Annotated in this window: 53 protein-coding genes and 2 pseudogenes (1 of these 55 running past the window's edge); 30 read left to right on the top strand and 25 right to left on the bottom strand. The window is 69.8% G+C overall.

What is annotated here, in order from left to right; all coding sequences use genetic code 11:
- Positions 1-199: PAS domain-containing protein (locus ACFZDI_RS10350; protein WP_391249205.1), on the bottom strand; the 199-nt coding region annotated here is incomplete at its 3' end.
- Positions 200-677: 478 nt separating this feature from the next.
- Positions 678-1817 carry a helix-turn-helix domain-containing protein gene (locus tag ACFZDI_RS10345; RefSeq protein WP_234750161.1) on the bottom strand — a complete coding sequence of 380 codons (1140 nt, stop codon included), beginning with the start codon at positions 1815-1817 and terminating at the stop codon, positions 678-680.
- An 87-nt stretch (positions 1818-1904) separates the two neighbouring features.
- Between ACFZDI_RS10345 and ACFZDI_RS10340 the strand changes: the two genes are divergently transcribed.
- The 7 genes from ACFZDI_RS10340 (at position 1905) to ACFZDI_RS10310 (ending at position 9515) form a co-directional block, all read left to right on the top strand.
- Positions 1905-2960 (top strand): FAD-binding oxidoreductase, encoded by a 1056-nt coding sequence (locus ACFZDI_RS10340; RefSeq protein ID WP_391249203.1) that lies wholly within the window; start codon positions 1905-1907, stop codon positions 2958-2960.
- Between the two features lie 7 nt (positions 2961-2967).
- The gene (locus ACFZDI_RS10335; RefSeq protein ID WP_391249201.1) at positions 2968-4089 is read left to right on the top strand and encodes a fatty acid desaturase; all 1122 of its coding nucleotides are present in this window, start codon (positions 2968-2970) and stop codon (positions 4087-4089) included.
- 418 nt (positions 4090-4507) lie between these two features.
- The gene (locus tag ACFZDI_RS10330) at positions 4508-4861 is read left to right on the top strand and encodes a hypothetical protein (RefSeq protein WP_391249199.1); all 354 of its coding nucleotides are present in this window, start codon (positions 4508-4510) and stop codon (positions 4859-4861) included.
- Between the two features lie 820 nt (positions 4862-5681).
- Positions 5682-6095 (top strand): PepSY domain-containing protein, encoded by a 414-nt coding sequence (locus ACFZDI_RS10325; RefSeq protein ID WP_391249197.1) that lies wholly within the window; start codon positions 5682-5684, stop codon positions 6093-6095.
- Positions 6096-6275: 180 nt separating this feature from the next.
- The gene (locus ACFZDI_RS10320; RefSeq protein WP_391249195.1) at positions 6276-7052 is read left to right on the top strand and encodes a response regulator; all 777 of its coding nucleotides are present in this window, start codon (positions 6276-6278) and stop codon (positions 7050-7052) included.
- Positions 7049-8518: an ATP-binding protein gene (locus ACFZDI_RS10315; RefSeq protein ID WP_391249193.1), complete on the top strand. Its 1470-nt coding sequence runs from the start codon at positions 7049-7051 to the stop codon at positions 8516-8518. Before ACFZDI_RS10320 ends, ACFZDI_RS10315 begins: the two co-directional genes overlap by 4 nt.
- 427 nt (positions 8519-8945) lie before the next feature.
- Positions 8946-9515 (top strand): hypothetical protein, encoded by a 570-nt coding sequence (locus tag ACFZDI_RS10310; RefSeq protein WP_391249191.1) that lies wholly within the window; start codon positions 8946-8948, stop codon positions 9513-9515.
- A 934-nt stretch (positions 9516-10449) separates the two neighbouring features.
- Here ACFZDI_RS10310 and ACFZDI_RS10305 read toward each other — a convergent pair.
- Positions 10450-11532, bottom strand: a complete 1083-nt coding sequence (locus ACFZDI_RS10305) for a protein kinase family protein (protein WP_391249189.1) — start codon at positions 11530-11532, stop codon at positions 10450-10452.
- A gap of 305 nt (positions 11533-11837) precedes the next feature.
- Between ACFZDI_RS10305 and ACFZDI_RS10300 the strand changes: the two genes are divergently transcribed.
- Together ACFZDI_RS10300 and ACFZDI_RS10295 are read left to right on the top strand one after the other, a co-directional pair.
- Positions 11838-12395 (top strand): DUF3291 domain-containing protein, encoded by a 558-nt coding sequence (locus ACFZDI_RS10300; protein WP_391249187.1) that lies wholly within the window; start codon positions 11838-11840, stop codon positions 12393-12395.
- Between the two features lie 124 nt (positions 12396-12519).
- Positions 12520-12873, top strand: coding sequence for a hypothetical protein (locus ACFZDI_RS10295; RefSeq protein ID WP_391249185.1), 354 nt, complete (start codon positions 12520-12522; stop codon positions 12871-12873).
- A gap of 158 nt (positions 12874-13031) precedes the next feature.
- Here the strand turns inward: ACFZDI_RS10295 and ACFZDI_RS10290 are convergent, their stop codons facing one another.
- Positions 13032-13823, bottom strand: coding sequence for a calcium-binding protein (locus tag ACFZDI_RS10290; RefSeq protein WP_391249183.1), 792 nt, complete (start codon positions 13821-13823; stop codon positions 13032-13034).
- Between the two features lie 93 nt (positions 13824-13916).
- Here ACFZDI_RS10290 and ACFZDI_RS10285 point away from each other — a divergent pair, with 93 nt between their 5' ends.
- Positions 13917-14147, top strand: coding sequence for a hypothetical protein (locus tag ACFZDI_RS10285; protein ID WP_391249182.1), 231 nt, complete (start codon positions 13917-13919; stop codon positions 14145-14147).
- A 282-nt stretch (positions 14148-14429) separates the two neighbouring features.
- Here the strand turns inward: ACFZDI_RS10285 and ACFZDI_RS10280 are convergent, their stop codons facing one another.
- From ACFZDI_RS10280 to ACFZDI_RS10270, 3 genes are all read right to left on the bottom strand, one after another.
- A complete protein-coding gene (locus ACFZDI_RS10280) occupies positions 14430-15536 on the bottom strand; it encodes an SPFH domain-containing protein (RefSeq protein ID WP_391249180.1) in 1107 nt (368 codons plus the stop codon).
- Positions 15537-15565: 29 nt separating this feature from the next.
- The gene (locus tag ACFZDI_RS10275) at positions 15566-16003 is read right to left on the bottom strand and encodes an NfeD family protein (protein WP_234750144.1); all 438 of its coding nucleotides are present in this window, start codon (positions 16001-16003) and stop codon (positions 15566-15568) included.
- A 123-nt stretch (positions 16004-16126) separates the two neighbouring features.
- Entirely contained in the window at positions 16127-16441 is a 315-nt protein-coding gene (locus ACFZDI_RS10270; RefSeq protein WP_391249177.1) for an SDR family oxidoreductase, read from the bottom strand.
- Here ACFZDI_RS10270 and ACFZDI_RS10265 point away from each other — a divergent pair.
- A pseudogene (locus tag ACFZDI_RS10265) lies at positions 16383-16649 on the top strand (hypothetical protein); the annotation flags it as partial. The gene ACFZDI_RS10270 and the pseudogene ACFZDI_RS10265 sit on opposite strands and share 59 nt — an antisense overlap.
- A gap of 124 nt (positions 16650-16773) precedes the next feature.
- Here ACFZDI_RS10265 and ACFZDI_RS10260 read toward each other — a convergent pair.
- Together ACFZDI_RS10260 and ACFZDI_RS10255 are read right to left on the bottom strand one after the other, a co-directional pair.
- The gene (locus ACFZDI_RS10260; protein ID WP_234750142.1) at positions 16774-17160 is read right to left on the bottom strand and encodes a gas vesicle structural protein GvpA; all 387 of its coding nucleotides are present in this window, start codon (positions 17158-17160) and stop codon (positions 16774-16776) included.
- 318 nt (positions 17161-17478) lie between these two features.
- Entirely contained in the window at positions 17479-18468 is a 990-nt protein-coding gene (locus ACFZDI_RS10255; RefSeq protein ID WP_391249175.1) for an aldo/keto reductase, read from the bottom strand.
- A 440-nt stretch (positions 18469-18908) separates the two neighbouring features.
- Between ACFZDI_RS10255 and ACFZDI_RS10250 the strand changes: the two genes are divergently transcribed.
- Positions 18909-19706, top strand: coding sequence for a DUF427 domain-containing protein (locus tag ACFZDI_RS10250; RefSeq protein ID WP_308287287.1), 798 nt, complete (start codon positions 18909-18911; stop codon positions 19704-19706).
- 118 nt (positions 19707-19824) lie between these two features.
- Here ACFZDI_RS10250 and ACFZDI_RS10245 read toward each other — a convergent pair whose 3' ends face one another.
- From ACFZDI_RS10245 to ACFZDI_RS10235, 3 genes are all read right to left on the bottom strand, one after another.
- Positions 19825-20433: an SUKH-4 family immunity protein gene (locus ACFZDI_RS10245; RefSeq protein ID WP_391249544.1), complete on the bottom strand. Its 609-nt coding sequence runs from the start codon at positions 20431-20433 to the stop codon at positions 19825-19827.
- A gap of 223 nt (positions 20434-20656) precedes the next feature.
- Positions 20657-21331: a hemerythrin domain-containing protein gene (locus ACFZDI_RS10240; RefSeq protein ID WP_391249172.1), complete on the bottom strand. Its 675-nt coding sequence runs from the start codon at positions 21329-21331 to the stop codon at positions 20657-20659.
- A 344-nt stretch (positions 21332-21675) separates the two neighbouring features.
- Positions 21676-22197 (bottom strand): hypothetical protein, encoded by a 522-nt coding sequence (locus ACFZDI_RS10235; protein WP_234750258.1) that lies wholly within the window; start codon positions 22195-22197, stop codon positions 21676-21678.
- 189 nt (positions 22198-22386) lie between these two features.
- Here ACFZDI_RS10235 and ACFZDI_RS10230 point away from each other — a divergent pair, with 189 nt between their 5' ends.
- Positions 22387-22878: an SPW repeat protein gene (locus tag ACFZDI_RS10230; RefSeq protein ID WP_391249170.1), complete on the top strand. Its 492-nt coding sequence runs from the start codon at positions 22387-22389 to the stop codon at positions 22876-22878.
- 38 nt (positions 22879-22916) lie between these two features.
- Here ACFZDI_RS10230 and ACFZDI_RS10225 read toward each other — a convergent pair whose 3' ends face one another.
- A complete protein-coding gene (locus tag ACFZDI_RS10225; protein WP_391249168.1) occupies positions 22917-24611 on the bottom strand; it encodes a RecQ family ATP-dependent DNA helicase in 1695 nt (564 codons plus the stop codon).
- Positions 24612-24905: 294 nt separating this feature from the next.
- Here ACFZDI_RS10225 and ACFZDI_RS10220 point away from each other — a divergent pair, with 294 nt between their 5' ends.
- Positions 24906-25484 (top strand): hemerythrin domain-containing protein, encoded by a 579-nt coding sequence (locus tag ACFZDI_RS10220; protein WP_234750256.1) that lies wholly within the window; start codon positions 24906-24908, stop codon positions 25482-25484.
- 85 nt (positions 25485-25569) lie between these two features.
- On the opposite strand, the gene ACFZDI_RS10215 is transcribed toward ACFZDI_RS10220, so the two are convergent.
- On the bottom strand, positions 25570-25842 hold the full coding sequence (locus ACFZDI_RS10215) for an alpha-amylase (protein WP_391249166.1): 273 nt from the start codon (positions 25840-25842) through the stop codon (positions 25570-25572).
- Positions 25843-26298: 456 nt separating this feature from the next.
- On the opposite strand from ACFZDI_RS10215, the gene ACFZDI_RS10210 reads away from it, so the two are divergent.
- The gene (locus ACFZDI_RS10210) at positions 26299-26484 is read left to right on the top strand and encodes a hypothetical protein (protein ID WP_391249164.1); all 186 of its coding nucleotides are present in this window, start codon (positions 26299-26301) and stop codon (positions 26482-26484) included.
- A gap of 138 nt (positions 26485-26622) precedes the next feature.
- On the opposite strand, the gene ACFZDI_RS10205 is transcribed toward ACFZDI_RS10210, so the two are convergent.
- Positions 26623-27414 carry a MerR family transcriptional regulator gene (locus ACFZDI_RS10205; protein ID WP_391249542.1) on the bottom strand — a complete coding sequence of 264 codons (792 nt, stop codon included), beginning with the start codon at positions 27412-27414 and terminating at the stop codon, positions 26623-26625.
- A gap of 32 nt (positions 27415-27446) precedes the next feature.
- On the opposite strand from ACFZDI_RS10205, the gene ACFZDI_RS10200 reads away from it, so the two are divergent.
- A complete protein-coding gene (locus ACFZDI_RS10200; protein ID WP_391249540.1) occupies positions 27447-27935 on the top strand; it encodes a DUF6194 family protein in 489 nt (162 codons plus the stop codon).
- Positions 27936-28039: 104 nt separating this feature from the next.
- Here the strand turns inward: ACFZDI_RS10200 and yidD are convergent, their stop codons facing one another.
- The 3 genes from yidD to ACFZDI_RS10185 all read right to left on the bottom strand — a co-directional run bounded on the left by yidD (position 28040) and on the right by ACFZDI_RS10185 (position 33253).
- Positions 28040-28477, bottom strand: coding sequence for a membrane protein insertion efficiency factor YidD (gene yidD / locus ACFZDI_RS10195; RefSeq protein ID WP_391249162.1), 438 nt, complete (start codon positions 28475-28477; stop codon positions 28040-28042).
- A 69-nt stretch (positions 28478-28546) separates the two neighbouring features.
- Positions 28547-30310: an FAD-dependent oxidoreductase gene (locus ACFZDI_RS10190; protein WP_391249160.1), complete on the bottom strand. Its 1764-nt coding sequence runs from the start codon at positions 30308-30310 to the stop codon at positions 28547-28549.
- A gap of 273 nt (positions 30311-30583) precedes the next feature.
- Positions 30584-33253 carry a SpoIIE family protein phosphatase/ATP-binding protein gene (locus ACFZDI_RS10185; RefSeq protein WP_234750134.1) on the bottom strand — a complete coding sequence of 890 codons (2670 nt, stop codon included), beginning with the start codon at positions 33251-33253 and terminating at the stop codon, positions 30584-30586.
- Between the two features lie 274 nt (positions 33254-33527).
- On the opposite strand from ACFZDI_RS10185, the gene ACFZDI_RS10180 reads away from it, so the two are divergent.
- The 3 genes and pseudogenes from ACFZDI_RS10180 to ACFZDI_RS10170 form a co-directional block, all read left to right on the top strand.
- Positions 33528-34574: a PP2C family protein-serine/threonine phosphatase gene (locus ACFZDI_RS10180; protein ID WP_234750248.1), complete on the top strand. Its 1047-nt coding sequence runs from the start codon at positions 33528-33530 to the stop codon at positions 34572-34574.
- A 190-nt stretch (positions 34575-34764) separates the two neighbouring features.
- On the top strand, positions 34765-34950 hold the full coding sequence (locus ACFZDI_RS10175; RefSeq protein ID WP_234750133.1) for a zinc ribbon domain-containing protein: 186 nt from the start codon (positions 34765-34767) through the stop codon (positions 34948-34950).
- A gap of 272 nt (positions 34951-35222) precedes the next feature.
- A pseudogene (locus ACFZDI_RS10170) lies at positions 35223-35540 on the top strand (response regulator transcription factor); the annotation flags it as partial.
- A gap of 42 nt (positions 35541-35582) precedes the next feature.
- Here ACFZDI_RS10170 and ACFZDI_RS10165 read toward each other — a convergent pair.
- Positions 35583-36557 carry a GNAT family N-acetyltransferase gene (locus tag ACFZDI_RS10165; RefSeq protein WP_391249157.1) on the bottom strand — a complete coding sequence of 325 codons (975 nt, stop codon included), beginning with the start codon at positions 36555-36557 and terminating at the stop codon, positions 35583-35585.
- 119 nt (positions 36558-36676) lie between these two features.
- On the opposite strand from ACFZDI_RS10165, the gene ACFZDI_RS10160 reads away from it, so the two are divergent.
- From ACFZDI_RS10160 to ACFZDI_RS10145, 4 genes are all read left to right on the top strand, one after another.
- Positions 36677-37174, top strand: a complete 498-nt coding sequence (locus ACFZDI_RS10160) for a peptidylprolyl isomerase (protein ID WP_391249155.1) — start codon at positions 36677-36679, stop codon at positions 37172-37174.
- A 230-nt stretch (positions 37175-37404) separates the two neighbouring features.
- Positions 37405-38727 (top strand): aldehyde dehydrogenase family protein, encoded by a 1323-nt coding sequence (locus tag ACFZDI_RS10155; RefSeq protein ID WP_391249153.1) that lies wholly within the window; start codon positions 37405-37407, stop codon positions 38725-38727.
- A 604-nt stretch (positions 38728-39331) separates the two neighbouring features.
- Complete coding sequence (locus ACFZDI_RS10150) at positions 39332-39940, top strand: SRPBCC family protein (protein WP_391249151.1); 609 nt, start codon at positions 39332-39334, stop codon at positions 39938-39940.
- A 49-nt stretch (positions 39941-39989) separates the two neighbouring features.
- Positions 39990-42302, top strand: coding sequence for an FdhF/YdeP family oxidoreductase (locus ACFZDI_RS10145; protein WP_391249149.1), 2313 nt, complete (start codon positions 39990-39992; stop codon positions 42300-42302).
- A gap of 260 nt (positions 42303-42562) precedes the next feature.
- Here ACFZDI_RS10145 and ACFZDI_RS10140 read toward each other — a convergent pair whose 3' ends face one another.
- A complete protein-coding gene (locus ACFZDI_RS10140; protein ID WP_234750121.1) occupies positions 42563-42766 on the bottom strand; it encodes a cold-shock protein in 204 nt (67 codons plus the stop codon).
- An 852-nt stretch (positions 42767-43618) separates the two neighbouring features.
- On the opposite strand from ACFZDI_RS10140, the gene ACFZDI_RS10135 reads away from it, so the two are divergent.
- Positions 43619-44038, top strand: coding sequence for a hypothetical protein (locus ACFZDI_RS10135; protein WP_361111422.1), 420 nt, complete (start codon positions 43619-43621; stop codon positions 44036-44038).
- Between the two features lie 348 nt (positions 44039-44386).
- Positions 44387-44896 (top strand): phospholipase A2, encoded by a 510-nt coding sequence (locus ACFZDI_RS10130; protein ID WP_391249146.1) that lies wholly within the window; start codon positions 44387-44389, stop codon positions 44894-44896.
- A 53-nt stretch (positions 44897-44949) separates the two neighbouring features.
- On the opposite strand, the gene ACFZDI_RS10125 is transcribed toward ACFZDI_RS10130, so the two are convergent.
- Together ACFZDI_RS10125 and ACFZDI_RS10120 are read right to left on the bottom strand one after the other, a co-directional pair.
- The gene (locus tag ACFZDI_RS10125; RefSeq protein ID WP_234750114.1) at positions 44950-46311 is read right to left on the bottom strand and encodes a PQQ-binding-like beta-propeller repeat protein; all 1362 of its coding nucleotides are present in this window, start codon (positions 46309-46311) and stop codon (positions 44950-44952) included.
- Positions 46308-46859 (bottom strand): SigE family RNA polymerase sigma factor, encoded by a 552-nt coding sequence (locus ACFZDI_RS10120; RefSeq protein WP_391249144.1) that lies wholly within the window; start codon positions 46857-46859, stop codon positions 46308-46310. Before ACFZDI_RS10120 ends, ACFZDI_RS10125 begins: the two co-directional genes overlap by 4 nt.
- A 208-nt stretch (positions 46860-47067) precedes the next feature.
- Between ACFZDI_RS10120 and ACFZDI_RS10115 the strand changes: the two genes are divergently transcribed.
- The gene (locus ACFZDI_RS10115; protein WP_391249142.1) at positions 47068-48576 is read left to right on the top strand and encodes a cryptochrome/photolyase family protein; all 1509 of its coding nucleotides are present in this window, start codon (positions 47068-47070) and stop codon (positions 48574-48576) included.
- 152 nt (positions 48577-48728) lie between these two features.
- Positions 48729-49187, top strand: a complete 459-nt coding sequence (locus tag ACFZDI_RS10110; RefSeq protein ID WP_391249140.1) for an SRPBCC family protein — start codon at positions 48729-48731, stop codon at positions 49185-49187.
- Positions 49188-49213: 26 nt separating this feature from the next.
- Here the strand turns inward: ACFZDI_RS10110 and ACFZDI_RS10105 are convergent, their stop codons facing one another.
- The gene (locus tag ACFZDI_RS10105; protein ID WP_391249138.1) at positions 49214-50698 is read right to left on the bottom strand and encodes an alpha/beta fold hydrolase; all 1485 of its coding nucleotides are present in this window, start codon (positions 50696-50698) and stop codon (positions 49214-49216) included.
- 290 nt (positions 50699-50988) lie between these two features.
- Here ACFZDI_RS10105 and ACFZDI_RS10100 point away from each other — a divergent pair, with 290 nt between their 5' ends.
- A complete protein-coding gene (locus tag ACFZDI_RS10100) occupies positions 50989-51684 on the top strand; it encodes a thioredoxin domain-containing protein (protein ID WP_391249136.1) in 696 nt (231 codons plus the stop codon).
- Positions 51685-52010: 326 nt separating this feature from the next.
- On the opposite strand, the gene ACFZDI_RS10095 is transcribed toward ACFZDI_RS10100, so the two are convergent.
- Positions 52011-52631, bottom strand: a complete 621-nt coding sequence (locus tag ACFZDI_RS10095; RefSeq protein ID WP_391249134.1) for a LysE family transporter — start codon at positions 52629-52631, stop codon at positions 52011-52013.
- 177 nt (positions 52632-52808) lie between these two features.
- Between ACFZDI_RS10095 and ACFZDI_RS10090 the strand changes: the two genes are divergently transcribed.
- Positions 52809-54566 (top strand): aminotransferase class I/II-fold pyridoxal phosphate-dependent enzyme, encoded by a 1758-nt coding sequence (locus ACFZDI_RS10090; RefSeq protein ID WP_391249131.1) that lies wholly within the window; start codon positions 52809-52811, stop codon positions 54564-54566.
- Positions 54563-55366 (top strand): phosphatidate cytidylyltransferase, encoded by an 804-nt coding sequence (locus ACFZDI_RS10085; protein WP_234750105.1) that lies wholly within the window; start codon positions 54563-54565, stop codon positions 55364-55366. The genes ACFZDI_RS10090 and ACFZDI_RS10085 overlap by 4 nt, the downstream gene beginning before the upstream one ends.
- 72 nt (positions 55367-55438) lie before the next feature.
- Here ACFZDI_RS10085 and ACFZDI_RS10080 read toward each other — a convergent pair whose 3' ends face one another.
- On the bottom strand, positions 55439-55676 hold the 3' portion of the coding sequence (locus ACFZDI_RS10080; RefSeq protein ID WP_391249537.1) for a MerR family transcriptional regulator. 707 nt of this gene lie beyond the right edge of the window; only the last 238 of its 945 coding nucleotides appear in the window; its start codon lies beyond the right edge, outside the window; the stop codon is at positions 55439-55441.

Below are 55676 nucleotides of genomic sequence, written 5' to 3'. Positions count from 1 at the left end.
CCGTCTGCGCGTTGACCAACCGGATCAGGCCCGCATCGTCCACGATCACCATCGCGTCCGGCGCCGCCTCCAACAGCCCCCGGAACCGCTCCTCGTCCGCCGCCAGCCCGTGCCCCGCGGATGCGGTACCGCAGCGGCAGGACGGCGGCGTCGTCACTCCGGCCCCGCGCGCCGGCACTGTGCTGTCATCGTCGTCCATGGCGGCCCCACCCGGCTGGCATTTCTACAGGAATGGGCCATCACAGCGCACCGGCGTCTACCGCACTCTTGTATGCCCATTACTGGCCCCTCAGTGGCCGAATCTGTCCGCCCGGCTTCAACAGGCCGCTGCTTTCTGAGAATCCCGCGGTCAAGACCGGGGAAGCCGCGAGGGCCTTCAAGGGCCCCTTCGAGAACCCGAGAGTTCAACAACCCCACGGACACCGTCGCTGAGAGCATCCACGGCAGGAACGCGGCCCCGAAGCCCCCCGCGCGATCTGCTCAGCCCCGTCCGTCAAGATCGACCCGCTCGAGGACGCGGCGGGGCCGCCGCCGCGTCCTCGCCGACAAGAAATCCGACAAGACCTGCGGGAGGGTCGCGTGGTCGCGGGCCAGGCCGCGGTGGTGCATGACGGGCCGGCCGAGGGCGCGTTCGATGACCCAGTCGCGTGGCGGGGTCGGATGCAAAAGCCGACGCGTCAGCTGACCGGAAGACCGACCGCCAGCGTCAGTTCAAGGACCCGGTGCGGCGACGCGAGATCCGGGAACAGCTCCCGCAGCTGCGACATCCGGTACCGGACGGTCTGGGGATGGACGAACAACGCCGCCGCCACCTCGTCCCGCCTGCCCTGGTGCAGCAGCCACTCCCGCAACGTCTCCTCCAGCCGCCGTGCGGTCGCGACAGGCAAGGTCTGCAACGGTGCGAGGGCTCGGGCGCGCAGGTCCGCGTACGCGTCCACGTCGGCGCTCAGCACCAGTTCGGGCAGGTGCTCCTCGGTGTCACGGATATCGGAGGAGAGGGAGCGCGCGCGTGCGGCTCGTGCGTACGAGGCGGACGCACGAGCCCACGGCCGGGCCGGGCCGACCACGGCGGTGCGGTCGGTCAGCTGCCGCAGGAGATGTGATCGGTCGGCGTCGGGGACGAGCAGCACACCGGTGGCGTCCGGCAGATCGTCGAGGACGAGGGTGCTCGGGTCGAGCGCGCGGTAGGCAGGCCGGGCCTGGGCGGAGGGCAGCAGGACCGCGGTCAGCGAAACCGGAGGCTGCCATGCGGCCCGTTGAGCAGAGACCAGCAGCACGTCCGGGCTCGCGCCGGCGAGGAGGTCGCGGGCCAGGTGCTCCAGGTGGCGCTCGTGTTCCCTGCCCCGGGCGGCCAGTTCGTCGGCGTGGCCAGCGGCGCTCGCGGCGGAGAGCTCGTCGATGTAGGCGAAGGTCAGCTCGGCGAACTTGGCGACCTCGGCGGCGGGCAGGCCCGCGGGTACGGCACCCGCTGCCAGGCATCGCCAGGCCACGCGGGCACCGACGCGGTAGGCGCTGAGCAGGGCGTCCATCGAACGGCCGTCCCGGACCTCGCCGCGGCCCAGCTCGTAGGCCGCGTCACCGCCGTCGCCGCCTGTGGCGTTCCCGCTCGCGAGGTCCAGGTAGTGCCCCAGGGCGGTGCGGACGGCTCGGCGGATGGTGGCGCCCATGTGGCCCGAGAGGGCGTTGGCGTAGGGAGGAACCTCGTCGATGATCGCCTGGACGACTTCATCGGCGGTGGTCTTCAGCGCGGCCCGAAGTGCTGTGACCGTCGTCTCATCCAAGGCCAGCTCGCTGGCCCTCCGGGTTACATGGCTCACGATTTTATTCCCTGCGAACAATTCCACCGACCAGATTCACGTCCTACGGTCAGGACTTTACGCCCTGAGACGCAGCAAGCTGGACCCATGACGAGTACAGCCCTCCGCGGCAGGGCGTGGAAACTGCTGGAGATGGTCACGACGCCGTTGCTGCCGTCGGACTACCTCGACCTGGTCAGCCCGCTGCGGGCGGGCGCTGACCTCCGGGGCCGCATCGAGGCCGTGCACCCCGAGACGAGCGACGCCGCGACCATCGTGATCAGGCCGGGACGGGGCTGGCGCGGCCACACGGCCGGTCAGTACGTGCGGATCGGTGTCGACGTCGACGGGGTGCGCCTGTGGCGTGCCTACTCGCTCACCTCACCGCCGAACCGCCGGGACGGCCGCGTCACGATCACCGTGAAGGCGATCCCGGACGGCAAGGTCAGCAACCACCTGGTCCGCAGGACGAAACCGGGCACGCTGATCCAGCTCGACCAGGCGACCGGTGACTTCGTGCTGCCGCAGATCAAGCCCGCCAAGGTGCTCTACCTGACGGCCGGCAGCGGCATCACACCGGTGATGGGCATGCTGCGCGACACCGAGTTCGACGACGTCGTCATGATCCACTGCGCGCCACAGCCGCACGACGTGATCTTCCGCAACGAACTGCACGACCTGGTCGCGGACAAAAAGCTGCGGCTCATCGAGGTGCACACCGACACAGACGGCATGCTCGACATCGCCCGCCTCGGCGAACTCGTGCCCGACTGGGCCGAGCGAGAGACCTGGGCGTGCGGGCCCGCGGGCCTGCTCGACGCCGCCGAAGAGCACTGGAGCGAGCACGGCGTACAAGAGCGCCTGCACACCGAACGCTTCCGCCCCAGCATCGTCGTCGCCGGTGACGGCGGCGAGGTCACGTTCAGCACCACCGGCAAGAGTGTCGCCGCGGACGGCGCCACGCCGTTGCTGGACGTCGGCGAGGAGGCCGGTGTGCTGATGCCCTCCGGGTGCCGCATGGGCATCTGCTTCGGCTGCGTCACACCGCTCAAGGCGGGCGCCGTCCGCGACCTGCGCACCGGCGAGATCACCGAGGCCGAGCCGGGCGTCCTCATCCAGACCTGTGTGTCCGCCGCGGCGGGCCCCTGCGACATCGAACGGTAGGACCACCTTGACCGCCATCGACCCCACCGCCCACCTGACCGCGGAGCAGATCGAGGAGCTCGGCCGCGAGCTGGACGCGATCCGCGACGAGGTGATCGCCAGCCGTGGCGAGAAGGACGCCGCCTACATCCGCAAGGTCATCTCGGCGCAGCGCAAGCTCGAGCTGGTCAGCCGGGGCGTGCTGCTGTTCTCGTTCTTCCCGCCCGCGTGGATCATCGGCACCGCCGGCCTGTCCGTGGCGAAGATCATGGACAACATGGAGATCGGCCACAACATCCTGCACGGCCAGTGGGACTGGATGCGGGACCCGAAGATCCACTCCACCACGTGGGAGTGGGATCACGTCTCGCCGGCCGACCAGTGGAAGCACTCGCACAACGAGCTGCACCACGCGTACACCAACGTGATCGGCAAGGACAACGACCTCGGCTACGGCATCATGCGCGTCGACGAGGACCAGAAGTGGCACCCCTTCCACCTCGGCCAGCCGCTGTGGAACTTCATCAACGCCTGCTTCTTCGAGTACGGCATCGCAGCGTACGACCTGGAGCTCGGCAAGAACCTGCACAAGCGCCGCCGCAAGAACCCGGAGTTCCGCGCGCGGGCCAGGGCCGTGGGCCGCAAGATCCGCAAGCAGGTGCTCAAGGACTACGTGATCCACCCGCTGCTGTCGGGCCCGTCGTTCCTCCCCACGCTCGCCGCCACGTTCACCGCGAACCTGGTCCGCAACCTCTGGTCCCACTCCGTGATCATGTGCGGGCACTTCCCCGAGGGCGTACAGGTCTTCGAGCGCCGGTCGATCAACGGCGAGACGCGCGGCCAGTGGTACCTGCGCCAGATGATGGGGTCGGCGAACATCAGCGGCAGCAAGGCCATGCACTTCATGACCGGCAACCTCTCGCACCAGATCGAGCACCACCTCTTCCCGGACCTGCCGAGCAACCGGTACGCCGAGGTCGCGGTGAAGGTGCGCGCGCTGTTCGAGAAGTACGAGCTGGAGTACGTCACCGGCCCGCTGCCCAAGCAGGTGTTCTCCGCTTGGCGCAAGGTCGTCCGGCTCTCGCTGCCGAACAAGAAGCAGCCCCAGGTCAAGACGCCGGACCGCGAGCAGGACCTCGTCGCGGCCTGATTCCCGGGACTGGTTCAGATTAGGTGGGCCGGGTGGTGCTGCACTCTGCGCTTGGCCTCGTCCTGACCATGCACAGTGCTGCATTCCTTGGCTGGGCACAGCAGACGTCAGACCTGGGCGAATGAAGTGCGGCGATCCGGCGCTCCGCCCTTGCGTGGGCAGAAGCGCCGGCCCTCGTGTCGCACCACTGACGTGGGGACGAGCAAGCCAACGGGCTGTGGCGCTCATCAAGTCGCGGGGCGCCGCAGCGAGACGCCTGACGGAATTACTTTCCGGCACCCGGAATATCCCTGGTGAGGTGGTCCTTGCGCAGTGTCGGAATAGTGGCGACATTGGCATCACCCGGTCCTGGTGTAACGCCACGGCGGATACCCGACGCTGTAGAAGGCGGCAATGAAAGCGTCAGATGGGATACCCCGTGAGCAACATCGATCCGGCTTCCGGATACCCGGCCTACGACCAATCCTCAGCGGCTGGCCACTCCGGTGGCGGCCAGGCCGCAGCACGTAGGACAGCCCTCATCATCTGCACGATCGCCGACATCGCGGCCGCTCTTCTGGGCTTGTGGATCGTGCTGTACCTGCTTGATGCCAACCAGGCCAACGCCTTCGTCGGATTCGTGCACGGTGCGGCGGACTGGCTGTCCGGCTGGGCTCAGAATATTTTCACCATGGACACAGAAGGTCTGCGCATTGTCCTCAATTACGGGCTTCCGGCCGTCGTCTATCTCCTCATCGGTCACGGAATTGCCGGGCGGATCAACCGAGCATGACGTGTCGTAGTTGTGATGCTTTTGTGGCGCCGCACATAACGACCCTAAGGCCTGCTTTGTGGCAGGCCATCCGCCCGCAGCCCATCACCCGCTGAACTACTCGGACTTGCCGCGCGAGCTGGGCGACCTCGCGGCGGAGGCTCGGGCGGCTGCCGAGTACGTACGGCACCAGGCTGCACATCTGTACAGCCGCATCTCCCGGGTGTGACACCTGGGATCCGTGGTGCCCTGTAGTACGGGGTCGCGAGCCGGCCCCGGGTGAGGCCCGCTTCCCTCCGTGAGCGGGTGCTCGCGTGTGGGGGCGGCAGGCACGTCCCCCGTTGCCTGCCCGCTCCCCGCGCACAGTTCCGGTCTCCCGGGGCTTTGAAGTCCGTCCGGTTGCGCACCTGCGGATTGCCCCTCACACGTCGGGTCCTGATCACAAGGTGCTTGTTCTGGTTTCGGAGCACACGGCGGGGCAGGGACCTCACCACCCCTCCGTATCCTCCGCGCCGGACCGCGAGCCTGGCCCCACCGGGTTCCCCGCGCCGAGGAGATGGGGGTCGCCATGGCCACCCTGACGCTGGCCCGGGTGCTGCGCCGAGGAGAGGTCGCCTCCGCGATCACCGGCGCCTCCCGCCCGGAGAGACCCCCACCAGCCCAAGAGAAGGAGGGCTGCTGAAGGTTGGTCGTTTCCTATCGGTTTCCTGGCCGCTCTCTGGCCTCCTGCTTGAGTGCCTGTTCCTAGGGTCGTTGACGTCCCCGAGACGGCCTGGATCTGCGGTGTTCCGCCGCTGACCGGCCGGTACGACGTCCCCCGACTCCCCTGGAGATCTGCGACATGAACGCTTCCAAGCGCGCCCTGGCCGCCGCTGTGTCCACCGCCGTCCTGCTGGTCGGGCTGGTCGCCTGCGGCGGCTCGGACTCCGGCGATTCAGCCTCGTCCTCCGACAGCGCGACGGCCGGCCGGTCTGCCGGCGAGGCCCAGACAGCGGAGGGCGGCGCGCAGGCCGAGGGTGACGAGGGCGGCGACGCGGTGGAGACCCCGCTGACCGGCGCGGCCAAGCAGAAGGCGGAGGCCGCGGCGCTGGCCGCCTTCCCCGGCACGGTGGTCAAGTCCGAAAAGGACGCAGAGAACCCGGGCACGTACGCGGTCGAGATCAAGAAGGCTGACGGCAGTGAGGTGGAGGTCTACCTGGACCCGAAGACCTACAAGGTCCTCAAGACCAAGGACGAGGCCGGCGACGAGGGCTGACGTCGGCACAGCCTCAGGGCCGGGGTCGTCAGCGCCGCTGCGAAGGTGCCCGCTGCCGACGAGTTCGGCCCTCCTCGTTGAGCGGGCGCGTCCCCGAACGCGTATCAGGTGCTGTCCGGAAAACCGGGACGGGTTGGTGTGGTCATGACCGTGGAGCGGTGGAGGTGTGAGCCTGACGCCATGCAGGTGCTGCTCGTTGAAGACGACGAACGGATCGCCGACCCGCTGGCCGAGGGCCTGGGCCGCTACGGATACGCCGTGGAACGGGCGCGCACCGGCTCGGCGGCACTGGCCGCGCCCGAGCCGGAGATGGTGCTGCTCGATCTGGGCCTGCCGGACATGGACGGTATCGACGTCTGCCGGGCCCTGCGCCGGCGCTCGGACGTACCGATCATCATGATCACCGCCCGGGGTGAGGAGATCGACCGGGTCCTGGGTCTCGAACTGGGTGCGGACGACTACATGGCCAAGCCGTTCGGCGTCCGGGAACTGGTCGCCCGCATCCGCGCGGTCACCCGCCGCGCCCGCCCTCGGACACCGCCTGCCGGCGTCCCCGGCGACGCGGACGACGCGGGCCGCCCTAGTCGGTCGACCCGTGTCCGGGGGCCCTCGCCCTCGGACACCCCGCAGGTTGTGGGGCCGCTGGTCATCGACCGCCGCACCCGCCAGGTCCACCTCCACGACGTTCCCATCGCCCTCGCTCCGAAGGAATTCGACCTGCTGGCCCACCTCGCTCTGGACCCGGGGGCGGTCTGCTCGCGCCGGCAGATCGTCGACCAGGTATGGGACCCGCACTTCTTCGGCCCCACCAAGACGCTGGACGTGCACGTGGCCGCCCTGCGCCGCAAGCTCGGCGATCCCGCCTGCATCGAGACCATCCGCCGGGTCGGCTTCCGCCTCCACACCCCCGATACGGCAGCGCCGCCGGGCAGCCCGTGCCCTCAGGCCCGGACATGACCAGGCGTCTGCTGTGCAGCTACCTCGGCCTCGTGCTGCTCGTCCTGCTCGGACTGGAGATACCCTTCGGCCTCCTGTTCGCCCGGGCCGAAACGTCCCGGCTGTCCAACAGCATCGAGCGTGACGCCGGAATGCTCGCCGAACTCGCCGAGGAACGCATCGAGGAGGACAACACCGACGAACTGCCTGAGCTGGCCGCCGACTACGCGGAGCGGACCGGTTCCCGGGTGCTCGTCGTGGACCGCACCGGAGCTGTCCTGACCGACTCCGCCTCCACCACCCCCGCCGGTACCGATCTGTCCGCGCAGCCGGACATCGCCACCGCCCTGCGCAACCGGACCACCGTCGGCACCGCACCCGACCCGGACAGCGGCGCCCAGACCCGCTACGTCACCGTCCCCGGCTCCTCCGGCGAGACCATCCGCGGTGCCCTGCGGCTCAGTTACCCCACCGACGTCCTGGACGGCCGGGTCCGCGACATCTGGTTCACCCTCGCCCTGACCGGCCTGGGCGTGCTGGCGGCCGCGGCGCTGATCGCCCTCGCTCTGGCCCGCTGGATCATCCGCCCCGTCCACGCCCTGGAACACGCCACCACCCAGCTCGCCGACGGCACCCTCGCCGACCCGCCCGCCACCGACCTCGGCCCGCCCGAACTTCGCCGCCTGGCCACCTCCTTCACCCATACCGCCACCCGCTTGCAGCATCTCCTCACCTCCCAGCGCGCCTTCGCCGCCGAGGCCTCCCACCAGCTGAAAACCCCCCTGACCGCGTTGCGGATCCGGCTGGAGAACTTCGAGCCCCACCTCGACCCGGCCGCCCACCACAGCCTGGACGAGGCCATCGGCGAAACCGAGCGCCTCGCCCGCATGATCCAGGGTCTGCTCTCCCTGGCCCGACTCGAGGCCACCGCGACCACCCCCGAACCCACCGACCTCGACGCCGTCATCGCCGACCGGGCAGCCACCTGGGCACCCTTCGCCGCCGAGCACCACGTCCACATCACCACGGCCGGCCACCCGGCCGGACTTGTCCGGGCCGTCCCGGGGGCCCTGGAACAGATCATCGACAACCTGCTCGCCAACGCCCTGCGCGTCTCACCACCCGGCGCCACGATCACCCTGGCCACCCGCCCCGGGCCGCAAGGCGTCGAACTGCATGTCATCGACCAAGGCCCCGGCATGAGCGAGACCGAACGCCTACACGCCTTCGACCGGTTCTGGCGCGCCTCCGACACCCACCACGACGGCACCGGCCTCGGCCTGCCCATCGTCGAGCAACTCACCCGCGCCAGCGGCGGCCGCATCGCCCTGGAAGCCGCCCCGGACGGAGGCCTCGACGCCGTTGTCCTGCTGCGCCCGGCCCACGCGACCGCTCCCCACACCCGAGCACCCGCTGCCCGGCCTCAAGATCCCCTCCCGCCCGCTCCACCCAAGCCCAATGGCGCCCCGGAACACGCACACCACTGATGGGCCACGCCATGCCCCCACCGTGGTGGACAGGACCGCGGGCGGCGGCCGGCCACGCAGCACAGCTTTGACACCGGCTTCGGCCTCGCTGTCAACGGACTCGACCAGATCTTCCCGCTCGGGGAGAAGAACGACGCCTTCGCGCAGTACTTCACCGGCCAGAGCTACCTGGCCGTGCGACGACGTCAGCAACGAATGGCTCGAGTCCGTCCCCGACGAGGTGTACGGCGAACTGCCCAAGAGCGCGGCACACTCATGACCGATGAGCTGCTGACGGGCGGGCGTCTCCCCCGCCCCGAGATCGGCCGTCGTCACGCACGACACGGCACCCACCGTGGCCGGACACCCGGTCTGAGTGCCGCTGCTCAGGTCTGCTGAGTAGCAGAGCGCTGCCGCGCGTTCCGCCGGGGCGGCTTTGATCGACGGCATGAAGTCGAAGATCGTGGTCCCCGTGCTCGGTGTCACCCTCGTGGTGCTCTTCGCGCTGGCGGCCAAGGGGTGCGAGTCGATCGAGGGCGGGCCCGTTCGCAGCACCGAGGAGTTCCGTGACCATGTCCGGGCCACCACCCGGGCCGGCGAGGACGTCTACCGCGCGCTGTCCCCGGCGCCGGCCAAGGAGCCGTACGCCTCCCGGCAGGGCAGCTCCTCGTGCGTGGACGACTTCGGCTTCGACGAGACCGGTGTCACCCGGGACGAGCCCCTCTTCACCTGGGACCTGGACTTCGCGAGCGACAACGACTACCGCGCGGCGCTGTCCTTCCTCCGAGCCACCTGGCGCGCGGAGGGCCGTACCGTCGACAAAGTCGACAACGGCATCGCCACCACTCTCGACGACAGCATCCGGATCACGCTCCACCTCGGCTACTACGACCACAAGCCCGAACTGCGCGCCCAGGGCACCTGCATGCGCTACCGAGACACCTACGGCGACGCATACGACTACACATTCGACGACAACGGAGACGGGACGGTCGACGAGTACGAGCAGCCGAACTGAGTTCCGGCCTCGCCGCCGAGTCCAGAGGGGACCCGTGCTCCCTCTCGCCAGGCCGACGCGGCCGGTTGCAGTGATCGCCACCGCAGAAGACGCAGTTGGCGAACCGGCCGGTCACGCGCCGGAACGTGTGCACGGTGGGCAGCCCACCGAGATCCGGACGCCCCAACCACCCGCAGTCCGGGCACGTACGCCCGTGGGCCCTCTGCGCCCGCCGTGGTGGCAGACCTCGCGCGTCAGCTCTCCCCCGCAGCGCGGGCAGGAACGCGGCAGCCCATCATTCGCGCGACCGACATCCCCGATGTCTACGTCATCCTCAAAATCCACGGCACCAACTTCCCCGGGACGTCCGCCCGGCATGTCTCATGTGCGCCCGCATGATTCCCCAGCCATCCGGTTGTCGCGGTGTGCAGACCATAGGCGGCTGTGCCAAGCCCCGTTACCGTGGGAAAGCTGACAGGGAGAGGGAAGCGATGCGCATGCCCGTCGTGGAGCGGATTTTCGTAGTGCTTGTCTTCGCGCCGGAGAGCGGGTTCCTGGCCAGTTGGTTCACGGCTTTGCTCTTCGAGGGCCCCATGGACCGACGCCCCACGGAGTCACTGCTCTGGACCGTGGGGCTTTCGGTTTTCGCGTTCGTTGCGTGCCTGGTCTGGTATCTGACAGGCCGTTCGGATGGGGACAGGCCCGCGCGCAGATCACGCGGGGAGGCGGAGAACTCTTGGGTCGCCGAAGAGGGGGGCGGCTCTTGCGGTGGCAGTTCTTGCGGTGGCAGTTCTTGCGGCGGTGGCGGCGACTGAGACGTCGCTTCTCACCCGGCGATCCTCCTGGACAGTCCTGGAACGACGTCCTGACGGGCAGGACATGACGCCTGGCGGAGCGTGAGGCTTCGGCCGGCCACCACAGGCCGCAGCGCGGGAACGTATGGAACTCCGGGCCCTCACTCTTCTGACGTCATTGCGCCAGCCAAAGCACGCTTGACCTCAGCCGCGGGGAAGGGGGTTCGCTTGCTCTGTGTACGGAGGAGGTGATGGAAGTCGTCCAAGACGATCGCGTGCGGAGCGTGACGGTTGATGATCGCGGCGATGTCGGGTGGAATGTCGGCGGGCTGGTGGCCGTCGATCCATTCGCGCAGGAAGGTCCCGTGTTCGGTGCCACCGCGCACGTCGGCCGGCAGGTGGTGCCGAAGTAGATGGTTCGGTGCGTGGGAGCGGTCGTACACCAGGTGGTCAGCGAGGAAATCGCGCTCCTCGGCCGAGAGTTCAAAATCGCGGCTCAATGCGAGCCCGAAGTCCGCGAAATACACCTGCCGGCCGTCGGTGAGCAGATTGGCGAAGTGCGCGTCGAAGTGCACCAGTCCGCGCGCGCTCATGAACTCCGTCCCCCGCAGCAGTGCATTTTCCACCCACTGATAGAGCGACCCGCTTCCCGGCTCCGCAGGGGGCGCCTCACGGTTGTCGTCGAGCCACTCGGCGAGTGTCTGTGGCACATGTTCCAGAAAGAGCACCAGGCTGAAAGAAGACCTTCCCACGGCCTCCAGCCGACGGCGCACCGCCGTCGAACCCTCCCAGTGCGCTACAGCCCCCTCAACGCCGCCGAGCCCGTCAAGGAAGCCGGCAGGGGGACTGTCAGGCAATACCCGCCAGTGATAGAGCAGCGGGAAACCCGTGTACTCGTTCTTCAGTACCCACCCTGTCGTCATGATGTGCGCGGCCAGCTCACGCCAGGCACCGAAACCCGCCGACCCCACCCCGTACTGGTAGAAGAGAGGAAGACCAAACATGTTGGCGGTCGATCGCACGTGCTCCGACTGCAACTCGATGTCCGTCAGCGGCACTCGCTTGACGAAGACGCGAATCCCCTCGACTTCCAACTCCGCCGACCTGCCCCCGATACCGGAGCCGAGACTCGGCGCGGCGGACACCACCTTCTCGAGCCGTCGGTCGCTCAACAAGGACAGCCGTGCTCCCACGGCCGCGTAAGCGGACACCCGCGCGGCGTGCCCTGACTCGGTCACCTTCATGGGCGGCTCCAGCCTGACATCAAGACTCACTTCTGTTGGTCACGCCGGGGCCCGCGGCAGGGCCTGCGTGCCACCGTCCCGGTCCCCGCAAGGACCTGTGTAAGAGGCCATTTTGGCAGGGAAATGGCAACTTCGACATGAAGCGCAGCGGCGGCTACCTTCATCTGGTCTTCGGCGATCGCCGCGGTCGCACAGGCTGGGCCGCACGCGGCTGGATGAGTCGATCACGCGCCATTGGCCCTCGCTCCCGTGCGTAAGCCATCGAACCGGGTCCACGCCGAGCGGCCCCAACCAGGGAGAGACGCATGCCCCATCTTGCTCTGTACACATTCGGCGTCCTGAAGTCGCCTCTCGCCGACCCCACACCTCTCACGCGCGAGTTCTACGTCATGGGTGAGACCGTCTACCGGAGGATGAGTCAGCACCCCGGGTACATCGCTCGCGCTGAAGCGACAGACGGTGACCCGGGCGTGCTCTTCGAGGCGGACTGGGGTGCATGGGGAGAGTTCGCCGTACCGACCTGGTACAGCAAGGGCCGCACAGTGGAGACGACCGCCTTGGCCGCGACCCTCTCGCTCTGGACCGACCTGAGCGCCGCCCTCGACGCCGTCTACACCGGTCTGCACCGTGAGGCGCTGAACAGGCGTTACGACTGGTTCGAGAGGACAGGACACCCCAATCACGTCTTCTGGTGGGTCCCGGACGGTGTGATACCCACCTGGCGGGACGGGGTTTCCAGGCTGACACACCTCCACCACCACGGTTCTGCGCCGCACGCCTTCACCTTCCGCCACTCGTTCACATCGGAGGGAACTCCGACCAGAGGCAAGGGCATCGGGTCGAAACACGACCATCTCCGATGACGGGGCGCACCAGCCGCGCTACGAACTCCTCAGTCCTCGGCGCTGCGTCTTCCACTTCGCTCGCCCGGCGTCGGCTCCAGGCGTCCGACAGGCTCACGGGGTCCGGGTGGTGGAGACTGGGGAGATGCGTCACGACCTCGGCGGACTCCTGTTCGTAGCGCTCGGCCTCGTTCTTGTCGCCGTCGGCTTCATCTGGCGCGGGCGCGTCCTGCGTCCCCTTTCGGCGAAGCGGGCCCAAGCGGCGGCCATCCGGGACCGCTCCAGGAGCCTGCTGCGTGCCGCGGACATGGCGATCGGTGAAGCGCGCCGTCGGGCTGCCCGCGGGGAACCGGTCATCGTGAGGGTCGACGACGTGACCCGGGTGGCGAGCGGACACTACGGGCTCGATGTGGAGCGTGAAGAGGCAGCTGTCGCGCTGCGTCAACGCTATGAGGCAGCCGACTGCCGGCGGGACTGCATGACCGACGCTTTCGACTGACGGCATCCCCCGCGCGCGTGCCGCATGTCGGGACGCGGGAGTCCGCAGCGACGCATACCGACGTTCCGGCAGGGCCCAGCAGGCAAGTGCCCTCGCTCCTGTGAGAGGAACGAGGGCACCCTTCATGTGGTCGCCGTGCGGGCGAGACGGTGTCCGGGTTACTGCACGTCCACGAAGTCGCCGGTTGCCGAGACGGCCGGCGTGGTGGTCGTGCCTGCGAAGTTCCAGCGCCAGTAGCCGTCTTCGGACGCGAGGGCCGTGGTCGTCAGGGAGCCGGTGCTGGAGGTGTACACCGTCTTGAGCGTGGTGTAGGTCGTGGAACCGGCCTTGCGGAACTGGAGCTTGACCGGCTGGTTGGTGTAGCCCCGGTAGTCGAGCGTGTCCCAGTTGGCCCGGGTGAGCTTGCCGGTGATGGTGAGTGTTCTGCCCTTGGCTATCGGCTCGGGGCTCGCGTTGACGGTCAGCTTGGAGTGCCGCTGGAGGCGGGTGGTGGTGTAGGCCCACCGGTCGGTGTAGCTGCCGTCGTCGGCCGACACCTGGGCTTGGACCTTCCACGTGCCGGCGTCGGCGTTCGTGAGCCACCAGTCCGGTTCGAAGGTGAAGGTCTTCGAGCAGGTCGACGTCGTACTGCTGGAGGCGACGCAGTCCGCCGGTGTGGTGGTCTCGTTGGGATCGATCAAGGCGTCGGCGCTGTAGTAGGGGTCGCTGCCGTCCGGGCCGCGCCACAGGTTGAAGTCCGCGTCCCAGATGCCCGACGGGTCGGTTGCCGTCACCGACACCGTGATCGTCTTGTCGGCCGTGTCGACCACGATGCTCTTGCCGCCGTTGACGACGACGCCGTCGACCTGGATGTCGCCTACGTTGTCGTCCGCGTAGGCAGCGGGGACGATGACGCCCGCCGCTGCCGCGGTGACGGCTGTGGACAGGGCAAAGGCAGCGCGCTTGCGCATGTGTCTCCTTCACGGAGTGAGAGGTGGGAACCGCCGAGCGGGGCAGGGCGGGGTGTTTGATGCCGGTCAGGGGCCGGTGACGGACCTGATCGCGTGCGGGAAGGTCCCCTGCTGCCGGATCACCACCGGGCGTCCACCTGGGGCACCCGGCCGTCCGACGTGAGCGTCTTCGATGTGCCGAACGTGCCGGAGCGACTGATCAGGCGGGCACTGCTCTTGGTGCAGCGGTACGGCGGCGTCGGCACCGTCGCGGTGACCGCCGTCCCCGCCGCCGCAGCGAGTGAAGCCCCCGGAACGAGACGGCGCTTCAACGAACGCCGATGACCTGCTGCCTGCGGTGCCACTCTGTCCCCCGGTTCACATGAACATGGCTCAGTCACAGCCGTCACACAGATCGGCCGAACTATCCAGCGCATCCATGTGCTCAGACGTCACACCTACGTCGGCGTCACGGCCTCGTCGGCCGACCCCGGTCGGGCCGATGCCGCTTCCCGGCAGCCCGCAGATCCCCCCTCAGACGTCGAGGGGTATTCCGCCGCGATCCGGGCGAATTCCTCCGCCTCGGCCGCCGACGCGACAGGGTTGGAGGCGGCAGCCGAGGGCAGTTCAGGCGTCGGACGACCGCCCCAGGTGCGGTACCTGCGGTGACTTCGCGGCCTCCGCCTCCGCCTTGGCGTCGCTCACCGCTGCGGCGGCCTGTTTCCCGGCCTCGTCGGCGGCCGCTGCGGCGTCGAGGGCGGCCGTCGATCCCGCGTCGAACTGCGGCACCCGGGTCCCGTGCGAGGCCTCGGCTTCGACGCCGGCTGCTTCCTCGGGATGCTCGGGGCGGGGAGGGCCTGCCGTCGGCTCGTCGCCGAACGCCCGGGTGACGGTCCGGACCGCCTCGGTCAGCTCCCCCGGGATCACCCAGAACGTGTTGTTGTCGCTCCTCGCCAGGTGCGGAAGCGTCTCCAGGTACTTGTAGGCCAGGATCTTGGGGTCGGCGTTGTTGCGGTGGACGGCCTGGAAGACGAGCTCCACCGCCTTGGCCTCGCCGTCCGCCCGCAGGATCATGGCTTGCTGCGTGCCCTGCGCCTCCAGGATGTCCTTCTGCTTGGTGCCTTCCGCGGTGAGGATCTTGGCTTGCCGCTCCCCTTCGGCGTGCAGGATGGCCGCCCGCTTGTCACGCTCGGCCCGCATCTGCTTCTCCATCGCCTCCTTGATGGTGTGCGGTGGGTCGATGGCCTTGATCTCGACGCGGTTGACGCGGATACCCCACTTGCCGGTGGCGTCGTCGAGGACGGCTCGCAGCCGGGAGTTGATCTCCTCGCGCGAGGTGAGCGTCTCCTCCAGGTCCATGCTGCCGATGACGTTGCGCAGCGTGGTCACGGTGAGCTGGTCGATCGCCTGGAGGTAGTCGGCGACCTCGTACGCCGCGGCCCGCGGGTCCGTGATCTGGTAGTAGAGCACGGTGTCGATGTTCACCACGAGGTTGTCCTCGGTGATCACCGGCCGGGGGTCGGACGAATAGACCTGCTCGCGCACGTCGAGTTTGGTGTTGATGCGGTCCGCCACCGGCAGCACCAGGTTCAGCCCGGGCTGCAGCGTCCGGCGGTAGCGGCCGAACCGCTCGACGTTGTAGCGGCGCGCCTGCGGAACGATCCGCACGCTGGAGGCCACGAGGAAGACGACAACGAGGGCCACCACGAGAAGGGGGATGACAACTGGGTCCACAGTGCCTCCGTTGCTGTGTGTTCAGCCGTTCAGGGAAGGAGCTCGCGGGGGTAGACGACGGCGGTGGCCCCCTCGATCTCCATGACGTCCACCAGCGCCCCCACCGGGATCACGTGGCTCTCGTCGAGGGCGCGGGCGGACCATTCCTCGCCGGAGAGTTTGATCAGGCCGTGGGTCGCGGTGACCTCCTGCATGACCTCGGCCCGCTTGCCGATCAGTCCGTCGGCCCCGTCGCGTACGAGGGGCTGCTGTGCCATGTGGCGCAACGCGACAGGGCGGAGTACGAGGAGGCCCGTCGCGGCTGCTGCCACCAGGGCCAGGAGCTGACCGAGAAGGCCGATGCCCACACCTGCCACCACGGCGGCGACCAGTGCGGCACCGGCCAGCAGACCGAAGACGAGCGTCAGGGTGAAGAACTCCGCGGCACCCAGTGCCGCGGCAGCGAGAAGCCATGCGAACCACGGCATCGCATCGCCCTCCTTCCGGGGGCTTCCTCGCCTACCAAGCTACCGCCCGGGCATCCCGCGCAGAACACGTCCGGCAGCAAGACCTGAGCCAGGCGCCGGTCGTCGCCTGCTCGCGACGGGTGATCATGCGTCTGTTGAGGACCGCGAGGGGCACACGGCGTTGGTGCGGATGCGCCGGGGCGCGTAGTGGACCGCGGCGCTGCGGGTCAGGCCGATGACGCGGTGCTTGGAGACGTGGTAGGCCGCTCGCTCGGGCAGTCGTACTGGTCGCGGTCCTGCGGGCGACCGCCGGACGTGACCCGCTGGAGAAGAAGGTGACCGAACTCGTCGGGAGCTCTCCGCGCGCAGCACCGATTTCAGCACCCGCTGGGCGAAGCACAACGTGCACCGCCACTCACGCGGGCAGAAGGTCGTCAACCACCGGGTCGCCGGAACCATGGACCTCGCGTACGACGACTTCGCGCTGCCAGGCGGCCCACACGTCTCCATCACCACGTACGCTCCAGAGGCGCCCTCATCACCCTTAGGTTCTAGGTGTGTACGATCGGTCACCCCTTGCCCTGTCGTAGGTGTGCCGCGACGCCCGGCCCGCGGACCGTGGCTCGGCTGTGATCCGCCCTATGGATTGCCACCCGACACCCGCTGAGTGAATGGTCAGGAGTCCTTCGCCTCCGGCACGGCCCGGTAGTTCGACGGGGGCGACGCCCTTCGCGAAGACGGCACAGCAGCCGAACGGATAGAGCTGGCGGATGTCGGTTACAGCTTGCTTCCTACGACCGGCCGCGCCCCGTCTGACGTTCCCGGCCTTCATCGCGGGCCTGCTGGAAGGCGTCGGCGATGGTCTCCGCGGCACCGGACAGGGCGCCCTTGGTCTTGCCGCGGGCGCCGGATTCGGTGACCTTCCCCGTGAGCTCCGTGAGCCCGGCCGGCTTGCGTGGCCCCGCCTCCAGATCGAGACGGTTGCACGCCTCGGCGAAGCGCAGGTAGGTGTCCACACTGGCTACCACGATCCGTATGTCGATCTTGAGGATCTCGATACCGACGAGGGAGACGCGCACAAACGCGTCAATCACCAGCCCACGGTCGAGGATGAGCTCAAGAACGTCGTAGAGGCCGCTGGAACCGCCTCCACCACCCTGTTGTGTCGCGACGGTCATCGCGTTCACCCTTCGCGTCGTCTCCGCGCCCGATGCTGTCGGCGCTGCCCCGCTGGGAGACAGGCTTGGCATGCGGATGACCCCTATTCGTCACGTCAAACACTCGTGCGAAGAGCGAGCTCTGGACAGGGTGGTCGCGCAGTGGGGGGCGATGAGTTCCGAGTCGGTCCGGAATGCGCCGGGCGCCAGTACAGGGTGCACGAGATCGACTGCGTGACCGTTCAGCGCACGTCCGACCACGCCCTGTCCCCCGCTCGCCTCCGCTCCTCCTGGGTGATCTTCCCTGCGGAGCCCCCTGTGTTGTGCGCGGCCCTCCGCCTATCGGTTGACGGAGCGCATGCCTGCCTCGTCGTACCGCTCACCGGCTGCCTCGGGCAGCTCCGCGTCGATGCGGGCCAGGTCGTCCTTCGTCAGGTCGATGTCGACGGCGGCGGCGTTCTGCGTGAGATAGGTGCGGCGCTTGGTGCCCGGTATCGGCACCAGGTCCTCGCCCTGGGCCAGCACCCAAGCGATGGCCAGCTGAGCCGGCGTGACGTCCTTCTCGGCGGCGATCTCCTTCACTTTCGCCGCCAGCCGCAGGTTCGCCTCCAGGTTGGCGTCCTGGAAGCGCGGGTTCTGGCGGCGCCAGTCGTTGGCGTCGAGGTCATTCGGCGAGGTGAACCGTCCGGCGAGGAAGCCGCGGCCAAGGGGTGAGTACGGTACGAAGCCGATGCCCAGCTCCCTGCAGGTGGGGAGCACCTCGGCCTCCACGTCCCGCGACCACAGCGAGTACTCGCTCTGCACGGCCGTGACCGGGTGCACGGCGTGCGCACGCCGGATGGTCTGGGCGCTCGCCTCGCTCAGCCCGATGTAGCGCACCTTGCCCTCGGCAACCAGTTCGCCGAGCGCACCGACCGTTTCCTCGATCGGCACGTTCGGGTCGACCCGGTGCTGGTAGTACAGGTCGATGTGGTCGGTTCCCAGACGCTTGAGGGAGCCGTGGACGGAGCTGCGGACGTGGGCGGGCGAGCCGTCCTGCGGGCCGACCGTGCTGATGTCGCCCGGTACGGCGTCGTCCATCCGGTAGTTGAACTTCGTCGCGATGACATAGTCGTCGCGGCGCCCCCGGATCGCCTCGCCGACGAGGGACTCGTTGGTGAGCGGGCCGTACACCTGCGCGGTGTCGAGGAAGTTCACCCCGAGGTCCAGGGCGTGCCGGATCGTCGCGACGCCCTCCTCCTCGTCGGCGGTTCCGTAGAAGGCGGACATGCCCATGCACCCCAGGCCGATGGCCGATACCTGCAATTCCCGCAGACTGCGCTTTTCCATGTCGTGTCCTGGCCTTCCCTGCACGCTTGATCGTCCTTCGGGGGGCACGAAGTCTCCCGTCCATCCAGACACAGATGCCACCACCCGGCCTCCCAGGAGGAGCGGGCGCTGAGACGGCTTCGTGCGCCGTTGTGTCTTCGACGCTATGACTTCGAGCGCACTCCATGGCAAGTGGGATGAGCGGAGGGCTTGCTCCCGGTCGGGCACCCCGTTCGTGCGACGCCCCAGAGCCTGGAGGAGACGAGCCTGGAACCATTCGGCCTCGCGTGGGGCCCTGCTGGGAACAAACCGCCCGGGGGCCTGCATCTCCAGTGCGGTGTCGGGGCGAAACAGAGGGAGCACAAGGACCACAGAGGAGAGAACGTGACCGACACGAGCACGGGCCGGGGCGTGGTGCTGCCGAGCAGCGTGATGTCGACTGCACCGGCTGGTGATCACCGATGACGAGATGGACTCCCCGGCCGGATGGCGGGCGGCCCACGGGGAAGCCCTGCTCCCACACCTGGACGGCGGACCCACCCCCGCTGAGTGAGACGTGCGCGTCCTGCGCTGCGCGCGGTCGCGCACCGGCCGACCTGCTGCTGTGCCTGACTTGCGGGCACGTGGGCTGCAGCGACAACTCCCCCGGCGCTCACGCCACGGTCCACTTCGACTCCAGCGCACACCCGGTGGCACGCGCTCTGGCACGCGACCGGGACTGGGCCTGGTGCTACGTGGACGAGGTGTATCTGGACCCGCTGGAAGAGCCCATGCAGCGTTTCGCCCCGCGGACGCCCGAGTCGGTGTGGGACTACCCGCGGCCGCCTGCCATGCGGGAGGACGAGCGTGACGTGCGGGTGGAGTGCGCCGGTCAGGTGGTGGCCGAGACCCGCAGGTCGGTCCGGGTACTGGAGACCAGCCATCCCCCCGTGTTCTACATCCCTCCGCAGGATGTCCGTACTGAGCTTCTGTTCCCGGCGGTCGCGGGCCGGACCTGGTGCGAATGGAAGGGCGCGGCCCGGTACTGGGACGTCATCGTGGGAGACGACGTACGCGCTCGTGCCGCGTGGTGCTATCCCCGTCCCGAGCCCGGCTACGCGTCCCTCGCCGGGTTCTTCGCCTTCTATCCGAGCCGCGTGGACCGCTGCACGGTCGACGGAGAGGAGGTCACAGCACAGGAGGGGGATTTCTACGGCGGCTGGATCACCTCGGAGGTGCGGGGACCGTTCAAGGGCGCCCCGGGTACCCAACTGTGGTGAGGCGGCGGGGTGGGAGGCGCCGCGCTCACCCTCGCCTCGTCTGCATCGCGGCGGCCCTGATCTGCCATGGGGGTGTGTGCTCAGTTCGGCACGCGCCGCATACACGACGTGCCGGCGATCACCCGGAGAGTGCGCGGGCTCCCGGGCTGCTGCCCTTGAAGCGCTGGCCCATGGCGATCTCGTCGGCCACTACCGACCAGACGCTCTCCTCGTCCTGGAAGGGGACGGGATCGATGCTGCTGGTCTCCTCACGGATGCGATCGACCTCGCGGTCCAGGCGCTCGAAGTCGGTCTCCTCGTCGCCGCTGAAGGCGAACTCCTCGAGCAGGCGCTGGAACCGGAAGGTGACCTGAATCAGTGACGAGACGTCCGTGTTGAGTTCCTGCACGGTGTCCTCGTCGGGGTCGAAGGCGTGGACTTCGCCCGACACGGGATCGAAGGCGAGGTGGGCGTTGAGCAGCCGGCCGATGACGGGCCAGGCGCCGGCGCCCTCCGCAGCGTCCTCGAAGTCCTCGTTGTGGACGACGTGTTGCACGAGGGCCAGCATGCCGTCGTCCTCGTCAGGCCGGCACAGCAAGAGCGTACCGGTGGGGGCGCCAACGGTCTGCAGGAGGCGGGCCCCCTCGGTGCTCGCAGCTTCACGCGGGAAGGCGCCGGCGGGCAAGGTCGCGACCCGGTCCCCGCCGAAGACGCCGACGAGTTCGCCGTGGGTGACATCGAAAAGCACAGCTGGCACTCCGAACTCCACGGCGCCACAGGCACCGTGGACTCTCCATGGACTGAACGGGCACAGCGAAGTCGCCGACTGGTCGACCCCCTCTGCGGGCCGCGGGAGCCGTTCAACCCCCGCCGGCCCGGCGATCATTCCCGATCCGGCGCCGGAAGCAGGTGGCTTGTCCCAAGCGCTCCGTATACCAGCGATCACTGGTCAGCGGCCTTGGCCCGCCGATTCACCGTCGCTTGCGCACGATCGCGGCGACCGCACCGGAGACGAGCAGCCCGACCAGGCCGGACAGGATCCTCCTGCCCCATGGGCCGGACACGCCGAGTCCCAGCCCGTCGCGGAGCCGGTCGTACAGGCTCAGCGGCACGCCCAGGACCGCGTTGCCCGGCGGGCGCCGAGGCACGCCCGGGTGAGGATGGGTCGGCGCGCTCCTGCGCACCGTCTCCCACGCGGCACCGAGCCGCCGCAGCCGGGCGGCGTCCAAGGCCTCCTGCAGCCGGGGCAGGACGAGGTCCTCCTCGTCCCGGATGTCCTGCCGGATCAGGGCGAAGACCTGCGTCACCTTCTCCTCGCGCGCCGCCGTGCCGGGCTCCAGACGCTCGATGTCGGTGACGAGGTCGTTGATCTCCTGGTGCTCCTCTTCAACGCGGGAGGTCAGTTCCTCCCCGTCCGCGACCGCACGCCGCACGGCCGGCCACAGCACGGTCTCCTCGGCGAACGCGTGGCTGAACACGAGCTGGACGACTTGCTTCAGTACCCGCTCCCGTTCCGTGCCGTCCTCCAGCGCCCGGTACCGGTCCATCAGACGGTCCATCTCCGCGTGATCACGGCGCTGGCGGGCCAGGACGCTGCCCGGGCCTCCCATCTGGTCGATGCTCTGTGTCTCGATGGTCGTGGCCATGTCCTGCTCCTTCCCGCGCCGCCGGCAGCGCGCCGGCGTCCGCCGCGGCACGCGCCGGTGCCGCCAGGCGCGGGTACCCGTTTTCCCGCGGCAGTCCTCCCCCCGCCCGGTGGGCCGAACCCGCGGGCCGACCGAGCGACCGCGCCGAGCCCGGACCGGCCGAGGCCCGTCGGCAACTCCATCGGGCTCATCGTCGGCAACGACGTGCAGCGGTTGGCCGGCGGGTGGACAGGGTGATCGAGCACGTAGTCGACAAGCTGTGCCGGGCCCGTTCTGCGTGAGCGTCTGGGGTGCCTCGACCTCACGGCCGGACCGCCTCGCGGTGGCGGGCCCTGGCGCGGCGGTCACTGTCCCCGGCGCGGAGGTCCCACGTCGGTGTGGCGGCCTGGGCGCATTGCGGCGTGTCGTTGCCCGGGGCCGGGACCCGAGCGTGCGGCCAGCGCGTCGGCGACTACACCGGCGGTGAAGGCGTACACCGTCTTGTGGAGCAGGTCGACGACGAGTTCGCGGCGGGGCCAGGTCTGGGGCGGTGCGCCGACGCCGGTGGCGTTCTCCAGGATCTGATCGCTGGTGACCCGGACGACGCCGAACTTCGCCGAGGACCACGGGCCACGAAGGCCGGCGTGCGCCATCACCGAGCGGAGCACGCCCAGTGCGGCGCCCTGTCCGAGGTGCATGGCCCAGTTGACGGGAACGGGCTGGCGGCCGGGCCGCTCGGCCATGCCGGTCAGTCGTTCCAGGGTCCGGGCGGGTACGTGGGAGTCGGGCCGGCCAGTGGCCCGTTGCTCCACCTTCTCGGTCAGCGTCATCGCCAGCACCCCGGCCGTGCCGGCCGCCAGTCCCTGCCACAGCGCGGGCTTCATCATGCGTCGGCGAGTACCCATGGCTGCGCGTTCCACTTACCCCGCCCTGCCCGCGGACAGTCGGGTGCCACTCACCCTAGGGCTCCGATGGCTCCATGGCTCCTGGCTCCGAGATCAGGGATGAAGGTTTATCGGGCGGGCGTGGGTACCCGACCCAGTCGGCACACCCTTTGTCACCTGGAGGTGACAAGTATGAGCACTTCCCCCCGGTCGTCCATGGAGACGCACCCCGACATCGTCGAGATGCGGACCCGCCACGAGATGGCCGAACGTACTGCGACCACGCCTCGCGCGCAGGCCGTCGAGACCTTGGCCTTCGTCACCGGCATCTACCTGGCGGCGTCGCCGTGGATCGTGGGGTTCGACAACCTCACCAGGCTGGCCGTCACCAACGTGATCGTCGGCATCGCCTACGCGCTGCTGATGAGCGGCGGCTTCGGGCGGGCCTATGAACGGACCCATAGCATGGCGTGGGCGGCCTGCGCCCTCAGCGTGTGGACCATCATCGCCCCCTGGGTGATCGCAGGTGACGTCAGCACCACGAGGAGCGTCGTCAACAACGTCATCACGGGTGTCATCGCCTTGCTGCTGGCCCTGGCAGCCAGCGCCGCCGCCCGCTCCGAACGCTCGCCCCGGTCAACCACGGGTGATCGCACGATATCCGGCTCCGGAGCAATGACCTGAGAGGACCCGACAGCAGCGGACCTGTTGACCGGCGCGCTTCAGGCGTCGGCCAACAGGTCGCTGTCCTGTACGGCCGGCAGGGACAGCGTCTTGTAGCCGACCTGCTCGAACAGCACAACGAGACGGTCTTCCTCCACCCGCATCACCGTGCCTTCGCCCCATTCGGCGTGCCGGACCCTGTCGTTGGGCTCGTACGGCGCACCCTCCCCGGGCGCGGCGGTTTCCCGGTGCCCGGCCGCGGTGCCCCGGTCAGGGGCACGGTCGCATACGTCGCAGTGCTCGCAGGGTCCGTCGAGCTGCTCGCCGAAGTACCCCAGGAGGTACTGACGGCGGCAGGACGGCGTCTCCGCGTAGCCCCGCATCATCTCGATACGCGACCGGTCCGTGCGGCGACGCCGCTCGAAGACCTCCTCGGCCCGTTCGGTGGCCTCGTCCGCCGTGTGGCCGGAAACGGCCCGGACGGCGCGGCGCCTGCCCTCCACGGTCACCGCTCCTGCCTCTTCCAGCAGTCCCAGGAGATCGGTGGTCTTGCGGCGTGAGAGTCCGGAGAGCTGCGCCACGCGGCTGCGGCTTTGCGGGACCCCCTGACCGGCCAGGACGGTCATGATCCGACGCAGTCCGGTGCTGTCCAGGGCCCGAGCCGTGAGGAACTTCTGGAGTCCCAGGTCTTCTGGGCGGTAGAACAGCACCGCGCGGGCCGGCTCCCCGTCCCGGCCGGACCGCCCGATCTCCTGGTAGTAGGAGTCCAGCGAGTCCGGGACCGAGGCGTGGGCCACGAAACGTATGTCGGGTTTGTCAATGCCCATCCCGAATGCGGAGGTGGCCACCACCACCGCGGGTGCGCCGGCCATGAAGCCGTCGTGGATCCGGCTCCGGTCCGCAGCCTTCATCCCCGCGTGGTACGCCTCGGCGTCCACGCCGTCCTGCCGCAGTCGCATCGCATAGGCGTCGGCGTCCTTGCGGGTGGCCGTGTAGAGGATGCCCGGGGAGCCCGCTGCGGCCGTCCACCGTGCGACGGCCTCGCGTTTGGCCGCGTCATCGGTGAAGGTGTGTACGACAAGCCCGATGTTGGGCCGGTCGGTCCCAGCTGCCACCACGTGGGCGTCGCGCATGCGCAGGTGCTCGACGATGTCGTCCCGAACCGGGGTGGCGGCGGTCGCCGTCAGGGCGAGCACCTGCGGGCGGCCCAGGCGTTCGGCCACCTCGCCCAGGTTCAGGTAGTCCGGGCGGAAGTCGTGGCCCCACATGGAGACGCAGTGGGCCTCGTCGACGACGAACAACGAGGGCTCCAGCTCACGCAACCGCGTCACCACGTCGTCCTTGGAGAGCTGCTCCGGTGAGAGGAACAGGTACTCGGCGTCGCCTTCCCGGACGGCCCGCCAGCCCCGGTCGGTGGCCGACTCGGACTGTGCGGAGTTCACCGCCACGGCATCCGGCCCTGCGCTCTCGCGCAGTCCCGTGACCTGGTCCCGCTGCAGGGCGATCAGTGGCGACACCACGACGGCAGGTCCGCCGAGCACGACGGTCGGTACCTGATAGATCGCCGACTTGCCGGAGCCGGTGGGCATGACGGCCAGGACGTCACGGCCTTCCAGCAGCGCCCCCATCGCCTCCGTCTGCTCGGGACTCAGCTCGCTGAAGCCGAAGTTTTCCCTGGCGACACGACGCAGCTCTGCGATCCGGTCGGGCCTGCCTGCTGCAGGCTCTGCGGGTCTCTGCGCGTGGCGGGTCATGGCGTGCCCGGCCGGTCCGTCCCCCGCTCTTGTGACGGGCGACGGTCATGGGCGGCGGTGGCTGCTCTCACTTCCACGGACACGACGCCTCCCTCCAGGCCCCGAGACCCTCTCGCGAGCCAGGCCCGTGTACCCCCGAGGGCTGCCGGGATGCGAACTCCCGCGGCCGTTCGGCCCAGTGCGGTCGCGGCCGCCCATCGCCTGGGACAGCCTGGACCGGAACTCGGCGGAGCCGCACAGGGCCGGGCCGACGCGCTCAGGCACGAACCCCAGGAGGACCCCTTGACCGGCGCCATGCCCCACCTGGACGAGACCGGCGAGAACGACGACGTCGTGACACTGCTGATGCAGCAGCACCATCACATCCGTGACCTCTTCGCCGAAGTCGAGAACGCCACTGCCGACGACCGGGCGGAGGCGTTCCGCAGACTCGTGCGCCTGCTTGCGGTCCACGAGACCGCTGAGGAAGAGGTGATCCACCCCGCGGCCCGCCGCCTCTTCGGCGACGGTGAGCAGGTGGTCGGGGATCGCCTGCAGGAGGAAAGGGCCGCGAAGGAGAAGCTGAGCCGACTGGACGACATGAGTCCCGACGATGCCGGATTCATGCCGGCCGTACGGGAGCTTCGCGCGGATGTGCTGCAGCATGCGGCGGCCGAGGAACAGTACGAGTTTCCCCGCATTCGCGAGAACGCCGACACGCAGCAGCTTGCCAGGATGGCCACGGCTGTCCGGGCTGCCGAGGCCATGGCCCCCACCCGTCCGCATCCGGGTGTCGAGACCGCGGCCGAGAACATCGCCGTCGGACCGATGGCAGCCCTGGTCGACCGGACCCGGGACGCCGTCCGCAAGGTGATGGGCAAGGACAGCAGCTGATCCACGTACCGGTCGGCCCGCCTCGGGCGAGAGTGCCATCACGCTCCCATCCCCTCGTCCGTAGGCTCCGACCCGCGGAGTACCGTCAGGGTGTCGCGCACAGGGCGAGGCGGACAGCGTGACCGTGCTGACCGAAATACCCTTCGCCTACCGTGGTACGAGCGCCCGGCGCGAGGGTGGAGCATCGGCTCGTCGCGCCGTCCTCGTACACGACCGTGACGCTCAACGTGTCGACGCAGTTGTTGGCGGCTTCGGTGTACCGCCAGCTTTCGTACATGACGACGCAGGGAGGGGCCGGCTCGTGCGACGAGGGCGCAGCGGAGACGGGGCCGGATGGCACGAGTACGAAGCTCAACATTGCGACGGGCCCCGCAGTAAGCGCGGACCTTTTCATCCCTCTCAGCATGATTCTGCCCCCCAATTGCCAGCGGTTGTATTCAAGTAGTTGCACTCTGCTCGTACGTGAAGCGCTAGGCGACTTCAAGAAGCGAAGCTTTCAGCGCCCCGCAGCGCGGAGCAAGGCACGGCAGTAACTTTCAGACGCGCACGGACTTGCCGAGTCATGGCGCCGAACGCCGTGTCAGCCCCCTCCGGGCGCTCCCCGCAGACAAACCGGGCTTCAACTATTGCAAGGTGCTTCGTGTTCAGCCTGCACGTGGCCAGGCACACAGTCGGAGTTCCAGCTGTGCACCAGGGGACAGCTGCAAGGGTTACCGCGCAGCTCCTGCTTGCTTTTGGCCAGAACAGGAGGCGGTGGTTGTGGTGTTCAGCAGACCGCTGAGGGCACCCGGCCCACCTATGGAAGGAGTCCGACATGGCGGACGACGACTTCTACACACGTGACCGTCCGGACAACCCGGCGCTCCAAGAGGACCGGCCCCGGGGTGGAGGCCCCGAGGACGTGTCGGATCGGAGCGGGGGCCGGAGGGGAAAGCCCGTGTGGCTCATCATCGGGCTCGTTGTTCTCGTAGTGATCGTCTTGGCGATGTTCATGCCTTGAGCGACGGCAGCGCAAGGCAGACGGAAGACCCAGAGGCACGAAGGTGCGATCTGTTTCGCTTCGGCCCGGGAGGTGGCGTGAAGAAGCGTGGGCAGATCGCCGTCATGGGCCCTCTGGAGTCCGAGCCGTGATGCCCCGTCAGCGCGCGAGACCGTCCAAGTCGGTTGCGCATTCGGCGGGCTGCCGATCGCCCGTGACGACGGCTGCCAAGTCCGTGCCCGCCCTGAGCAGCGCCACCGTCCGCATGGCGATCTGATCGAGGCGCTGCTGCAGTATGCGTTGCGTCTCACCCAGGCCGTCGAAACGGGCCAAGGAGTCCAAGATGGCGCGCACTTGGGGGATGCCGTAGCCGCTGCTGCGGAGGGCGGCGACGATCCGGGCCGCTCTGATCGCCGAAGTGCCGTAGCGACGTGCCCTCAGAGACGTCACTCGCTGGGGTAGGACAAGCCCCTCCTGTTCCCAGAAACGCAGGGTTGAGGGGCGAACGTCGAGCGCTGCAGCCAGTTGCGTGATCGTCATCGCATCGCTCTCCTGCTCGGTCTCGGGTGTGTTCGTCTCACCCTGGATCACCCGCAACGCTTGTTGAGCGCGCAAAGCCTCCTCCCGTTCCCGCGCAAGCCGAACATGCACCGCACTGATCGTCCCGGCTGCCGTGGCGATCGTCTCCGTCCGCAGTTCCGCGAGCATCTGCCGGGCTGCTACCGGCCCCACAGCGCCGGCAAGTCCGCGGTAAGCGCGAAGAGCGTGCACGTGAACCCGCGTGTATGAGCGGTATCCGTTGCCGGATCGTGCCGCCGGTGGAATGACTCCCAGCCGCTCCAGGTCACGGACTTGCTGCACCGAGTACCCCGACGCTCTGGCGACATCGACTGTTCTCAGCGGTGCCCGTAGAGAACCGCTCGTGGTCCCGTCCACCGGCCAACCCCACATAAGCACTTGAAGGTCATGCTTGAACCATGAGTATGGAACAGATCATCGCGACCGTGCGAGACCTCGACGGCGCGTTCGTGCTCGTCCCGGGGCCGGGAGGCGACTTCCCCGAACTCGCCTGGGGTGACGCGTTCTTCTACTACGCCCCCGACGGCCGGATGCCCGAGAACACCCAGCCCTACGGCACGATCATCACCAAGAACCATCCGGACGACACCGCCTGCGAGCTCGACCCTCCAGGCCGCTGGCGCGTGAACATTCACGTCGGCCGTGTGACGTTCCAAGAGCTCATCGGAGAGGACCCACGCGCCATCAGCCGCCCTCCTGACTACACAGCCACCGACACCGTGATGCCGCACCCCGTGTATGGCGCACTCGGCTGGATCTGTGTCGTCAACCCCGCTGAAGGGACGACCGACACGGTCGTGCGGCTACTGCACAGCGCACACGAGACCGCTCGTGCACGATTCGCACGACGACACCCAAGACAACGACACCCAAGACAACAAGGACCGGCCTGATGCAGCACGCACACCACAGGCGTCACACACCGTGGGGTCCACTCGTGCGCCCGTCTGCCTGACGGCTTCGCCTCACGGCCGGCCACCGGTGCGACACGAGGCCGTCAGTGCTGACCCGGCGGCACCGGGTCCTCGTAGCCACGGTGCCGGGCCGCGCCGGGGCGGCAGCGCAGCAGGCGTGTCACGATCATCCGGCCGCCGCGGAGGGCGCCGTGGTGGTGGAGTGCCTGTACGGCGTACGTGGAGCAGCTCGGGGTGTACGGGCAGCACGGCGGCCGGGTGGGGCTGACAGCGACGCGGTAGTGCCATACGGACCGGTACATCGCGGCGGCCAGCCGGCCGCGCGGCGGGGGCGCGGCCGGGTCTGCGCCGTGACCGGCACCGAGCGAGGGGCGCAGCAGCGTCAGCCAGAGGGCCGCCGCCTGTGACCACGCGCCGCCGCAGCAACAGGGGTGCGTCAGCGTGTCGAGGGTGCCCGCGCAGCAGCCCTCCTCCTCGCCGTCCTCGTTCCTCTTCCTGCCGCGCCGGCCGTTCCGCGCCACTGCCCACCCCCGTTTCTTCGCAATGCGGAACGATCATACGAAGGAGCGGGACGAAGACGCGCGGGGCCTTCAGCCGATGTCGAAGGCATTCGGCAGTCCGAGGAGGTAGCGGGTGCGGTCGTGGCGTCTGAGAGGCTCCAGTTCGGGGGCTCGGTACAGGGGGGTCACGGTGCAGCGTCGTGCGGTGGATCCGCATCGGTCCAGCAGGACGTTGACGGCCTGCCGGGCCGAGGTGTTGGCGCCCTCCATGGTGGCGAGGTCGATGGGTACGGCCACGTAGTCGCCGGCCAGGAAGAGGTTGGGGATCTTCGTGGCCGATCGTGGACGGTGGTGGAAGGTGCCCACCGGGTGGATGAGCAGTTGTTCGTCGTTGACGGGATCCGGCGTGCCGAGGCCGTCGACAGCGGGGTCGAGGAACCAGGAGTGCAGCACGGAGTCCTTGAGGACCGTACGGCCGCTGTCGTTGAGCGACGCCTTCAGCTGTGCCCACACCTCGCGTGCGACTTCGGTGCGGGTGCACTGCTTGGCGGTCTTGCCGTACAGGATGCCGGGGCGGTCCCACTCGGAGACGTCCACGGACAGGCAGTCCGCGACCGTACCGTCGCCGTAGTCGGCCGGGAAGTCGCGGCCGGGCCAGTGCTGGGCCTGGGCGATCGCGGTCAGCGACCACGGGGAGTCGATGAGGTCGAGGTGGCCGTGCAGGATCGGTGTGCGTTCGGTCAGGTAGAACTGAATGCCCGTCATCCAGTCCGTCTCCAGGCGGTCGCACTCGGCAAGCTGGGGGTCGGCTGCACGGACGGCGGAGTTCCATGTGCGGCGCGCATGCTCGACGGGCATCGCCGAGATGTAGTGGTCGGCGGTGACCGTCCGGCGCACACCTGAGGGGTCCTCCACGACGGCTCCGGCGATCGCACCCGCGTCCAGGGTCAGGTCCCGTACCGTCCAGCCGACACGGAACTCGACCCCGAGTGACGTCAGGTAGGTCACCCAGGGGTCGATCCATGCCTCGTTGGTGGGTGCGTTGAGGATCCGGTCCAGTGGTCCGTCCGCGCCCCGCCCGAGGGCGTTGAAGGCGAAGGCCTCCAGCAGGGTGCCGACCGTACGCGTGCTGGCCTCCTCCGCCTTGGTGGCCACGATGTTGCGGGTGATGCCGACTGCGAGGACCCGCTGGTAGTCGTAGGACATCCGTCCGGCCCGCACGAAGTCCCACCAGGGTGTCCGCTCCCACACCGTGTCGCGGCGCTGGTCGCAGCTGGTGAGGAAAACCAGCATGCGGTTGGCGAAGTAGAGGGCCTCGTGCAGGGGGAGGTTGAACGCCGTGTCCAGAACGGCGGTGAAGGCACGGCGGATTTCGTCGGGGGTGAGTTCGGCCGGGGTGTGGTCGGGCCACGGCAGCGGAATCCGGATGTCCTCACGGCCGCCCGACCGGGCGAACAGCATCTCCTTCGGGGCGAGGAGGTTGTCGTGGACGCCGCCCGGGTTGCCGGGGAACGGGATCCGCCGCATCGTGTCGGGCAGGTTGTGGTAGATGCCGGGGATGAAGCGGAAGCCGTGCTCGCCCGGCAGGGGGCGCCGGCCGCCCGCGGCACTGTCCGGTACGTCCATGCTGCGGGCCTTGCCGCCGAGTGCCTTGCGTTCGTAGACCGTGACCCGGAAGCCGCGCTCGGCGAGTTCGTGGGCGGCGGTGAGCCCGGCGACGCCGCCGCCCAGGACCGCCACTGTCTGCGGTGCGGAGGCGTCCTCGGCCGAAGCCCCGTCCGGGGTTCCGAGGGCCAACCCGCCCCCGGCGGCCGCGGCAGTGCTCAGGAACCCTCTGCGCGTGGTGCCACTCATCGCCACCCCTTACCGTTGGTAACACCGGCCGCACGAGGATAGGGGCGAGGCAACCATCCCGGAAGGCGGCCGACGCAACTTGGCTTGATGGCGTAGGACTTGGGGCGGTCACGGCGCACACCTGCCCCAGGGGCGAGGAGGATGCGTCTGCGTGGCCCTCCGGCTCACCGACCGGTCCACGGTGCACCGCTGCGGCCGGCGTCGACCGGCCCCCGGCGGCCACTGACGGCACGCAGGGCGTGAACGCCCGCAGCGGCATCCCCGGCAGCGGAACTAGGGCAGCGCCTGTTCGGCCCAGATCACCTTGCCCTGCGGGGTGTACCGGGTGCCCCAGCGCTCAGCCATCTGCGAGACCAGGAACAGGCCCCGGCCGCCCTCGTCGGTCGTCGCGGCGTAGCGCAGGTGGGGTGAGGTGCTGCTGCCGTCGGCCACCTCGCAGATCAGCGTGCGGTCGCGGATCAGCCGCACGTGGATCGGCCCACTGCCGTAGCGGATGGCGTTGGTGATGAGCTCGCTCAGGATGAGCTCCATGGTGAAGCCGATCTCCGACAGGCCCCATACTTCGAGCTTTCGGGACACGGCGTCGCGCATGCCCGATACGGCGGCGGGGTCCTGTGGTACCTCCCAGTCGGCGATCCGGTCGCGCGGCAGTTGCCGCGTGCGGGCGACGAGCAGGGCGACGTCGTCCTTGGGGCGGCCGGGAAGCACGCTGTCCAGGACGTCCTGGCAGGTCTGCTCGGGAGACCGGCCGGGGTTGCCGGCGAGCGCCTCGCGCAGCAGCTCCATCCCCACGTCCAGGTCGCGCCTGCGGTCCTCGATGAGGCCGTCGGTGTACAGGACGAGCTGAGTGCCCTCAGGGAGGCACAGTTCCGCGGTCTGGAACGGCATGCCGCCGAGGCCCAGCGGAGGACCGGCGGGCACGTCCGGGAAGGTGACGGTCCCGTCGGGCCGGACCAGCGCGGGCGCCAGGTGCCCCGCCCGCGCCATGACGTAGCGGCGCGTCACGGGGTCGTAGATCCCGTACAGGCAGGTGGCGCCCACGACGCCCGCCGCGCTCTCCGCCGTCTCGCTCTGGTCGATGCTTCCGACCAGGTCGTCCAGATGGCTCAGCAGCTCGTCGGGGGGCAGGTCGAGGGAGGAGAAGTTGTGCACCGCCGTACGCAGGCGTCCCATCGTGGCGGCGGCGTGGAGGCCGTGGCCGACCACGTCGCCGACGGCCAGGGCGACCCGGCTGCCCGGCATGGGGATCACGTCGAACCAGTCCCCACCGACGCCCGACTGGGCGGGGAGGTAGCGGTAGGCGATGTCGAGGGCGCTCTGCTCGGGCATGGCCTGCGGCAGCAGGCTGCGCTGGAGGGTGACCGCGAGGGCGTGCTCGCGGGTGTAGCGGCGGGCGTTGTCGATGCTGATCGCGGCGCGGGCCACCAGTTCCTCCGCCACCGACACGTCCTCCTCGTTGAAGCACTCGTGCTGCTCCGTGCGCCAGAAGGTGGCCATGCCCAGCACGACGCCACGGGCCTGGATCGGCGCGGAGATGAGGGAACGGATGCCGTAGTCGATGACCGCCTTGGCCCGCTCCGGGTCCTGCATGCGCCAGCCGGTGGCAGCCGGCAGGTCGCTCACCAGCTGGGCGCGGCCGCTGCCGTAGCCGCGCGCCTGCGGCGTGGCCGGAACGTAGTCGAAGAGCCGGCCCTGTTCGATGAGCGGATGGTCGTCCACGATGCCGGACACGGCCGCGCGCCGCATGTCCGTGCCGTTGGAGGCCGGCTCCTCGCCGTGCAGGACGGCGTCGGCCAGGTCCACGGTGACGAAGTCAGCGAAGCGAGGGATGGGGACGCGAGCCAGTTCGTCGGCGGTGCGCAGGACGTCGAGGCTGGTACCGATGTGGAGTCCGGCGTCGTACAGCAGCCGGAGCCGCTCCCGGGCCACCTCCGCCGTGCCCGTCACCGCCTGCAGCTCGGTGGAGTCGCGCAGGGTCACCACCGTTTCCCTGGGTCCCCCCTCGCGGCTCGTGGGCCGCTGGTTGACCGCGATCAACCGGTCTCCCGCGAGGTGCACCTCGTCGGTCACCTCGCGGCCGGAGGCGAGCAGCGCCTTGGTCTCGGGGTCGAGGCCGGGCAGGTCCTGGACGAGCCGCCCCTCGATGTCCGGGGGCAGCTCCAGCAGTCGTCTGGCCTCGTCGTTCGCCAGCATCAGCCGCCCGTCCGCGGCCACGATGAGCACCCCTTCCCTGACGGAGTGGAGCACGGTGTCGTGGTGCTCGTACATCAGGGCCATCTCGTCCGGGGCGAGGCTGTGCGTCTGCCGGCGCAGTCGTCTGCCCACCAGCGCCGTCGCGCCGGCCGACAGCGCGAGGGCTCCGGCGCCCGCGCCCAGGATGATCGGTAGTTGCCGGTTCAACTGGCTTTGGACGTTCTTGACCTTCATCCCGGCCGAGACCAGGGCCACCACGTCATCGTCGGCGTTCTTGATCGGGACCGTGGACTGCACCTCACGGCCGAGCGGGCCGTCGACGCTCTCCACATAGACCTTCCCTTCCAGCGACGGCCCGATCTCGCCCACGAACTGCTTTCCGATCCGGTCCGGCAGGGGGTGGGTGTAGCGGATGCCCGTGGTGCTCATGACCACGATGAAGTCGACGTCGGCGGCTCGGCGGGCCGCCTCGGTGAGCGGTTGAAGGATCTTGGTGGGGTCCGGGGTCCGCAGGGCTGCCAGGACGCCCGGCGAGTGCGCGAAGGTCTGCGCCACGGCCGTGGAGCGGCGCCTGGCCTCGGCACTGCTGTCCCGCTCCGACTGCAGGATCAGAGCGAAGACGCCGCAGGCAACGAGCAGCACGACCAGAGCCACCTGGAAAACCAACACCTGCCCGGCTACAGTCCGCGTGCTCTTACTGATCAGACGCTTGACCGACAGGTGTCGAAAACGGGCGAAAGGACTCGCCATGCGACCTTTCTAACACCGGTGATCCCAAGTGGCCAGGGCGCGCCGACCCCTCGTTCGGTCGACCCCGGGTGTCCGTGCGGCTGCACGACCGCGCTGCATGGGGGCCTCACCCCCTCGAAAACCGGCCACTCGCAGCACATTCTCGTGCGCGCATGATCCTTCCACCCCGCGTGTCCGATTAGACCGATAAGATGCTTTTGTGATCACGTCTGCACGGCAGTGGCGCCATCGCCCCGCCTACAGCGGCCGATGGGAAGCTGCCCGATTGGCGCCCCTGGTCCTGACCGTTCTCATCGCCGCCCTGGCGTTCTCCACCCCCAGGGAGATCGCGTTCAGCCGCCTCCTGCCCGCCGCGCCCGCCCTCGCGGCCGCGATGTGGCCCGTGATCCCCACCATGCTGCTGGGGGCGTTCTGCCTCGTGCTCATGATCGTCCTCAGCCTCTTCCACACCGACCTGGGGACGCCGTACACATCGGCCGCGATCATCGCGGTCACCCTGGCGGCCGCGTACGGCAGCCATGTCCGACTTCAGCGGGAGGAGACGCTGTTCCAGGTCAGGCTCGTCGCGGACGCGGCCCAGAAAGTGCTGCTTCGCCCGCTGCCACGCCACATCGCGGGCGTCGAGATCGAGTCGCTGTACCTGGCGGCCCAGGAGCAGGCCCGGATCGGCGGCGACTTCTACGAAGCGATCGGTACGCCGTACGGGGTCCGGCTGCTCATCGGTGACGTGCGGGGCAAGGGCCTGTCCGCCGTCGGGGCGGCGTCGGCGGTGATCAGCTGCTTCCGGGAGGCCGCCTACGACGAGCCCGACCTGCAGGGCATCGTCCACCGCCTGGAGACCACCGTCATACGTCACAGTGCCGCCTTCCCCGTGGCCGACCAGCCCGAGCACTTCGCCACCGCTCTCCTCGCCGAGATCCCGCACGGCGGCGGCCGGATTCGGCTTCTGAACTGCGGACATCCCCCACCGCTGATCGCGTGCTGCGGGGAGGTCCGGGTCCTGGAGCCCTCCCTCCCCTCCCCACCCCTCAACCTCGCAGGGCTGATCGGTGACCGCTACTGGGTCGACGTCGTCGCCTTCGCCCCGGGTGAGCAGCTGCTGCTCTACACGGACGGCGTATCGGAGACCCGGGACCACACGGGCCGCTTCTTCCCGCTGCCGGACTGGATGCGGCGGCAGGACCCCGAACACCCCCGCGAGCTGCTGGACCATCTGCACCGGGATCTGCTCCGGCACAGCGGCGGACGGCTCGAGGACGACATCGCGGCTCTCGCACTGAGACGCAGCACCGCGCTGGATCGGGGAGTCGTCGGGGGCTGAAAGGTCGGGTCGGCAGCCGGCACACCCGCCGGACGGGCATCCTCGCCGCCCTGCCCGGTTCACCGCTCGGGAGGGCATGGCCGCCGCAGCGCGGCCGGTCGGCCGGCCGGCCAGTCGATCACGGAATCGACTCCGGCGCCATGGGTACCCCGCTGTGAACCCAACACTTCCAAGCTGCTTTCGGAGAGTCATGACGCAGGGGATTGAGAACGAGCAGGGCAATCGGTTCTGCAAGGCGTGCGGCACGCCGGCCGAGGACGGGAAGCTGTGCAGCCGCTGCGGCGCGGTGCTGGACCTCCCCTCCGGGGGCGGACTGGTCGAAGACGAAGGTGCAGCTGTGCGGCGGGACTTCGAGGGGCGCTCTGCGGGCGACTGAAGCAACTGAGGCAGGTGAGCCGCCCCGCGAGGGCTCGGAGCGGCACCGCACCCGTTCAGCCGGCAGGCGCGTCACCGTCCCTGCCGGCTGTTCTGTGCCGCCGCAGGGCGCGGTGACCGCGCCGAGCACGGCGCCGATGGCCACGATCGCCAGTCCGCGCAGCCACACCTGTGTCTCGATGCGCGCGGCAAGCAGGATGCAGGACGCGATGCCCGGCACCGGCAGTGCGGTGGAGTCCTGACCTGGTCCCGCGATCGAGGCCCACGGCGTACGGCCGTCACGCGCTCTTCGCGCCCGGCGTCACCCGCCGCCTCGTCGAGGCGTACGCACGCCAGAGCGCCGGCGAACAGCCTGCGGACCTGTACGCGTTGACCTCCCGCGAGCCGGAGGCCCTGGGACTGATCGCACGCGGGCTGTCCAACGTGAAGATCGCCGATCACCTCTACATGAGCGAGGCCACCGTCAAGACCTACCTCGACCGCACCGTGGCCAAGCCGGACTTGGACAGCAGGGCCGAGGCGGTGGTGGTGGCGTACGAATCGGGCCTGGTGCCCGGTGGGTGGCGGGAGGTGTTCGGACAGCAGAGTTAGCTGGTCACCTTCTCAACGTGCTGTCGTTCAACGCGGAGCCCCTCAGCGCCAGTCGTCGATCACGTAGGCGTCCGGGTGGCTGTAACCGGGTTCGTTGGGCTTGTGCATGGTCACGCCTTGCAGTTGGGTACGGAACCCGCGGTCGACCATACGCCGGTAGGCGTCCTGGCGGGCCAGGTTCACTCCGGCGTCCAGCTGCCCCAGCCCCTTCTCGGTGGCCAACTGCTCACACGCGTCCAGCAGTCGCTCGAACCGGTCCGCGGCGCCCGGGCCAGGCCGTACGGCGCCGAACTTGACGAAGCACACGTCCTCACCGGCCTCCGACCCCGCTCCGCAGTGGCAGACGGCCAGAGAGTCGAGGCCGGAGTCGGCGCCCTCGAGGAGGAGGGTGTCACCGAGGCCCTGCGCCTGTGTCGCCTCGATCTCCCTGTCCAGGCTCAGGCCCTCGTACACGGCCCCCGTCAGTGCGCGACCGAGGCTCAGTGCCTCGCGCCGCTCGGCGGCGGTCAGCTCGCCGTAGAGCCTGCGGCCGCTCACTGGCGTGCCTGCGGCGACCTGCTTCTTCATGACGGCTGTGAGGAATCGGGGCCAGAAACCGTACCGGCGGTAGAACTCGAGGTGCTTGGGGCTGTGCGAGAAGGTGAACAGGCCGCGGTGGCGGTTCTCCCAGGTGTCGAAGCAGGCCAGGACCGGTTCCATGAGGCGCCTGCCGATGCCCTGGTCCCACAGATCCGGACGTATGGTCAGCGGGCCGAAGAACCCTACGCTGCCCCAGTCGGCGGCGAAGTTCGACCCGACGACCTCGCCCTCGACGGTCGCCGCGAATGCGGCGTGCGGATCTGCCGCCCAGCGGGTGCGGACGTAGTCGACGGTCCCGAAGAACGTCTCCGGCTCAGGGGCTCCGAGAAAGGTCCCGAAGGCGACCCTGAAGATCGCGTCCGCCCTGTCCAGATCCGGCTCGCTCAGCGGGCGGACCGACACCGAGGCGGCGACACCAGTTCGCTTCGCTGCGGACATGATCGCTCTCCTTTCCGCCCCCGGTTCCATCGCACCACGGACGCGCGCCGCGGGCGAAGCGACGGGGTCGGCGGGGGTCCCCGGCGGGGCCGGAGAGCGTCAAGTGTCAAGATGGGCACATGACTATCAAGGTATTTTTCGACATCACCATCGACGACGTCCCCGCCGGCCGGATCAACCTGGACCTGTTCGACGACGTCGCCCCCAAGACCGTGGAGAACTTCCGCGCACTGGCGACCGGCGAGAAGGGCTTCGGCTACAAGGGCTCGTCCTTCCACCGCGTCATCCCGGAGTTCATGCTCCAGGGCGGCGACTTCACCCGCGGCGACGGCACGGGCGGCAAGAGCATCTACGGCGAGAAGTTCGCCGACGAGAACTTCACGCTCAGGCACACCAAGCCGGGCCAGCTCTCCATGGCCAACGCCGGGCCGAACACCAACGGCTCGCAGTTCTTCATCACCACGATCGCGACGCCGTGGCTCGACGGCAAGCACGTCGTGTTCGGTGAGGTCGCCGACGAGAGCAGCATGGAAGTCGTCCGGAGGATCGAGAGCTACGGCTCCCGGTCCGGCCGCACCTCGGCCACCATCACCATCGCCGACGGCGGCGCTCTCTGACCTCAGCGCAGGGTGTCGGGACCCGACGGTTCCCGACACCCACCCCGCCCGACCGGTGCCGCACGGGCAGAATGCCGACAGCGTCCTACGGCACGTAACGGACGCACAGCCGACAGTCACCGACCGCCCCGCTGTGACACACGGCACGGATGCGGCGCCCAAACGATGGAATGCAGACGAGCGGGCAAATGGTTGGCATATACATCTGACTGTCAGCCTGTGAGGTACTCGTGAATCACTCCGTCCCTGAGCAGCCCGCCGACGTCGTCGCCCGCCTGCGCGCGACCTTCCGCACCGGTCGGACCAAGCCCGCCGAGTGGCGCGTGGCCCAGTTGCGCCGACTGCGCGACATGCTCACCGAGAACGGCACGGACCTGGCCGCCGCCCTCCATGCCGACCTGGGCAAGAGCGCCACGGAGGCCTTCCGCACCGAGATCGACTTCACCGTACGCGAGATCGACCACACCCTCGATCACCTCGCCGGCTGGCTGCGGCCGGAGCCCGCTCCGTCCCCGGCTCACCTCGGCACCGACGTGACGGTCTGGACGCAGTACGACCCCCTGGGTGTCGTCCTCGTCATCGCGCCCTGGAACTACCCGGCGCAGCTGCTGCTCGCTCCCGTGGTCGGTGCCCTGGCCGCCGGCAACGCGGTGGTCGCCAAGCCCAGCGAGCTGGCCCCCGCCACCTCCGCGGTGCTGGCCCGGCTGCTGCCGGCGTACCTCGACACCGACGCGGTCGCCGTGGTGCAGGGCGGGGTTCCCGAGACCACGGCCCTGCTGGCGGAACGCTTCGACCACATCTTCTACACCGGCAACGGCACGGTCGGCCGGATCGTGATGCGCGCGGCCGCCGAGCACCTCACCCCGGTCACCCTCGAACTGGGCGGCAAATCACCGGCCTTCGTGGACCGCGACGCCGACCTGGCCGTCGTCGCAGACCGGTTGGCCCGCGGCAAGTTCCTCAACGCCGGACAGACCTGCGTGGCCCCGGACTACGTCCTGACCGATCCGGAGACCGCGGCGGCTCTGGAGCCGCTGTTGGCGAACGCCGTGAAGGCGCTGTACGGCAGCGACCCGGCCGCGTCCGGCGAGTACGGCCGGATCATCAACGAACGGCACTTCGACCGGCTCACCGGCCTGCTCGACTCCGGTCGCACCGTGGTGGGCGGCACGAGCGACCGTTCCACGAGGTACATCGCACCCACCGTCCTCGCGGACGTCGCCCCCGACGCACCCGTCATGCGCGAGGAGATCTTCGGCCCCATCCTCCCGATCGTCACCGTCCCCGGCATCGGCGAGGCGATCGGCTTCGTCAACGACCGGGACAAGCCGCTCGCCCTGTACGTCTTCACCGACTCCGACGAGACGCGGCGCCGGTTCGCCGACGAGACCTCCTCGGGCGGCCTGGGTTACGGCCTGCCGCTCGCCCATCTCACCGTCTCCGACCTGCCGTTCGGCGGGGTGGGAGAGAGCGGCATGGGCAACTACCACGGCCGCTACTCCATCGAGACCTTCAGTCACCGCAAGGCGGTACTCGACAAGCCGCTGCACTGACGCCCACGGCCCAGGCTCCGACGCGGCCTCACATCACCAACCGCTAGACGCTGAGAGATCGTAGCCCCGCCCCCGTGTAGTGAGTGAAGGCGGTTGCCCGCGCGCCGAGGAGTGGCGCGCGGGCCTCTTTCATCTCCGCGGACGTGCCACCAGCCGACGCAGTGGCAACGACGCGCGCCGCCCCAGCTGTGCGTACGAAAGATGACAGCACAGCTCGGGGAGATTCGCCGTTGACCGACGAGGAACAATCGGAGTTCTGCGTGTCCTGCGGCAAACGCCTGGTCGGACAGGTCTGTCTGCCGGCCGACCCACCGAGGTAGTCGGGCCGGACGAGCAGAGCATGGCCCTGGCGCAGGCACTGGGGCGGGTCCCCCGGCGGCAGCGCCTCGCCATGGTCATGCTCGCGGCCTGCGCATCCGGCTACTGGGTCCTTCGACGCGCGTCCTTGTGACGGCCGGAGGGCGCCGCCCGCAGGTGACATGCGGGTGGCCGGAGACATGGGGGGGACTCGAAGTGGTCGATGTGGGAACCGGAAGAGCAGCCCTGGCACACGAGGCGGGCCGGATGCCCGGGCGCCGGCCCCTTCACCGGAGAAGAGACCACGATGGCGCACGAAGACGACAGCCGGCAGGCCGTACCGAACCCACGGGGGAGGCGCGCCGACGGCGACGGCGGCACGCGCCGCCGTCCTTTGCGGGAGCGGCACGTCGAGGAGACGGTCGAGGTCGCCGTGCCGGTGCGGACGGCGTACAACCAGTGGACGCAGTTCAAGACCTTCCCGCGCTTCTCGACCGTGGTGCGCGGCGTCGAGCAGGTCAGGCCCACGGTCACCGTCTGGTCGATCGGCTACGGGCCCCTGCGGCACCGCTTCCCGGTCGAGATCGTGGAGCAGGACCCGGACGCCTACCTGGCCTGGCGCGGTCTGGAGCAGAACCCTTCCCACCAAGGGGAAGTCGAGTTCATGCCGACGGAGTCCGGCGGCACCGCGATCACGGTCCGGATGCTGCTGGAGCCACGGGGAGCGGCGAGGCTGCTCACGCGCTCCACCGGGGCCGCCCGGCTGGTGAACGCCGAACTGGTGAACTTCAAACAGTTCATCGAGGGACTGGGGCAGGAGGGCGGGGCCTGGCGGGGCACCATCCGCAACGGCCGTGTGCAGCACGACCATCCGGAACCGCCCAGGAGCCGCGTGGCCCAGTGGCCCGTCGGCTGACGGGCCACCGAACACCGCCCGCCGGATACGGCAAGAGAAAGGCGAATCGATGCAGAACCCGCCCGGCGAGGAGCCGGAGACCACCCTCTCCGTGACGCCGCCGAAGAAGTGGGCGGCCGGTGTTCCCGCCGTCGTGCACGCGCTGGAGTACTCCCTGGAGCAGACCTCCCCGCGCAAGACCGGGGTGGACCTGCTGACCATGAACCAGGTGGGTGGCATCGACTGCCCCGGCTGCGCGTGGGCGGACCCGGCCCCGGGCCGGCGCCATCGCAACGAGTACTGCGAGAACGGCGCCAAGCACATCAACGACGAGGCCACCACGCGCCGGATCACCGCCGACTTCTTCCGTGAGCACAGCGTTGCCGACCTCGCCGGACGCTCCGACATGTGGCTCAACCAGCAGGGCCGACTCACCGAGCCGATGATCAAGCGGCCCGGCTCCGAGCACTACGAGCCCATCCGCTGGAACGACGCCCTGGGCGTCCTCGCGCAGGAGTTGAAGGCGTTGGCCTCCCCCGACGAAGCCGTCTTCTACACCTCCGGACGCGCCAGCAACGAGGCCGCCTTCGTCCTGCAGCTCTTCGCCCGCGCCTTCGGCACCAACAATCTGCCCGACTGCAGCAACATGTGCCACGAGTCCAGCGGCTTCGCCCTGAGCGAGACCCTGGGCACCGGCAAGGGGACCGTCAGCCTCGACGACCTCCACCACGCCGACCTGATCTTCCTGGTCGGGCAGAACCCGGGCACCAACCACCCGCGTCAGCTCTCCGCCCTGGAGGAGGCCAAACGCAACGGCGGCCGCATCGTGGCGGTCAACCCGCTACCGGAGGCCGGGCTGCGGCGCTTCAAGAACCCGCAGAAGCCGCGCGGGGTCGTGGGACGCGGCACGCAGATCGCCGACCGCTTCCTGCACATCAAGCCCGGCGGCGACCTCGCCCTGTTCCAGGCCCTCAACCGGCTGCTGCTGGAGGCCGAGGACGCCCGGCCCGGCACCGTCCTGGACCACGACTTCATCGACGCCCACACGACCGGCTTCGAGGAGTTCGCCCGGCACGCCCGCACCCTGGACTGGGAGGACGTCCACACGGCGACCGGACTGACCCGCGAGGAGATCGAGAAGGTCCGCGACGAGGTCCTGACCAGCGAACGCGTCATCGTCTGCTGGGCGATGGGCATCACTCAGCACAAGCACGGCGTGCCCACCATCCGCGAGATCGTGAACTTCCTGATGCTGCGCGGCAATCTGGGACGTGCCGGCACCGGCGCCTGCCCGGTGCGCGGCCACAGCAACGTCCAGGGCGACCGCACCATGGGCATCTGGGAGCAGATGCCGGACACCTTCCTCGACGCCGTGCAGAAGGAGTTCGGTTTCGACCCGCCGCGCCCGCACGGCCTGGACTCGGTGAACTCGATCAAAGCGATGCGCGAGGGCCGCGTCAAGGTCTTCCTCGCCCTGGCCGGCAACTTCGTCCGTGCCGCTCCCGACAGCGAGGTGACCGAGGAGGCGCTGCGCTCATGCCGGCTGACCGCCCACATCTCCACCAAGCTGAACCGCTCGCACACCGTCTGCGGTGACACCGCGCTGATCCTGCCGACGCTGGGGCGCACCGAGCGTGACGTCCAGGCCGACGGTGAGCAGTTCGTCACCGTCGAGAACTCCATGAGCGAGGTGCACACCTCCCAGGGCCGACTCGAACCGGCATCCCCGCTGCTGCTCAGCGAGGTCGCCATCCTGTGTCGGCTCGCCCGCCGCACCCTGGGCGGCAAGCCGGACATCCCCTGGAGCACGTTCGAGGGTGACTACGGCACCATCCGCGACCGCATCTCCCGCGTCGTGCCGGGCTTCCACGACTTCAACGCACGGGTGACCCGCCCCGGGGGCTTCCAACTGCCCAACCCGGTCAACGAGGGCGTCTTCAACAACAAGGTCGGCAAGGCCCTGTTCACCCGCAACGAACGCGTGGTCCCCCGGGCGCCGGAGGGGCATCTGCTGCTGCAGACGCTGCGCTCGCACGACCAGTGGAACACCGTCCCCTACAGCAACAACGACCGCTATCGCGGCATCCACGGCAGCCGCCATGTCGTGCTCGTCAATCCCGCCGATCTGACCGAACTCGGCCTCGCCCAGGGCGATCACGTAGACCTGGTGAGTGTGTGGGCGGACGGCTCCGAGCGCCGGGCCGAGAACTTCGAGGTGGTGTCCTACCCCGCCGCCAAGGGGTCGGCCGCCGCCTACTACCCGGAGACGAACGTCCTGGTGCCGCTGGACAGCGTCGCCGACATCAGCAACCAGCCCACGTCCAAGGGCATCGTCGTACGCCTCGAACCCACGAGCGACCGAGCGCGGCCTGTGACCGCCTGACAGCGGCACGATTCCGTCGGGGCGTCGAACGATGTGCGTCGCCCGTTGCCCTTTGTTCTTCGCCCTTCGCCGACGAACGGTGCTTCTGCCGTGACGAGGGGCCCGGCAAAGCCGGGCCCCTCGTTTCGCGTGGCGGGGACGCAGGATGTGGACCTGCGCCTCCGGCTCATGGGCCCAACGGGCTATCGAGCCGCTCCGCCCCGCAGAGGTGCCGCCGCCGTGAACAGCGGCTCACGCGGGGCGGTACGCATCGTCCTTCGTCAGCCGCGCACGATGTTCTCGGCCTGGGGGCCCTTCTGCCCCTGCGTCACGTCGAAGGTGACCGGTTCGCCCTCGATCAGTTCCCGGTAGCCGTTGCCGGAGATGTTGGAGTAGTGGGCGAAGACGTCGGGGCCGCCGCCGTCCTGGGCGATGAATCCGAAGCCCTTTTCGGCGTTGAACCACTTAACGGTGCCGCTGGCCATGCTGCTTGTCCTTCGATATCGCCGAGAGGTCCCGGCTGGTCCATGAGGTGCCGTCCGGAACGTGGACGACACCCGGGTACCGTTCTACCCCCTCAGCCGCCGATCATCCGACCTTTCCTCCGATCGTGGGGGTGTGCCGTACGCCGCGTGGTCGGCACCGTGCCGGTCACCACGGCGATCACGTGGGCGCGGGAACGTTCCCGGCTCATCCATGGAGCCAAGTCAGCCAGGTGCCCGTCGCCCGAGCGAGGGGTGACGGCGCACCTGCGAGGCGTGGGCCTCGCACCTTCGCCGGTGACTCGGACGGCAATGATGCGGGGCACCGCTGGTGGCAGCGCAACAGCGACACGTGGAGCTGGCTGGGAGACCGCTTTCCGGCGGGGGTGACGCTCCCGCGTGACGGCAGGCTCTTTCACTGGATCGGTGCGAACACGCAATCGGCGCAGTTGTCCGCCTCCGTGGAACTGCTGGCGCTTCTCGTCGAACTCGAACGAACGAGCCAGGGCCACCACCTGGTCTGCCACAGTCATGGCGGCTCGGTCATCGTCATCGATCATGCGGCAGGAGCCTGCCATGGGCTTCTCGTGCTCTCAAGATCCCAAACGTGGTCCGCAACGAACCGTCAGGGCAGCGCCAGTGTGGCTGTGGAGCCGTGGCCGGGTTCTGAGGGAAGCAGTTGAACAGTTGTTGGTCGGCAATCCGGCCGCGGGCTACGCTGCGCTGGCTCCGCCCGGTTGATGCCCGTGACTACGAAGGTGGTCGTCCGGCTCTGCCCATTCGGAACAGTTCCTGAAAACCGCCGACGTGCGCATGACTCGACTTTTGTCCAGACGTTCAGGAAGGAAAGCGACCATGAAGCGATCGACTCGTGTGAAGGCGTTAGCGGCGCTCCCGGCAGTGGCGGCGTGTCTCGCGGTGGCGCCGACGGCCTCTGCCGCGTCCGCCGGGACCGCCGCGCCCACCTGCGTCACCGACAGTGCGACGAAGACCTTCGGCCGTGGCGAGATCAGCATCTGCATCGAGAACGGCCGGGCGCGCGTGACCGGATGGGTCGAGGACCTGAAGCCCGGCGGCTGGGTGGATGGGGAGTGCGTGGCCTGGTACATGACCTGGCAGACCGCCGCCGGGGACGACTGGAGTTTCGCGCCCGTGGCCTGCGGTCATGCGGGTGGCGCTTACGTGACCTTCGACTACGACCCGTCGGACTGGTCCCAGGGCCCGCAGGGCATCACGGGCGTGAAGAACGTGTCGCTGGGCCTGTTCGACGCCTGACAACGGCCGGCACGAGTGGGTGCGCCCGGCGCCAACGACCCTTTTCTGGGCGGGATTTGACTGGCCAGTCCGGTGTGGGGCCCGCACCTCCCCTGTGAACGCAAAGCCGAGCATTTCCTGGCCTTCGTCTGCATCGCAGCATCCCCCCTCGGCTACCGCCGGCTCACCAACCTGAACGACCTTTCGGAGGACGACCGACAGAGGCCGCGCATCTGCCCGGCGCTCACCGGCGTCAATCCGCCATCCGGCCTGCCCTGTTCCCGGCTGTCCCTGCCGCGGGGTGGAGCCCAGCTTGATCCTCCCGTGAGATCCACGGCGAGCACATCGATGTGTATGGAGGACACCCGGATGCGTCACGCCTCGCTTCTCCTCGCAGGTGCCATGGCTTCACTCCCCCTCGTCCTGGTTCCCGCCGCGTCCGCCTCGGCGGCTCCGGCGGACAAGCCCCAGGTGCTCAGCTCCTGGACGCAGACCAGTGCTTCCAGCTACAACGCCTGGGCCGCTGCCCGCCAGAATCAGGGCGCATGGGCCTCGTACGGATTCGACTGGTCCACGGACTACTGCACCACCTCGCCCGACAACCCGTTCGGCTTCCCCTTCCAGAACGCCTGCGCCCGCCACGACTTCGGATATCGGAACTACGAGGCGGCCGGCACGTTCTCCGCAAACAAGGACCGTCTCGACTCGGCGTTCTACGAGGACCTCAAGCGCGTCTGCGGCGCGTACTCCGGCGCCAGCAGGACCGCGTGCAACAGCACGGCATGGACGTACTACCAAGCGGTCAGAGTCTTCGGCGCGCCGTCGGTCGACGGCGGCGCGGCGAAGGCGCCGGCTAGGGCCGAGCCCGCCGACGCCTGACGGTGGCGGTGGCTCCGGGCCGGGGAGGCGCGTCCCCGGCCCGGAGCCCCGGGTCAGTTGCCGGTGGGCGGCAGGAGGGACACCAGCGTGCTGCCGTTCCGGGCGACGAGGGCGTCCCCGTAGAGCAGGAGCTGGGGCGAGCCCGCGAAGCCGGGCTTCGTCCTGCCGGTGTCGACGTGGTCGCGCCAGACCTGTGCGCCCGTGTGCAGGTCGAGTCCCGACAGGTTTCCGGTCGGGTCGAGGAAGTACACGACTCCCTGCCTGGTCGACACCACGGGGGAGGCGATGCTCTGCATGGTGTCCTGGCCGGGCACCTTGACGCCCACCGGGCGGGTCCACAAGGCCTTGCCCGTGGCCAGCGAGTGGGCCGAGGCCTCGCCCTTCCGGGAGACGGTGATCAGGCGGTCACCGACGACATCGGATCCGGCCAGAGCCCCCTTGACCCGGTAGGGGTGTGAGGCATGTTCTCCCGAGCCGTTGACGGTGGTCAGCTGCAGGTCCTTCCGGTCCTCGTCGCGCGCCGCGAGCAGGACCATGCGGTCCCCCGAAGTGCCGATGAGCTGCTGCATGCCAGGGAGGGTCGTGACCTTCGTGGCGCTGCCCGTGGCGGGATCGAGACGGATGACGTCGGTGCCGTCCGGCTTCTCGACGTCCCGCGCGCACAGGAGGTAGGGCACGCCGCTCAGCACGGCCCGCTGACACACGATGCCCTTGTCCCAGGTGTGGCGCCACTTCTCCTTGCCGGTCAACGGGTCGAGGGCCGACATCGTCCGCACCGACGGAGTGTTCGCCAGCACCGCGCCGTCTATGGGCATGGCGGCCTGCTCCGTGCGGTCGTCCTGCGGCATCTGCACCGTCCACAGCACCTTGCCGGTGTCGGCCTTCACCGCCATCAGGTCGGTGCCGCCGAAGTAGTCCCCGTTCGACTGATTCTGCGCCGTGTGATTGCGGTAGGCGTAGACCACGCCGTCGCGCACGGCGAACGGGTGGTCGATGCCGTCACCTTCGCGATTGACCTCGACGCTCCACAGCCGCTTGCCCGTGTTGGCGTCGATCTTCGCGACGTCGTACGCGGACCCGCTGCAGTACAGCGCGGAACCGTCCACCAGACATCCCCGCTCGCCGGCGCCCGCAGCGCTGCTCTGCCACGGCTTCCAGCCCTGCGGCGGTGTCGCCGGTGAGGCCGCCGGGCGCACGGGGCGCTCATGGCGTGCCGAACCGCCGTCGCCGAAGCCGAACACCGCGCCCACGCTGATCGCGGCCACCGCGACCGCCGTCCCCGCGGCCTGCGAGAAACGCCGCCTGCTGCGCCGCCGCACCACCTTCTCCACCAGGTCCCCGGGCGCCCGCACCCGGTCCAGGGCGACCGCGTGCAGCGTGTCCCTGACCTTGTCCTCCACGCGTTCCGTCGTCATCGCTGAACCTCCTTGGGCGTGTAGCCGAGCGACTGGATCCGTTCCGTGGGCCGTTCGGGGCCGAGTTCCGGTACGAGCTTCCGGAGCTTGGCGAGTGAGCGGTGGGCCGTGCTGCGGACCGTGCCGACCGGGCATCCCAGCAGCGCCGCGACCTCGGACTCGGGCAGGTCCTCGAAGTAGCGCAACACGACCACGGCCCGCTGCCGGTTCGACAGACGGCCGAGCGCCGCCCACAGAGCGATCCGCAGGTCGGAGTCCGGCCCGGCCGCGGCGTCCCCGGCGGCATCGGGCAGCACGGGCACCGTCGTCTCCGCGTGGTGTCTTCGCAATCGCCAGCGGTTCACCTGCTGGCGGTACATCACCTGCCGGACGTAGGCCTCGTGCTGCTCGATGCGCGCCCAGCGCCCGTAGGCCTTCATCAGTGCGATCTGCAGCAGATCCTCCGCGGCGTACCGGTCACCACCGGTGAGCAGTACCGCGACCCGCAGCAGCGCGGTGGAGCGCATCTCCACGAACTCCCGGAACTCGTCATGACTCGAGGCCTCCATCGACCCTCCCCTTCTCGAACCATCACGACGTGCTGAACAGCCCCCGGCTATCCCTCTTCGTCGAAGATTGTGTGTGCGCGCCGGCGGGGCGCCGCTGACGGACCGGCACCCGAACGGGGGAGCTCGGCGGTCGACCGCATCCGGTACCGCTCCGGCGGGCGAATTCCGCACCGTCCGTACGCGCACCCCCGACGGAAGGCCTGCCGCCATGTCCACCCCGCACTGGCTCTTCGGTGATCAGCTGGGCCCGCATTTCCTCACCCCCGCCCGTGAGCATGGCCCCGACCGCGGAGCACCCGTGGTGATGATCGAGGCGAAGTCGGTCTTCCGGCGCCGGCGCTTTCACCGCGCCAAGGCCCATCTGGTGCTGTCGGCGATGCGGCACCGGGCGGCGGAGCTGGGTGAGCGGGTGACGTACGTGCGGGCGGAGACCTATCGCGAGGGTCTGCGCCGCGCGGTGGGCGACACACCGGTGACGGTGTGCCACCCCACCTCGTACGCGGCGCTGCGGCTGGTGCGTTCCCTGCCCGTGGTGCGGGTGCTGCCCGCCCGCGGCTTCCTGGTCACGCACGAGGAGTTCACCGGCTGGGCCGGAGGACTCGGCGGGCGACGGCTGCTCCAGGAGAACCTCTACCACTGGGTGCGTGAGCGGCACGACCTGCTGATGGACGCCGGCCGCCCGGCCGGGGGCCGTTTCAACCACGACCACGCCAACCGCGAGCCTCCGCCGCGCGGCGCCCGCACCCTGGACGTGCCGGGGCCGTACCGGCCGCGGGAGGACGACGTCGACGCCGGGGTGCGCGAGGACCTGGACCGGTGGGAGCGCGAGGACGGGGTGCGGTTCGTCGGCCGGGGCGGCCCCCGCCGTTTCCCCGCCACCCGGCGCGAGGCCCTGTCGGCGCTGCGCCGTTTCGTGGCGCACCGGCTGTCCTCCTTCGGGCCGTACGAGGACGCGATGCTGGCCGGTGACCCGGTGATGGCCCACAGTCTGCTGTCGTCCTCGATGAACCTGGGGCTGCTGCACCCCGCCGAGTGCGTGGAGCATGCCGAGCGCGCCTGGCGGGCGGGCGGTGTCCCGGTGAACAGCGCCGAGGGCTTCGTCCGGCAGGTCGCGGGGTGGCGGGAGTACGTCTGGCAGCTGTACTGGCATTTCGGTGAGGACTACCGGCACGGCAACGCACTCGGGCACAGACGGGCGCTGCCCGCCTACTTCAGCGAACTCGACGCGGACGCCGTCACCGCCCGCTGTCTGGCCGGCGCGCTCGCCCAGGTGCGTGACACCGGATGGACGCACCACATCCCCCGCCTGATGGTGCTGGGAAGCCACGCCCTGCAGCGCGGCTGGGACCCGGCGGCCGTCACCGACTGGTTCCACCGCTGCTTCGTCGACGGGTACGACTGGGTGATGGTGCCGAACGTGATCGGTATGTCCCAGTACGCGGACGGCGGCCGGATGACCACCAAGCCGTACACCTCCGGAGGCGCCTACATCCACCGCATGAGCGACCTGTGCGAGGGGTGCGCCTTCCGGCCCACCGTCCGCACCGGTCCGCACGCCTGCCCGTACACCGCCGGATACTGGGCCTTCCTCCACCGGCACCGTGACAGGCTGTCCGGCAATCCCCGCATGCGGCGCCCGGTGCAGGGCCTGGACCGACTCGGCGACCTCGACGACGTGCTGCGCGAGGAGCGGCACCGAGCGGAGGAGACGCCGTGACGGTCACCGTCGTGTCGCGGCCCGGTGCGCTGCGATGACGTGTCGGTCGCCTCGCGGGGCGCTCGGTGCTCCCGTAGGGTCTCGTTGCCGTGAGGGCAGGGCGCGCTGCCGGCCCTTCACGACCGGGCGGACCCAGTGACCGAGGAGCTCGCATGTCAGGACAGTTCGAGGTGACCACCGAGGTCGACCGGCCCGTCGGGGCGGTGTTCGACTACCTCGCCGACGGGCGTAACGATCCGCAGTTCAGTCCCCGTGTGCAGAGGATCGACCGGGTCCCCGAGACGCCGACGGCCGTGGGCACGGTGTTCCGCAGCACGGTCAAGGACGCCGGGGTGAAGACGGCCAGGGAGTTCCGCATCACCGAACTCGAGGCGCCGACGCGGATCCGGTGGACCGAGGTGTCGAAGAACAGCGTGTCGGTGGCTGAGGGGGGCTACGACCTGGAGCCGCTGGCCGACGGCAGGACGCGGGTCCGTCTCCACAACGTGCTGGAGGGCCGTGGACTCGGCAAGCTGCTCGTCGGCCTGGCCCTCACGGCCGCCCGCAAGGATGCTCCCGCCTTCGGGGCCCGGATCAAGGCGGCGGCCGAGGCGGCGATCCAGCCCCGCTGAGCGTCGGGAGCCACAGCGCCCGGCTGTCACGGCCGCTGGGCGGGGCAGCTGGTGCCCCGTGGTGGGACCGTCAGGTCGGTGAGGTAGCTGTCCACGGCGTCCTGCATGCACGGGCCGCTGGTGACGCTGCCGTGGCCGTGACCCTCATAGGTGAGGAGCACGCCGCTGCGGCCGAGCTGCCGGGCCACCGAGACCGCCCACGGGTAGCCGGTGGCGGGGTCGTGCAGCGCGTTGGAGACGAGGACGGGTGGGACCCCGGGTGCCTCCAGGCGGTGCTGCGGGTTGGCGGTCGGCGCGCCCAGACACGCCGCCACCATGTGCACCGGCAGCAGAGTGGGCAGGTCGGGCGCGGTCCTGTCCATCATGGCGACCAGCGACGCGTAGGTCGTGAAGTCGCGCACCGGCAGGTGCCAGTCCGAGCAGAAGACCGGGGTGGCCGCAGGCAGCGGCGCCGATGAGGTGGGCGCCGCGGGCAGCGGCTTGCTCGCGTGCATCCTGGCGATCACCGCGGCAAGGCCGGGGTGGTCGGCCTCGTAGAACTTCCGGAACGCGATCTTGTTGACCAGATCCGGCGACGACAGCGGCCTGCCGGGCCTCGCCGGGTCCTCCAACTCGCCATGCAGCGCGCGGTCCAGCAGGGTTCGCCAGACGGCGCGGACGTCGCGGCCGTGCAGTGCGCAGTCAGCGGTGCGGTCGCACCACTTCACGAACTCCTGGAAGGAATCCTCAGCGGAAGCTGCCTCGGCCCGCAGGAAGTCACGGGTGGCCGCGACGCTGTGGTCCATGACGCTCTCCAGAACCATCGCCCGCACGCGCCGCGGATGGGTCTCGGCGTACTGTGCCCCGAGGACCGTGCCGTACGAGCTGCCGTGGAAGGTCAGCTTCCGTTCGCCGAGGGCGGCGCGCAGGGCGTCGACGTCCCGAACGGTCTGAGCGGTGTCGAGGTGGTCGAACACCGGGCCGGTACGGGCCCGGCAGTCGGCACGCAGCCGCCTGTTGTACGCCAGGGTGGCGTCGAAGTCCGCCTGGCTCGTGAGCTGCGGCGACGGCCGCTGCGCGAGCAGCTCGGCGGAACACGTCACCGGGCTGCTGCCGCCCACGCCGCGCGGGTCGAAGCTGACGATGTCGAATCTGCGGCGGACCTCAGGGCTGAACCGGCTGACACGGTCCACCACCATCCTCACACCCGAGTCGCCCGGTCCGCCGGGGCCGAACACCAGCGAGCCGACGCGTGCGCCGGGGTCGGTGGCCTTGCGGCGCGCCACGGCCAGGTCGAGTCCCGGCCCGCCCGGGTCGGCCCAGTCGACCGGTACCTTGAGAGTGGCGCACTCGGCTCCCGGCTGCGCCGAGTCGTCACACGGAGCCCAGTGCAGGTCTCCTGGGGCGGGCGGCGACGCGTGGACCGCGGGAGCGGTGGCGAGGCCCGTGATGACCGCCATGGCCGCTCCCACGACCGTGGCTGTGCAGCGCGCCGCCGTACGGCGCAGCGTGTTGGTACCCCTTGACGGCATGGCTCCTCCTCGTGGAGCTCGTGGAGAGAGTGCTCGTGTCGTACGTGCGGACCCGGCCGGCGCACCGTCGTCACGGTAGATGCCCCGTCGCCGCCGTGGAGCTCCGGTCAGGGTCTTCTCCGGGACAGGTCGGGGACGGCTCAGGGGCGATCGGCGCGCGGGAGACGCTCACTTGGGTGCTCGGCCCGGCCGGGCGGATGTCGTACTGATGATCTAGAGTCGCCCTACTTCTGGGGAGGGGATGACGCATGGTGCGTAAGGGTCGTCGGGTCGTGTGGTGCGCTGTCGCGGTGCTGGCGTTGGCAGGCTGTGGGCGGGCGGACGTGCCGTCGGAGCGGCAGCCCGCGTTCGAGGGGGTGGAGGATCTGCCGGAGAAGCTGGGTGCGGACGGCACCACCATCACGGTCGGTGATCCCGACACGAAGGTGAAGGTGCACCTGTACGAAGACCCGCGCTGCCCCTACTGCGGGCAGTTCGAAACCTCGGGCGGCGGGCCCCGGTTGCGCAAGGCGGTCATCGACCGTCACGCGACGGTGCAGTACACCCTGGCCTCCTTCCTCGACGACCGGGTCGGCGGCAGCGGCTCGAAGAAGGCGGTCAACGCGCTGCGCGCGGCGCTGAAGGAGGGCAAGTTCGTGGAGTACCACGAGGTGCTCTACCTCAACCAGCCCGAAGAGAGCGAGGACGGCTACACCGACGCCTACCTGCTGAAGCTGGCCGGCCAGGTGGAGGGCCTGCGCAGCAGGGCCTTCGACTCGGCCGTGAAGTCCATGAAGTACCGCGCCTTCGTGGCCGCTTCGCAGAAGGCCTACGAGCGGGCCGGAGGGGCGGCGGAGCCCGAGGGGCCCGGCACGCCCACCGCGGTGATCAACGACAAGCGGATCCCGATGGAAACCAACGGCGTCCTGCTGGACGGCACGCTCTTCGCCCAACTCCTGGACCAGATCCACGCCAACCCCTGGGAATGGGAGTCCACCACGCTCTGAGCCCGGCAGGCCGTGCCGTTCACAGGTGACCGCCGTCCCTGGAGTAGCCGTCGTCGTCATGCCGCAGAGCGTGGGCCCTCCACCGTTCGTCGACGGTGCAGGGCTCCTTCGGCAAGGGTGCCTGTTTCGGCAGACGTCGCTTGCCGAGTTCCTGGACCGGGCGGGGCTGTCCGTGCAGGACGTCTCATCGTTCAAGCCGCGGGACGTGAGCAGTCTCCGGAGGGCAAGCCTCTCGTGACGTATCCGGGACACGCGGTGCGCCGGGCCTGAGTCACGCTCCCGACCCCGGACCGGCCGTCCGGGCGAAGCACCATCGACGTTGCCGGTCAGGGGTGCGTCGTCGCGACCTTCAGGCCGAAGCCGATCAGGACGACGCCGGTGACGCGGTCCATGGCCCGGCGCACGGGGGGCTTTTGGAGGACGACGCGCGCCCTGGCCAGCAGCATCACGTAGCCGCCGAGCCACCCGGCGGTCAACGCCGCGTGGACGAGGACCAGCATGGCCATACCGGTGTGCGGGGAGAGCCCGGTCGGGGCCAGCGTCGGGAGCAGACCGGTGTAGAAGACGGCGATCTTGGGGTTGAAGACGTTGGTGACCAGGCCGGTCCGCCAGGGGTTGCCCGCGGGGGCGCCGGGGAGGGTGCCGGTCACCTGCACCCGGGCACGTCGGCTGGTCAGCAGCGCCTGGACGCCGAGGAAGACCAGGTAGGCGGCTCCTGCCAGTTTGATCACCGTGTAGCCGGTGGCCGAGGCGGCCAGCACCGCGGCGAGGCCCACGACCGTGAGAAGGCCCCAGATCATCAGCCCCAGGGTGATGCCGCCGGCCGTCCGCAGCCCGTCCTGCCACCCGGAAGCGACCGCCCGCTTCGTCACGACGGCCATGTCCGGCTCGGGCACCATGGTCAGCACGGCGAGGACGCCGGCCGCCGTGAGGAACTGAATGAGCATGCCCTCAGTCTCACACCACCTCGCGTGCGGCTGGATCCCCTCCGCGGAAGTGATCTCACAGGAGAGCGCAAGCGCCTGAGTACGTGTACTCAAACCGTCCGAGCTGTCCTCCCCTGCTCCCCACGGGCTGCTCATAGCCACACTGGACCGCCCTTGTCTCCCTACGAAGAGGTTCAGATGGCCCGCGCCCTCACTCTGCGTTCCGCCACTCCCGGCGACATGCCCTGGATTCATGAACTGCGGCACCGCGTCTACGCGGAGGAGTTGGGCCAGCACGCACCCAATGCGCAAGGGCGGCTGGTCGACGGCCTGGACGGCGACAACGTATACCTGGTCGCGGCGCGGGGTGCGGAACGCGTCGGATTCGTGAGCGTGACGCCCCCCTGGGTCGGCCGGTACGGGCTGGACAAGTACCTGACCCGCGCGGAGCTGCCGCTCCTCGACGAGGCCGACGTCTTCGAGGTCCGCCTGCTCACCGTCGAACCCCACGCCCGGTCCGGAGCGGCGGGCGGGCTGCTGATGTACGCGGCGCTGCGCTGGATCGCGTCCCGGGGCGGGCGGCGGGTGGTGGCGATGGGCCGCGCCGATCTGATCGGCATGTACCGGGCGGCGGGTCTGCGTCCCGTCGGCCGTACCGTCCGCAGCGGGGCGGTCGCATTCGACGTGCTCACCGCTGACGTGGCGGAGCTGTCGCGGGGCGCGGCGGGTCGGCATGCGGCGACCGTGGCCCGGTTGGCGGCCGGGGTGGACTGGCGGCTGGACGCGCCGTTCGCGCCCCGGCCGGACGGCTGCGAGCACGGTGGGGCCTCGTTCACCGCGATCGGCGCGGACTTCCGCACGCTCGAGAGGCGTCACGAAGTGGTCGCGGCCGACGTGCTCGACGCCTGGTTCCCGCCGGCTCCCGGGGTACGCGCGGTGCTCGCCGAGGACGCCGGGTGGCTCGCCCGCACCTCACCGCCGACCGGTGCGGAGGGCTTGCTCGCCGAGCTCGCCGCGGTCCGCGGCCTGCCCCCGGAGACGCTCGCGGTCGGCGCCGGCTCCTCCGACCTGATCTTCCGGGCCTTCGGCCGGTGGCTGACGCCGACGAGCCGAGTCCTGCTGCTGGACCCGGGGTACGGCGAGTACGCCCATGTCACGGAGCGGGTGATCGGCTGCCGCGTGGACCGGTTCCGGCTGCGGCCCGAGGAGGGCTGGCGCATCGACCCGGCCAGGTTGTCGGCGGTCACGGCCGACGGGTCGTACGACCTGGTCGTCGTGGTCAACCCGAACAATCCGACCGGCCGCCACGCACCGGCCGCGGAGCTGCGTGCGGTCATCAGCGCGGCCCCGGAACGGACCCGGTGGTGGGTCGACGAGGCGTACCTCGGCTACGTGGATCCCGCCGAGTCGCTCGCCCCGTTCGCCGCGAGGGACCCGCGCGTGGTGGTCTGCACCTCGATGTCGAAGACGTACGCCCTGTCCGGTGTGCGGGCCGCATATCTGGTCGCCGAGGCGGACACGGCTGCGGAGCTGCGCCGGTGGACCCCGCCGTGGGCGGTCGGGCTGCCGGCTCAGCTCGCGGCCGTGGCGGCCTTGCGCGACCCGGCGTACTACACCGGCGTGCTGCGGCGTACGCACGAGCTGCGGCGTCGGCTCGCCGCCGACCTGGCCGCGGTCGACGCCTCGGTCACGGTCGGGGAGTCGGTGGCCAACTTCCTGACGCTGACCCTGCCGCAGGGCGGGGCGAGCGCCGCGTCCCTGGTCGCGGAGTGCCGGCGTCACGGTGTGTTCCTGCGGGACCTGTCACCGCTGTCGTCGTCGTACGAGGGTCGCACCGTGCGTGTGGCGGTCCGTGACACCGGCGAGAACGCCCGCATCGTGGACGCCTACCGGGCCGCGCTCGGTGAACTGCACGCGGACTCCCCCGCTTTGTCGGGTGCCGGGGCGGCACGGTGACCTCGGTGGCCGCGCTGGCTCCATGGCTGGGCGGAGCGTTGCTGGTGAGCGGTGTGCTCGTGGGGGCGTCGCGACGACGGGAGTTGGTCGTCCGGTGGTGTGCGTGGGCGGTGGGTGTGCCGGTGGTGACGGCCGCGTTCTGGTGGGGCCGGCCCGGGATCGCCCTGCTCGCCGGGGCTGTCGCGGTGGTGGCCGTGTGGGAGTTCGGCGCGCTGACCCGGCTGCCTCGTTCCGACCGGGTGGTGCTCGCGGCAGGTGTGACAGGGTTGGTCGTCGCCGCGGTGTCGGTGCCGGACCAGCTCTGGCGGGTGGGTGGGGTCGTGGCCCTGGCTTTGGTTGCCCTGCCGCTGGTGAGCGGTGATGCCGAGGACGGCTTGCGGCGGCTCGGCACCGGTCTGCTCGGCTTGGTGTGGCTGGGTGTGCTGGCCGGGTTGGCGCCGCTGGGGACGCTCGGTCTGGCGGTGTTCGCCGCGGTGTCGGTCGCCGACGTGGTGGCGTACTTCGCCGGACCTCGCCTGGGCGGTCCCCGGTTGTCGCCGCTGTCCCCGGCGAAGCGGTGGAGCGGAACGCTGTGCGGCGCGGCGGCGGGTCTGGCCGTCCTCGCGCTGCTGTCGGCGTGGAGCTGGCCGGCCGCGGTGGCGGTGGCCGTCGGCGGGCCGGTGGGCGACCTGGTGGAGTCCCTGGTCAAACGCGGTGCCGGGGTCAAGGACTCGGGCCGGTGGCTGGCAGGGGCCGGGGGGCTGCTGGACCGGATCGACTCGCTCGTGGGGGCGTTGGCGGTGGTCGTGGTGCTGGGGTGAGCGGGCCGGCGTGTACGGACCGGGCCGCGCGCCCGTAGCCGATCCCGGACCTGGGCTGCTGCCCCCCGGGGCTCACGCTGCTCTGGCGTTGTCCAGCTTAAGCGCCGCGCGCAGCCAGTCGTCCGCGGAGCCCGGGGTCGGCTGCGGGCTGCTGCCCGGCGGGGTCAGGACGACGGCGGCCAGTTCCCAGTACTGGTTCAGGCGCGCTTCGGCGGAGAGGCGGGCGGCCAGCGAGCGGCGGAACTGCTGGGTGTCGCGGCTGCGGTACGCGCTCGCGTACGCGGCGACGTAGGCGTCCAGGGCCTCGCCC

Source organism: Streptomyces sp. NPDC007907 (assembly GCF_042959365.1).
Classification (GTDB): Bacteria; Actinomycetota; Actinomycetes; order Streptomycetales; family Streptomycetaceae; genus Streptomyces; species Streptomyces indiaensis.
This window is presented reverse-complemented; position numbering and strand designations above follow the sequence as displayed.

Excerpts from the sequence above, each read along its gene's own strand:
- ACFZDI_RS10090 (WP_391249131.1), top strand. The coding sequence starts at position 52,809 with ATGGCCCGCGCCCTCACTCTGCGTTCCGCCACTCCCGGCGACATGCCC.
- ACFZDI_RS10200 (WP_391249540.1), top strand. The coding sequence starts at position 27,447 with ATGGAACAGATCATCGCGACCGTGCGAGACCTCGACGGCGCGTTCGTG.
- ACFZDI_RS10115 (WP_391249142.1), top strand. The coding sequence starts at position 47,068 with ATGTCCACCCCGCACTGGCTCTTCGGTGATCAGCTGGGCCCGCATTTC.
- ACFZDI_RS10160 (WP_391249155.1), top strand. The coding sequence starts at position 36,677 with ATGACTATCAAGGTATTTTTCGACATCACCATCGACGACGTCCCCGCC.
- ACFZDI_RS10220 (WP_234750256.1), top strand. The coding sequence starts at position 24,906 with ATGCCCCACCTGGACGAGACCGGCGAGAACGACGACGTCGTGACACTG.
- ACFZDI_RS10105 (WP_391249138.1), bottom strand. The coding sequence starts at position 50,698 with ATGCCGTCAAGGGGTACCAACACGCTGCGCCGTACGGCGGCGCGCTGC.
- ACFZDI_RS10140 (WP_234750121.1), bottom strand. The coding sequence starts at position 42,766 with ATGGCCAGCGGCACCGTTAAGTGGTTCAACGCCGAAAAGGGCTTCGGA.
- ACFZDI_RS10290 (WP_391249183.1), bottom strand. The coding sequence starts at position 13,823 with ATGCGCAAGCGCGCTGCCTTTGCCCTGTCCACAGCCGTCACCGCGGCA.
- ACFZDI_RS10190 (WP_391249160.1), bottom strand. The coding sequence starts at position 30,310 with ATGAGTGGCACCACGCGCAGAGGGTTCCTGAGCACTGCCGCGGCCGCC.
- ACFZDI_RS10185 (WP_234750134.1), bottom strand. The coding sequence starts at position 33,253 with ATGGCGAGTCCTTTCGCCCGTTTTCGACACCTGTCGGTCAAGCGTCTG.
- ACFZDI_RS10110 (WP_391249140.1), top strand. The coding sequence starts at position 48,729 with ATGTCAGGACAGTTCGAGGTGACCACCGAGGTCGACCGGCCCGTCGGG.
- ACFZDI_RS10150 (WP_391249151.1), top strand. The coding sequence starts at position 39,332 with ATGGCGCACGAAGACGACAGCCGGCAGGCCGTACCGAACCCACGGGGG.
- ACFZDI_RS10235 (WP_234750258.1), bottom strand. The coding sequence starts at position 22,197 with ATGATGAAGCCCGCGCTGTGGCAGGGACTGGCGGCCGGCACGGCCGGG.
- ACFZDI_RS10240 (WP_391249172.1), bottom strand. The coding sequence starts at position 21,331 with ATGGCCACGACCATCGAGACACAGAGCATCGACCAGATGGGAGGCCCG.
- ACFZDI_RS10135 (WP_361111422.1), top strand. The coding sequence starts at position 43,619 with ATGAAGCGATCGACTCGTGTGAAGGCGTTAGCGGCGCTCCCGGCAGTG.
- ACFZDI_RS10260 (WP_234750142.1), bottom strand. The coding sequence starts at position 17,160 with ATGACCGTCGCGACACAACAGGGTGGTGGAGGCGGTTCCAGCGGCCTC.
- ACFZDI_RS10205 (WP_391249542.1), bottom strand. The coding sequence starts at position 27,414 with ATGTGGGGTTGGCCGGTGGACGGGACCACGAGCGGTTCTCTACGGGCA.
- ACFZDI_RS10325 (WP_391249197.1), top strand. The coding sequence starts at position 5,682 with ATGAACGCTTCCAAGCGCGCCCTGGCCGCCGCTGTGTCCACCGCCGTC.
- ACFZDI_RS10230 (WP_391249170.1), top strand. The coding sequence starts at position 22,387 with ATGAGCACTTCCCCCCGGTCGTCCATGGAGACGCACCCCGACATCGTC.
- ACFZDI_RS10295 (WP_391249185.1), top strand. The coding sequence starts at position 12,520 with ATGCGTCACGACCTCGGCGGACTCCTGTTCGTAGCGCTCGGCCTCGTT.
- ACFZDI_RS10315 (WP_391249193.1), top strand. The coding sequence starts at position 7,049 with ATGACCAGGCGTCTGCTGTGCAGCTACCTCGGCCTCGTGCTGCTCGTC.
- ACFZDI_RS10145 (WP_391249149.1), top strand. The coding sequence starts at position 39,990 with ATGCAGAACCCGCCCGGCGAGGAGCCGGAGACCACCCTCTCCGTGACG.
- ACFZDI_RS10300 (WP_391249187.1), top strand. The coding sequence starts at position 11,838 with ATGCCCCATCTTGCTCTGTACACATTCGGCGTCCTGAAGTCGCCTCTC.
- ACFZDI_RS10095 (WP_391249134.1), bottom strand. The coding sequence starts at position 52,631 with ATGCTCATTCAGTTCCTCACGGCGGCCGGCGTCCTCGCCGTGCTGACC.
- ACFZDI_RS10165 (WP_391249157.1), bottom strand. The coding sequence starts at position 36,557 with ATGTCCGCAGCGAAGCGAACTGGTGTCGCCGCCTCGGTGTCGGTCCGC.
- ACFZDI_RS10340 (WP_391249203.1), top strand. The coding sequence starts at position 1,905 with ATGACGAGTACAGCCCTCCGCGGCAGGGCGTGGAAACTGCTGGAGATG.
- ACFZDI_RS10275 (WP_234750144.1), bottom strand. The coding sequence starts at position 16,003 with ATGCCGTGGTTCGCATGGCTTCTCGCTGCCGCGGCACTGGGTGCCGCG.
- ACFZDI_RS10225 (WP_391249168.1), bottom strand. The coding sequence starts at position 24,611 with ATGACCCGCCACGCGCAGAGACCCGCAGAGCCTGCAGCAGGCAGGCCC.
- ACFZDI_RS10270 (WP_391249177.1), bottom strand. The coding sequence starts at position 16,441 with ATGGTTCCGGCGACCCGGTGGTTGACGACCTTCTGCCCGCGTGAGTGG.
- ACFZDI_RS10210 (WP_391249164.1), top strand. The coding sequence starts at position 26,299 with ATGGCGGACGACGACTTCTACACACGTGACCGTCCGGACAACCCGGCG.
- ACFZDI_RS10130 (WP_391249146.1), top strand. The coding sequence starts at position 44,387 with ATGCGTCACGCCTCGCTTCTCCTCGCAGGTGCCATGGCTTCACTCCCC.
- ACFZDI_RS10125 (WP_234750114.1), bottom strand. The coding sequence starts at position 46,311 with ATGACGACGGAACGCGTGGAGGACAAGGTCAGGGACACGCTGCACGCG.
- ACFZDI_RS10255 (WP_391249175.1), bottom strand. The coding sequence starts at position 18,468 with ATGGAAAAGCGCAGTCTGCGGGAATTGCAGGTATCGGCCATCGGCCTG.
- ACFZDI_RS10215 (WP_391249166.1), bottom strand. The coding sequence starts at position 25,842 with ATGTTGAGCTTCGTACTCGTGCCATCCGGCCCCGTCTCCGCTGCGCCC.
- ACFZDI_RS10120 (WP_391249144.1), bottom strand. The coding sequence starts at position 46,859 with ATGGAGGCCTCGAGTCATGACGAGTTCCGGGAGTTCGTGGAGATGCGC.
- ACFZDI_RS10320 (WP_391249195.1), top strand. The coding sequence starts at position 6,276 with ATGCAGGTGCTGCTCGTTGAAGACGACGAACGGATCGCCGACCCGCTG.
- ACFZDI_RS10250 (WP_308287287.1), top strand. The coding sequence starts at position 18,909 with ATGACGAGATGGACTCCCCGGCCGGATGGCGGGCGGCCCACGGGGAAG.
- ACFZDI_RS10310 (WP_391249191.1), top strand. The coding sequence starts at position 8,946 with ATGAAGTCGAAGATCGTGGTCCCCGTGCTCGGTGTCACCCTCGTGGTG.
- ACFZDI_RS10305 (WP_391249189.1), bottom strand. The coding sequence starts at position 11,532 with ATGAAGGTGACCGAGTCAGGGCACGCCGCGCGGGTGTCCGCTTACGCG.
- ACFZDI_RS10175 (WP_234750133.1), top strand. The coding sequence starts at position 34,765 with ATGACGCAGGGGATTGAGAACGAGCAGGGCAATCGGTTCTGCAAGGCG.